The sequence below is a fragment of the Candidatus Vallotiella hemipterorum genome (genome assembly GCF_910593725.1).
Classification (GTDB): Bacteria; Pseudomonadota; Gammaproteobacteria; order Burkholderiales; family Burkholderiaceae; genus Mycetohabitans; species Mycetohabitans hemipterorum.
In genome coordinates this window covers 403,701-461,371 of sequence record NZ_OU343031.1, presented here as the reverse complement: position 1 = coordinate 461,371, position 57,671 = coordinate 403,701, and the positions used below count along the sequence as shown (strand labels likewise).

Sequence of the window (57,671 nt, the reverse complement as noted above, 5' to 3'; positions counted from 1 at the left end):
CATCAATCGCACTGCGCGCATTCCGAAATCATAGTGCAGTGCTTTCTATTACCACCGGTATCGTGGCATTCCTGATTATTGTATTTGCCGAAATCACACCGAAAATTGTCGGCGCAGCCTTTCCAGAGAAAATCGCGTTGCCGGCAAGTCTCGTCATTAAGCCCCTTATTACAATCGCTCGACCTCTAATCTGGTTTATAAACCTGCTAACCAACAGTATCCTATTCATTTTACACATCAATATGAAAAGGAGCCGCGATTTACGCATGTCTAACGAAGAATGGCGTAGTGTTGTATTAGAATCGAGTAACTTTATACCCAGTAAGCACAAAAGTATTCTGCTTAACCTGTTCAACCTGGAGAACATCTCTGTCGATGACGTCATGACCCCGAGACAGCGTATCGAGGCACTAGATTTTAATATGCCATTTGATCAGCTCGTTAAACAGCTGGAAACTTGTTATCACAATCAATTAGTTGTCTATCGAGGCGATATTGACCGTGTTCTGGGTATGCTTCATGTGCGTAAGATTCTTGCGGCTCTGCAGAACCAAAAATTCAGACGTGAAAAATTTAGAGAGTTACTTGTAGAACCATATTTTGTTCCAAGTGGCACGCCTGTTTTTCAACAGTTACAATACTTTCAAGAAAATCAGAACCAAATGGCGCTAGTCGTTAATGAATATGGTGAAATCCAAGGGCTTGTAACGCTAGAGGACATTATTAAGGAGTTAATTGGCGAGTTTACGACGACATTGCCACGTATACCAAGTGGTATAGCAAATAGCTGGAATGCACAAGGGGAATGTATTGTAACAGGGGGTACTTCGTTGAGAGAGCTAAATCGTCGGCTTGGCTTGAGGTTGCCACTCGACGGGCCTAAAACTTTAAATGGGCTAATCCTAGAATTACTAGAGTCTATCCCGGAAGCCGATGTGAGTTTGGTAATTAGCAACACACGCATCCAGGTTATGCAGATTGATAACCAAGCTATTCGTACAGTGAAACTATTCCGACCAAGTCAGCTAGACTCTATACACACCGCAGCAGTGTAGTATTAATATACTGACGACTGTGTAATAGTAAGATGCTTACGCTGCACTAGCAGTGCGCATAAGTGTAGTCCTTAACATCTACGCATATCCAATTGTATAGAGCTATTCGTGCCATCGAGATGTCAATAGTATTGTACGGATTATTGCTGTTTGTAAGATTCTACATACTTTTGACGGTATTTATAATAGATGTAGCTATAAATCGAAGATCAGATCAATCGTCTGGATAATTTATCTACGCACTCGTATAACGGGATATTTATACAAAGCAAGGTGTGCTGTGCGTTATTACTATCGGAGAGGGAGGTTAGCTGATTGTACATCGTATTTCCCTCAGTATAAGGTTTTCCAAATTCCGTATGTCGATTACTATTCACGGTATTTCATAAAGCAGCTGCGTTACATGGCTTTGATGAACTGCCCAATTATCTATATTCAATAGCACTAGGATTGAATACCGTACGGGCGTCTCTACATACCTAGCTGCAAATTACTAGGATAAACGAGTATCTATTAACTTATTACACAAGCCTAGGTTTAACTATAACCCTACGAGCGTTACTGAGGTAAGATCCTAAACATCATTAAGATTAGTAGGATCCGTGAGACGGAAACTACTCCAGTTATTCTATATAGACCGGTCATTTACTACTTGACTACGGCATACGCATAATTCAATAAAAATTCTCTCTCGGCCCACAGATTCCAGAACCGAACAAATTTAAAGAAGCAATACAGCCGTTAATTACAGAGATTCAGCCATTAGGACGTACATTGCGCGGTCGATGTGTAGTGCGTGGCACATAGATCTATTGAGCTATTTACTGATTTAGGCATCCGGTATGATATTTACGACCTTCTATTTTGCGGCGGGCTCTGCATATCTAGAGCCCGCCGCAAAATGCCTGCCGCGTTTCTCTACTCTTAATCAGCGCTATTAATCTGCGAACTTAAGCTTCCACTCAATTCTCTAACGTTACCTCTATTCTAGAGGGGTGCTAATTAATATATACATCGCGTACTAAACACATCTTTAATCATAGTAGAGGCTAAGTATGTTGTATTACTGCGAGCCGTCCAGCAGTTGGTTTGCTGCTATTAAGTGTATGGTTAGGTTGACACTTACTTGCTATTATAAGTCATGCTAGTTATTTCGCGCTGTTGGTCGATGACTAGATTTAGCACCATCTTCTTTAGCCAATGTTCTTAAAAAAGAATAACCCGGATCCGTCTCCGTCTAGATTAGCAGGACCTACGCTTTTCAGCGACATACAGCTTGATCAGCTGATTAGGAGATGACAATGTTTAAAGTTGGACTCACTGGCGGGATCGGCAGCGGCAAGACAACGGTTGCCAATACTTTCGCAGCCTATGGCGTGCCAATCGTGGACACCGATCTCATCGCACATCGCGTTACTGCGTCGGGTGGTACAGCGATGCATAGCATTCGGGAGCAATTTGGTAGCACCTTCATCACGACAGAAGGAGCAATGAACCGCACGAAGATGCGCGAGTTAGTATTTAATAATGCGCAGGCAAAGCAACTACTTGAATCTATCCTGCATCCACTAATCCGCATCGAGATGGACCGCGAAATGCAAGCTATAAGTGGCCCATATGTAATCTGTGTAGTGCCGTTACTGGCTGAGGAAGGAAATTGGCGCAAACGTGTCGATCGCTTTCTTGTGGTGGATTGTGCTGTGCAAACGCAGGTTGCGAACGTGATACGGCGCAATAGTTTTACGTGCAAACAAGTGCAAGCCATTATTGCATCTCAGGCTACGCGACAGACACGACTCGCCGTTGCTGATGATATTCTTATTAATGAGATTAACAGGTCACTCTTACCTCAAATAGCATTGCTACATCAGCTCTATTTGTATCTAGCGCGCTGTAGTATTCCATTACAAAGACGCATACTAAGTAATGTTTAAGACAGTCAAAATTTCTAGACAATTGCTACAGAGATGCGGCCGCATTAGAATAATGCTAACATTTCTTCCGCTGTTGTATATTCTAAAGTGAAAGGCGCTTACGCTTGATTCTATACGAGTATCCGCTCAACGAGCGCATCCGAACGCTATTACGCCTTGAAGATCTATTTGATCGTTTTACGTTTTTCTTGGCGCGAGAAGACCCGAGAGAACATCATGTTGCCCTCACTACACTCTTTGAGATTACCGAAGTAACGAGTCGCAGCGAGTTAAAGTCGGATTTAATGAAGGAACTCGAGCGCCAGCGCCAAACCTTGGAATCTTTTCGAGGCAGCCCCGGGATTAAACAGGATGCGCTAGAGATAATTCTCACGCAAATCGAGAAAAGTCTAGCCGGTCTTTCACAAATGCAAGGAAAAACAGGACAGAATATAGCTAATAATGAATGGCTCACTAGTATTCGAAGTCGAGCTATTATTCCCGGCGCAACTTGCCGTTTCGATTTACCAGCATATTACGCATGGCAGCGTCGTACTGCGGAAGAACGCCGAGCAGATATTGTGAGATGGGCAATACCGTTGATGCCACTACGCGATGCGATAGTAATTATATTACGTCTTGCGCGTGAATCAGGGCAGGCAACAAAGGTCATAGCGCTGCATGGTAGTTATCAACAAATGTTATCAAGACGGATCTATCAATTAATGCGAGTGTGTGTAGCACCAGACCTCTGTGTTATCCCGGAGGCTAGCGCCAACAAATATATGTTATGGGTACGCTTTACTGAGCAGGAGGGAGACTCACGTCCTCGAACAGTTGAAGTTGATGTGCCATTCCAACTGGTACTATGCACCCTATAATACAGATAATAAACTCTCTTCGATTATGAAACTTTCATTAACTTCCCGATTTGTAGCGAGACAGTAGAGTGGAAATAGAAAGTCTGTTCTGCCCTTTTTGTTCTGAGCGCTGCAAGCAAATTGATCTCGGTGCATGAGAAATCGGAAAATATGTTGTTAGCATCGAGAATCGCCTGTTAAGCAGTGAGCCAATCGATTACTATTAACATCCCAGGTAGAAGTGGTGCAACTGCGATTGGCGGCGTTTGCCAGATAAATGCTTGTCCTTCTCGACCGCTCAAATTACCGTTCCATTTAATCACTTTGTAGAAGAACAACCGCACACAAGCGTTCGAGTAATTGTGTTCGAGAACCCGCCAACGAATACTCTTGATCACTGAGACACCGAGTTCTTCATGTAGCTCCCGAGCTAATGCGTCTTCAATACTTTCACCCGTACCTAGCTTGCCACCTGGAAATTCCCAATAGCCCCCGTAGGGCTTGCTGGGAGGGCGCTGCGTGAGCAAGAAACGCTTATCCTTACGAAGCATTATACCAACGGCCACCTCCGTGATTTTTCGTCCATCAATAGTATGGGCGGCAGAACGCATCTGCAACACATCATGCTGCCAGCCCGCACAGAGGATTTGAGTAGCATTGGATGTGGGGGACATTGTTAGTCTTAACTGCATTAAGTTCTATCCAGGGATACCTTCATAATTTTATATCTGGACTTTCTTTCTTGCTTTTTAGCAAAGATACTCTATCACAATATACATTGTGTGCTATTTTGATCCTTATCAGAGACGCAAGCTTTGCTTTGATCATCGAAATTTTACAGGTACCAGACATAGTAATCGGTTTTTGGGTGTTTGAGAGGTTAATAGATACCTAAGCGCGTCTCATGAATTATTCACACTTATTGTGAATAGTTAATCTAGTATGTGCATACCCTGTATGTCTGCAATCAGAGAAGGTATCATTGAGCATTGCTATGTTCTAAACGTGCTGGAATAATAACTTTACTTTGCTTAATTATGCGCAGACCATCCATCTCCTGACCTAGCGTATACCAGTCTTTGGTACCAGTCAGGTATCCAAATACCAGTCTATTTTCTTTACATCTCAATTAGAAATACTGGCGCATCCAATTACTGCTAGAGTCCGACTTGATTGTATTGGCTGTATAGAACGCAGCTTTAACTAACGCCGATCGGTTAGTCGTATGAGTGGTATCTGCTGACATTTAGCAATATCTCGCCCTTATTTAACATGCACCGTTATAAATTTTATTGCTCCCTCGTTATTGCATGCAATAAATTATCTAAAAGTTCTCGTACGCCGCTGAGTTAAAGCATGATGTAACGCGTGGTATTCGGGACTTTACGTAGGCGTGATTACCGACAACGTTAAGCGAGTAATCGCCATAACAATGAAAGAGTTATTCTTTAATACATCGTTGCAATAGTATATAACTAAAGCTAGCCAGCTACGTCCTTAAATTCAGCTCAGCCTGGATGATTGCTGAGTTAGTTTCGAAGATTCTAGTATGATAGCCACGCTATGTTTGGTTAATCAATTCGAGCGCCCTTGCTGATCCCGGTTTCCTGGACCTCCGAATAGCTTCGGGCTGCCGTGAGCCAAACTGAGGCTGCGTATTTATTATCATAATTTCCTTGCCTCTCTCTATATACCAGTACACCTAGCACAGACGTGAGTCTCGTAATAGCTTAAGGTAATCCCGCCTTGAGACTCTTATCGGGTATATAGGTCTACAAGAAACTCTTCAGAAGAGAGCGGCAGAACCTGATGTGGTGGGTTTTAACGCAATTCCGCCGTATAACTCTCTTATGGGAATGTGCCCTGGACCTCGTATGCTAATATCCTAGACTTTGTATTGTAGATATTCTGAGCATCTCTTTAATATTCGGCTAGATACAGTTGAGCCCTATTAATAGCGATTACTAGTACATTCTTACGATTCGGTGTAAGTAGATTAACATCAGCTCAGCCAGATATGTACAATATAGGGCGATACATGATTAATCAAGTAGAATAAAGTGGAAAATTGACGGCCGTAATTAAAAGCGCTAGTCATAAAAAGCGCCTCATACAAGTCGCCCATGGCACTGTTTATACTTCTTACCACTGCCGCACGAGCAGCGATCATTACGGCTAACTTTTAGATAAGAGTTGTTGCATGCAGCGATCGACGATTTACCGGTGTCGGAGTCTAGATCAGTTATAAGATCTTCGGTTCGGCATTTAGTGTTCCCTGAATAGTCTATCCGCCGCTCTCTATATGCTTTAGAAGCATCCCTAGGTTGTTCTGCTGTCTGAATTTTTACATTCATTATAGTATGCGTTATTTCGTACTTGATTGTGTCCAGCATTGCCGAAAAAAGCTCGAATGCCTCAATCTTATATTCCTGTTTTGGATTTTTCTGTGCATAGCCACGTAAGTGAATGCCCTGACGCAGATGCTCGAGTGCAGCTAGGTGTTCGCGCCAATGTGCATCCAGAGTATGAAGCATGACTGAGCGCTCAAAACTACGGAACTCCTGACGGCCAACCTGAATAACCTTGGCTTCATACACTTTACTACTCTCCGAGAGTACTGCATCAAGTACCTCATCTGCTTCCCTTATATCCATCTTGTTTATTATCTTTTGCAGTAAAAGATCAGGCAACCACTCATTACGCAACGCTTCTTCAAGCGCTTTAATATCCCACTGTTCTTCTATACTACCGGACGGCACATAGGTGCGCACTAGCTTAGTAAGCACACTATGCCGCATGGCAATGATTGTTTCGCGAACCTCCTGGGCTTCCAACAATTCGTTACGTTGTTGATAAATTACCTTGCGCTGTTCATTAGAGACGTCATCATATTCAAGTAATTGCTTGCGGATATCGAAATTACGAGCCTCGACCTTGCGTTGCGCTGATTCGATCGAGCGCGTTATCATTCGAGCCTCAATTGCCTCGCCTTCCGGCATCTTAAGCCGATTCATAATTGCGCGTACGCGGTCGCCAGCAAAGATACGCAGCAAAGGATCCTCGAGCGATAAGTAGAAGCGCGACGAACCAGGGTCACTCTGCCGACCAGACCGTCCGCGCAACTGGTTATCTATTCGTCTCGACTCGTGCCGTTCGGTTCCAATAATATGCAGGCCACCAGTTGCCTTGACCTGTTCATTCAGCATCCGCCATTCTGCGTAGATCTGTCCGACTCGATGTTTCTTCTCGCTATCACTTATTGACGGATTAGCCTTGATAAGTGATGCTTGCTTATCTGGATTTCCACCGAGCACTATATCGGTTCCACGGCCAGCCATGTTGGTCGCAATCGTTATATGCCTTGGGCGGCCTGCTTCGGCGACAATTGCTGCCTCGCGCGCGTGCTGCTTCGCGTTAAGCACCTCGTGCGGCAGCCCAATTTTTTTAAGAAGATGCGACAATAGCTCGGAATTTTCGATTGATGTGGTGCCAACAAGCACTGGCTGCCCGCGTTTGTAACAGTCTTGAATATCTCGAATCACTGCATTATATCGCTCCTTCGCAACCTTATAAATCTGGTCCTGGTAATCCGTTCGCCTAGATGGCCGGTTCGTTGGAACTATAATAGTCTCAAGTCCATAAATCTCGTTAAACTCATATGCCTCAGTCTCAGCCGTGCCAGTCATACCAGATAGCTTAGTATACATACGGAAGTAATTCTGGAATGTGATCGATGCCAGCGTCTGGTTTTCCGGCTGAATCTTGACATGCTCTTTTGCCTCTATAGCCTGGTGGAGGCCGTCTGACCAGCGTCGTCCCGGCATTAAGCGTCCGGTAAATTCATCAACGATGACCACCTTGTCGTTCTGTATAACATAGTGCTGATCGCGGAAGAATAAAGTATGAGCACGTAGTGCTGCATATACATGATGCATCAGTGCAATATTCTGTGGTGTATAAAGACTTTCTTTATTACTTAGAAGATCCCATTCAGCTAGGAGTCTCTCGGCTTTTTCATGGCCCGATTCAGTGAGGAATACCGAGCGGGTCTTTTCGTCTAGAATATAGTCGCCCGATTTCTCAACTCCGCTACCATCAGCCCGTTCCTCACCGATCTGACACTCTAAAAAAAGTGGCAAGGTATTCATCTGAAGATATAACTCAGTGTGATCCTCGGCCTGACCAGAGATAATTAATGGCGTACGCGCTTCGTCGATCAGGATTGAGTCGACTTCGTCGACAATTGCAAAATTTAAAGTACGCTGCACTCGATCATTTAGCTCGTAAACCATGTTGTCGCGCAGATAGTCGAATCCGAACTCATTATTCGTGCCGTATGTGATATCTGACGCGTAAGCTTCTCGCTTCTGGCTGTATCCCATGTGCAAAAGATTAATCCCAACAGATAATCCGAGGAATTTATAAAGCTGGCCCATCCATTCTGCATCGCGCCTAGCAAGATAGTCATTGACTGTTACTACGTGCACACCACTTCCCGATAGTGCATTCAGATACGCTGCTAGCGTAGCTACTAGCGTCTTGCCTTCGCCAGTGCGCATTTCGGCAATCTTGCCATAGTGTAGAGCCATACCGCCAATGAGCTGTACGTCGAAGTGTCTCATCTTCAGCACACGGCGGCTCGCTTCTCGACACACCGCAAATGCCTCTGGCAGCAGTCTATTAAGTAACTCCCCGGCCGCTATACGCTGCCTAAATTCGTTAGTTTTTGCGCATAATTGCTTGTCCGTCATTTTTTCGATCCACATCTCCATCGCATTGATCGTTAAGACGGTCTTTTGATACTGTTTGAGCAGGCGCTGGTTGCGACTACCAAATATTTTTTGCAGAAAACCGGTGGTCATCAGATCGGGATCTCGAGTTGATACGCGGCGCAGAATCGGCGCGGCCCGTTAGCGCATAGCGGTTCAACTATATTTAGTAAAATTTAAGAGTGCGATTTTATCATGCTGATAATACACTTCCGCCTTAGCGCGTTTAGTATTAATCCGTGTTAGCTACAGGGAGCACAATATCTCCCGGAGTGCGTCACAGCGGCTTAATCGTGTAGAGTGCGGAGATATATTGATTTTTAAACAGTTGCGACCCAAAATTCTCTACACAAACTCTATAAATCATTATTCAAACCACTTTTTTCCGGGTAGGTAGTTTATGCTTAAACCACTCACTGAATGGATATCATCCAGCGCTGAGCTAGCTAGGCTACAAGCTGGCATACAACAGGTTTCAGAGCTAGACTCGGCTCTAAAAGCTATGCTGCCTAATTATCTAGCTAGTCATGTGTATGCTCCCCCAATTAAAGATCAGGCACTTACCATTTTTGCGGCCCATAATGCTTTGGCCGCTCGTTTACGTCATTTAGAGCCCACAGTGTTAGCTACACTACAGAAACGTGGTTTCGCACTGCTGGCAATTAGAATTCGAGTGTATCCGAAGGCGCGATCCCCTACGAGGATAGAGAGTCAGCGGACGCAGGTTTCATCGACTGGCGTGGATTGTTTAAGGCAGTTGGCTACTGTATTGAAATTATCGCCGTTACAGGGGGCTATCAATCGCATAGCGCAGCGATATACTAGACATCATCGCTCTACTAATAATATCCGCTTTGATTGGATCCGATTATAATAAAAGAATGTCGACTATTAGTTCGATAGTTCACTCTATTTTCTAGTCAGGCGAACACAGCTTGTGGATCACAGGAAAAACTAGGTGGAGCTGCTTTCTGGTCCGAAAATATAACAACCTCGTATGCGTCTGCGTGAGCAAGTAATTTGCATAATAGCGCATTGTTTAGGCTATGACCGGATTTATGAGCGGTATATGATGCTAATAACGGATGACCAACTACATATAAGTCACCAATTGCGTCTAGCATCTTATGCTTTACAAACTCGTCATCATAGCGCAGGCCATCGTTATTCAAAATACGGTATTCGTCGAGTACGATAGCGTTGTCCATACTTCCACCCTGCACCAAGCCTAACTCTCGCATTATTTCGACCTCGTGCATGAAGCCGAATGTACGAGCACGCGCTATCTCACGTATATAGGATATATTAGCGGAATCGACTTCTAATTCCTGTCTAGTTCTATCTACTGCCGGGTGACGAAAATCGATCGTAAACTTTAGCTTGAAACCGAAGTATGGTTCTAGCCTAGCAAATTTATCGCTATCACGTACCTCCACAGGCTGAGTGACTTTAATAAACCTCTTGGCACTAGCCTGTTCATCGATTCCAGCTGACTGAAGCAGGAATACAAATGATGATGCGCTGCCATCCATGATTGGAATTTCTTCGGCCGTCACCTCTACATATAGATTATCGATCCCGAGCCCTGCACAGGCTGACATCAGGTGCTCGACCGTTGATACTCTCGCACCGTCTTTTTCTAATACCGAAGCAAGGCGAGTATCACTAATTGACATCACACTAGCTGGGATATCTACTGGTACAGCTAAATCTGTTCGACAAAACACAATTCCAGTATTCGCAACAGCTGGTCTTAATGTCACCTCGACCTTGCGACCAGAGTGGAGGCCAATACCAACCGCCTTTACTATCGATTTAATAGTCCGCTGCTTTAACATTATGTAAACTCTTTAGAGATTATTTTAGTTGACATCCTTATGCTTATAGCTTTATATGATAGGTAATTTGCAGGGCTGCAGATTTTCTAAATTAAAAACCACTTACTGTCATTAAAATTACTATATTTACAGACAGTAAAGCTTGTCAAAAACTTAATTAGTGTCTTGAGTAAATTACTAGCGTGCTGCTTAAAGCTGCGAAATTAATATTTCGCAATTTCGGATTTATATCAGCAAGTACCTGAAGCTAGAAGAAAGAAACATGTGTAACACATCTTTCTTCACGCGTCTGGCTGGAGGGCTCTACTTTGCGTGACTCACGTGACGCCCATATATCCGAGTGATATGATTAGCAGGCTTGCTTGCGCAAGAATGCCGGGATATCGTACGTATCTACACCCTTGTCTTGTAATGCCTGCACATGTGATGCAGCTGTTTCCCTTGAGCTGCGCCGTACAGCCGATGTATCTAGCGAGCCATAGTCGGTAGGCGGTGTAGAGGAAATCAGATGATTATCTGTGCCAGTGCGGAGCAGCGTCATTGGTACAGATGTCTGCCGTTTTGCAGCGCCTCGGCCAAGACCTGTCGCCACTACAGTTACTCGTAACGCATCACCCATTGCATCGTCGTATACTGCTCCGAAAATCACCGTTGCATCGTCGGCTACGTAATTCTTAATAGTATTCATTACCTCACGGGTTTCCGACAGACGTAGCGAGCGGCTCGATGTAATGTTAACTAGCATACCTCGCGCTCCAGACAAGTCTACGCCCTCGAGTAATGGACTGGCTACAGCTTGTTCAGCTGCTAGCCGAGCACGCTCTCCGCCAGAAACCATTGCAGTTCCCATCATTGCTTTACCCTGTTCTCCCATTACGGTTTTGACATCTTCAAAGTCTACATTGACGAGGCCATCAACATTAATAATCTCAGCAATACCAGCTACTGCATTGTGTAACACGTCGTCAGCGCACTGAAAACACTTATCCATCTCGGCATCATCACCCATCACGTCAAATAGTTTATCGTTAAGTACGACAATAAGCGAGTCGACATGCGATTCAAGATTCTGTGCGCCCGCCTCGGCAGTTCGCATACGTTTACTACCTTCAAACTCAAATGGCTTACTCACAACGCCGACTGTTAGGATTCCAATCTCCTTAGAAATTTGAGCGACTACAGGTGCCGCACCGGTACCCGTACCACCGCCCATACCCGCTGTAATAAATACCATATGTGCGCCGCGTAGAGCATCGGAAATCCGCTCGCGCGCTTCTTCTGCGGCAGCATACCCCATATCAGGTTTTGCTCCGGCTCCAAGTCCAGTCTTACCGAGTTGGATTATAGACTGAGCCTTAGATCTATTTAGTGCTTGAGCATCTGTATTCATCACGATGAAATCGACACCCTGCACACCACGGTTGATCATGTGCTGAACAGCATTGCCGCCAGCGCCACCAACCCCGACAACTTTAATAACCGTGCTATTGATTTCAGTTTCTAGTATTTCGAATTTCATTAATGCCTCTGTCAAGTATTAAGCAACTTCGCTCTACGTTATGCGGTGGCTGAATAATTAAGGAATTTCGTTACTATGCACCCACCACCCGTGCGTTGCCAAACAACTTCAAAAATTACCCAGGAACCACTCCCTCATCCGGGCCCATATCTGTTTTACATAACCAGGCTGTGTAGCTACATTGCGCCCGCGCATACGCTGTAAATGCCCTTTTGCTACCAGCCCTATCGCAGTCGAATAGCGTGGGTTGCACACAACCTCTGCCAGTCCACCAGAATATTCTGGTACGCCGATACGCACCGGTTTAAGAAAAATATTCTCGCCTAGTTCAACCATGCCAGCCATCATTGCTGCTCCACCAGTTAATACTACGCCAGAGCTAATCAGTGCCTCATAGCCAGACTCGCGGATAACTTGCTGAACTAATAAAAATAGCTCTTCTACACGCGCCTCAATTACTGCTGCTAGCGCCTGGCGAGATAGAGCTCGCGGGGCACGATCGCCTAGACCTGGCATCTCGATTGTTTCATCTGGATCAGCTAGTGCCTGCTTAGCGATCCCGTAGGATATCTTGATATCTTCTGCATCCGGCGTTGGCGCGCATAGCGCCATGGCCATATCGCTAGTAATCTGATCACCTGCAATTGGAATCACTGCCGTATAGCGGATTGCACCTTTTTTAAAGATCGCGATATCGGTAGTCCCGCTACCGATATCAACAAGAACAACACCTAGCTCTTTCTCGTCTTCTGTTAGCACAGCTAGACTTGATGCTAGCGACTGTAAGATTAGGTTATTAACCTGTAGTTCACAAAATTGCACGCATTTAATAATGTTTTGAACCGCAGAGATAGCGCCTGTCACAATGTGCACTTTCACTTCTAAGCGGATGCCGCTCATGCTAATTGGCTCGCGAATATCTTCCTGTCCGTCGATTATGAACTCTTGCGTTAGGATATGCAGCACTTGCTGGTCAGTCGGAATATTAATTACCTGCGCTGTTTCAATCACACGCGCGACGTCGACCTGTGTGACCTCCTTTTCTTTAATCGCTACTATACCGCTTGAATTAAAGCTTCGGATATGGCTGCCGGTAATACCGGTAAACACGTTTGTAATTTTACAATCTGCCATAAGTTCAGCCTCATCGAGCGCACGCTGGATTGACTGAACTGTTGCTTCAATATTAACGACCACCCCCTTTTTCAGACCTTTCGAGTCGCTGTGGCCAAGTCCAATTACTTCATAGTGGCTTTCGTCTTTTAGCTCGGCAACAACAGCCACTACCCTCGACGTCCCAATGTCGAGGGCAACTAGCAGATCCTTGTAGTCTTTGCTCATAGCATACTCAATTGCGAGGGTTGTCTGTTTATTACTTTATAGAATCGGCTTATTCGATTTTGGGTTACTAGGAATAAAGCCGATCCCTGTGGCGCGAATCGCGAATCCGTTTGGATACCGTAGATCTACATATTGGATATCGCTGCCCCAGCGCTGCGTGACTATTGGCCAGGCCACCACGAACCTTTGAGCTCGGCTAGCTAGCGTATCCTTGGTGTGTTCTTGTCCCAGCTCTATTTGCATGCCATTAGTCAGCTTAATAGTCCAGGCGTAGCACGGTGATAACGTCACTTCTTTTAGCTTTGCACCTAGCGGATAGAACCATTTTCTAAAATCGTAATATCGGGTTACAATAGTGTGTACTGATTCCAGGGGACCTGTAAACACTGGTAGCTCAGAACCTGCTTGGTTGGCATTAAAGACTTCACCATTGACACTAACAAGCTGGTTTTTGTTCCATACACCAAGTGGTTTATATTCTTTAAGGGTAACCCTTAGTTTATTCGGCCACACGCGCCGAACGCTCACATGATGAATCCATGGAATTTGCTCAAATGCGATACGTACTTGATCTAGATCGAGAGTTATAAAATTACCGCGCAGATTTCCTAATACACTCTCTCGAACTATTGTCTGGTTGATATGATTGATATCGCCGCTGATTAATAGCGCGCGTAATGCAAAAGACGGCCTTTTCACTAGCCACAGGCCGCCCCAGGAAAGCACGATAGCTAGTAATGCTGCATGCAATGCACTCGTAATTATGTTGAGCTGGCGCACATTGTTCCACATATCGGCAGCGAGGCATCACTTCACAGTGTAAGCGAAAGTGCATTCATGAGTAGTTCACCATATGAGATGCCAGCTGCATGCGCCGCTTTCGGTAGCAATGAATGAGCAGTCATGCCGGGAGCAGTATTCACCTCTAAAAAATACGGGTTTCCATGGCTATCAAGCATAAGATCTGCGCGCCCCCATCGGGGGCAAGCCAGGATTTCAAACGCGCGATGCGCCAGCTCCGTCAGCCACTGTTCGTTTGAATTACTCAATCCGCATGGAATACAGTACTGAGTATCTTCGGAAATATATTTTGCATGGTAATCATAGAACTCACCGGCTGGTACGACTCGAATTAGTGGCAATTGCAGTGAACCAGCGACACATACGGTATATTCACCCCCATCTTCGATGCTCTTCTCTACTAGTACAACTGGATCATGCTGTGTAGCTTTCGCTAATACATATGGCAAGTTATCGGCAACTTTGACCTTAATAATCGAGATACTTGATCCCTCGGAAGCTGGCTTAACAAATAGGGGCAACCCAAGGTTCGAGACAATCTGCCGTGCCCTCGCATCGTAATCATCACCGAGTAATACTCTGTCGAACGGTGGCGTTGGAATCCCGACCTGCTGCCAGATTAATTTCGTTCGGAACTTATCCATACTCAGAGCTGAGCCCAGAACGCCTGGACCTGTATAGTGAATCCCGTAAAAATCAAGCACCGCTTGAATCTGGCCATTTTCACCATATCCGCCATGCAGCGCAATAAATGCGCGCACGAACTGTTCGTCTATTAGTGTCGATAAGGGTAGCTCTTTCGGATCGAATAAGTGCGCTTCGACACCAACGTCGCGCAGTCCCTCGTAGACTAGCAGTCCTGACATCAGTGATATGCTGTACTCAGACGATTCACCACCATAAAGCACCGCCACCTTACCAAACTCTTTTGGATCGATCATGCGCATCATTACACCCTTTGCTTCCCTATAAGCTGGCATGGTATGACGCTGATTGAGCCTGCGCCCATCGTCAATACTATATCGCCGTCGGCGACTACTTTCGCTAGCACATCTGGAATTTTATTAATACTATCGACAAACACTGGTTCAATCCAACCAGCTAGGTGAATAGCGCGAGCTAGCGCGGAGCCGTCTGCAGCTACAATAGGCATCTCACCGGCTGCGTAGACCTCAGTTAGTACTAACGCGTCAACAGTTGAAAGCACCCTAACAAAGTCTTCAAAACAATCACGCGTGCGCGTATAGCGGTGTAGCTGAAATACAAGGATTAAGCGCCGAGCCGGGAATGCACCACGTGCTGCAGCGATTGTGGCTGCCATTTCAACTGGATGATGGCCATAATCGTCAATCAGTAAATAAGTACCGCCATGCGTGAGTTCTATTTCGCCATAACACTGGAAACGTCGGCTCACGCCCTTAAATTTAGCAAGCGCTGACTGGATATCAATATCGTCTACCTCTAACTCAGTAGCAATCGCAATAGCCGCAAGAGCATTTTGTACATTGTGTGTGCCAGGAAGGTTTAACAGAATATCTAATGAAGGAGCATCGACACGATGGACGGTGAAATGCATCTGACCCTCTTTAGCAAGCACTTTAGTTGCGCGTACGTCTGCTTCTTGCGAGAATCCATAACGAATAATCGGCCTGGACACGAATGGTAAAATCTCACGCACATTCGGGTCGTCTACGCACAGCACTGCGATTCCGTAAAATGGCAACCGATAGGTAAATGTAATAAACGCTTGCTTGAGCCTAGCAAAGTCATGGCCATAGGCATCCATATGGTCAGTATCGATATTCGTAATCACTTCTATTACTGGAAGTAGGTTAAGAAACGATGCATCTGACTCGTCTGCTTCGGCAACTATAAGATCACCCGTGCCGAGTCGTGCATTTGTCCCTGCGCTGATTAGATGTCCTCCGATCACGAAAGTTGGATCCAGTCCGCCAGCCACTAAGATACTGGCTATAAGACTAGTGGTCGTAGTCTTGCCATGCGTGCCGGCAACCGCTATACCCTGTTTAAGTCGCATCAGCTCAGCAAGCATAACGGCTCTCGGAACAATTGGAATACGCCTGCGGCGCGCTTCAAGCACTTCGGGGTTATTGGAGCATACCGCTGTAGAGATAACAACTGCATCGGCGCCGTTAATATACTTCGCATTGTGACCAAGCTTGATATCAGCGCCTAGTCCGATTAACCGCTCAGTAATAGCCGATCTACTAATATCCGAGCCACTAACCCGGTAGCCCAAGTTAAGCAGCACTTCTGCGATGCCTCCCATTCCAGCACCGCCGATTCCAACAAAATGGATATGCTTGATAGTATGTTTCATTACTTTCCTAACGAACTAGACCGTGCATTATCCGATTTAGATGCTACGTCTCGTGTGACGAGCGATGCACACACTTGTGCAACGGATTCGGCAGCATCGCATTTAGCTAATTCCTGCGCACAGACTGCGACTTTCATAAGTGAAGCACGCGTCTGCTGCCCGATCCAGTCTGCGAGTTTCTCTGCTGACAATTCATTTTGTTGCATTACATTCGCTGCGTGATGCATAACTAGAAATGCTGCATTTGCAGTTTGATGGTCATCAACGGCGAATGGAAATGGTATGAACAGCGCCGCTACGCCTACAGCGGCAATTTCTGATACGGTTATCGCGCCAGCACGACAAATTACGAGATCAGTCTCAGCATAGGCGTGCGCCATGTCTTCGATGAACGAAACCAGTTCGATACCGTTATCTTGCGCTAGTCCCGCTTCCGCGTAATGTATGCGCAGTGTTTCGATATGCTTGGTGCCGGCTTGATGTACAACGTACGGCCGCCGAGATGGATCAAATAACGCTAAAGCACGTGGTACTATTTTATTCAGTGCTGCGGCACCAAGGCTGCCACCGATTACTAGAATTCGTAACGGGCCAGTGCGCGCTGCGTACCGCACTTCGGGCGGGGTTAGTAGAGCTAGCTCCGGACGGATTGGGTTTCCGACCCAGTGCGCACCGGGCAGCACATCTGGAAAAGCAACTAGCACACGGCTGGCAGGCTTAGCTAACAAACTGTTAGCTAAGCCTGCCACCGAATTTTGCTCATGCAGTACCAGTGGAATGCGTACAAGCACTGATATTAAACCGGCTGGAAACGTGATATGCCCCCCCATACCGAGCACAACGTCAGGCTGCACCCGGCGAAGCACTGCCATACTTTCTAAGCACGCGCGTAGTAGGTTTAGTGGTAAGCATATTTTTGTAGTAACACTCTTGCCACGTATACCACCAAAATGGATAAATTCGACTGGAATGTCGTGCTTAGGCACTAGTGTTGCTTCCAATCCATTTGGATTGCCGAGCCATACGACTCGCCAGCCCTTCTCGCGCATCCGCTGCGCAACCACTAGTCCGGGAAAAATGTGTCCTCCGGTACCGCCCGCCATTACAAGTAGCGTGCGTACGCCCATACCTTACCTCCGCGCATCAATGCTTTATTCTCATAATCTATGCGCATTAGAAGTGCGATTGATATGCAGTTGATCAAAATTCCAGAACCACCATAACTGACTAGAGGCAGCGTTAATCCCTTGGTCGGTAACAGACCTAGGTTCACGCTCATATTTATAAACGTTTGCGTTCCAATCCATAGGCCAATGCTTTTTGCGACTAATCCGGCAAAAGTATAATCGAGTGAGCATGCCTGATGGCCGATTTCGAACGCGCGTCGTACGATCCAATAAAATAGAAGTACTACGATTATCACGCCGAAAAAACCAAGCTCCTCGCCAATCACTGCAAGAATAAAGTCAGTATGTGCTTCAGGCAAATAGTTGAGCTTCTCCAGGCCCCTTCCTAGGCCTACCCCGAACCACCCGCCCCGCCCAAATGCGATAAGCGAGTGAATAAGCTGATATGATTTTCCTTGAGAATAGCAGTCATCCCACGGATTTAAATATGCAAAAATGCGCTCTCGCCGCCATGGCGAGAGCCAAACTAGAATGCAGAAAGTACCAATAACAATTAGTGCTAGACTACTGAATAAGCGAGCACCTATACCCCCTAAGAATAACACACCCATCGCGATCGCTACAATCACCACAAAAGCTCCTACATCCGGCTCGAGTAGCAGCATCGCACCGACCACGCCAATTGAGAGCGCCATCGGTAAAAAACCCTTTATAAATTGCTGCATGTATTCCTGTTTTCGAACAGTATAGTTAGCGGCATAAATGGTTACCGCCAGCTTCATAATTTCTGACGGCTGTATGCCCGTGATACCCAGAGAGATCCAGCGCCGAGCACCGTTTACACCTTTGCCTAAGTAAGGAATCAGTACAAGCACCAGCAATAGTAATGCGATTAGAAAGAGCCTAAGCGCTTGCTTATTCCAAATCTTGATCGGAATTCGAAATGCCAGCAGGGCTCCGAGAGCACCACTTATAAGAGATGCAATATGTCGAATAAGAAAGTGATATGGCATATAAGCCAAATACTTGGCTGAGTTAGGCAGTGCGATTGATGCCGAATACACCATTACAAGACCAAGTGATAATAGTGCGATCGTTGCCCAGAGCAGCATGTAATCATAATCGCACATACACGCGTTAAACGTGCGGCGGTCCCCAGCCTCACTAGCTACTAGTCTTAGTGGGCGTGATAGGATTGTGGTAGCAGTGCTATGAAGCGTTATATAGCATCTAGCAAGGTTTTCTAGAATACAACGAACTTGACGCATATTATCCTTCTTTTTCAGCGGCGATGTCCTTGATCTCTCTTCGGAATACCTGTGCGCGCTGTACATATCCGGAAAACATGTCTAAGCTCGCGCACGCAGGAGATAGCAGCACCGCATCCCCCGGCTGAGCAACAGACGCTGCAGCACGTGTTGCGGACTGCAGGCTTAAATGTAGAGTCAGTTGGACACTGGTATTAGCCAATGCCTCATACAATGTAGGAGCGTCCCGGCCAATTAACATCACGGCTCGGCAGTGGCGGGAGACTGCTGGCACCAGCGCCGTAAAATTTTGCCCTTTGCCATCACCACCTGCGATCAATACAATTCGTTGTGCAAGGCCTTCTAACGCCGCTACAGTCGCGCCGACGTTAGTACCTTTGCTGTCATCGAGATAGTCGACTCCAGCGATGGATCTAATCCATTCAACGCGATGCGGTTCCCCGCGATACTCGCGCAAGCCACATAGTAACGCTGAAACTGGCAGACCAATCGACTTGGCTAAAGCAACAGCGGCCATCGCATTCGAGGCGTTATGTAAGCCGCGGATGCGTAGAGAATCTATAGGTATAAGTCGATTAATCACGATATCGTACGCCCGGGCGGCGCTTTTGCGCCGCCCGGGCGTACGATACTCAGTAGATATATTATTGCTATCGCATGCTTCGACGAGCCAAGCGATATCTCCGTCGTATTGGATACCGTAGTCGCCAATATTCTGCGGCATATTAAGCCCAAAGGTCTGATATGCAACGGTAGCATCGCTAGTTGGTACGAATGCCATTACCCGAGCATCATCGCGATTCAAAACGCGCATCGTGCAAGGCCCAAAAATCCGACTTTTTGCCTTAATGTAAGCATCTAGCCCTTTGTGCCAGTCTAGATGATCTTGCGTAATATTGAGTATAATCGCTGCGTCAGGCTTAAATGTGTACGAGCTCTCTAGTTGAAAACTAGAGAGCTCTAGTACCCAAACATCGGGCATTTTTTTTGAGTCAATAGCCTCAGCCATCTTGTTGAGTATTGCTGGACTAATATTTCCGGCTACTGCAACGCTTTTACCAGCACGTTCGCATAGTAGCCCAGTGAGCGATGTAGTTATTGTCTTACCGTTCGTTCCGGTAATTGCGAGCACCTTAGGTTGGTAGCCATTTCTTGCTAGCATCCGCAACGACCGCGCAAAAAACTCGAGCTCACCCCATACCTCAATACTGTACTTACGAGCTGTACGAATTAATTCGGCTAAGTCTGTACTATACGGCGATAAACCTGGACTAATGCCAATTAATTCTACACCGTCATCAAGTAATGCTGGGCTAAATGCACCACCAACGAATTTAGCATTGATACCTAACTCTGCTAATCTAAAAAGATTTGGTGGCACTGCTCGGGTATCGGCTATGTGTAAGCGACAACCATAGCGTACACACCATCGAGCCATTGCTAGACCCGATTCGCCGAGTCCCAGAACAAGCGTCGTTGGGCGCTGTCTCTCTCTAAATTTCTTGCCAAACATTGTTTCTTTTTCTCGGTTGTTGGCTATCGCAATTTCAGTGTAGATAAACTAAATAGACATAGCATTAATGTAATAATCCAAAAACGGACGACAACTTGAGTCTCTGTCCATCCGGACAACTCAAAATGATGATGCAAAGGCGCCATCTTGAAGATTCGACGGCCTTCACTATAACGGTACTTCGTGTAACGAAACCACGTGACCTGTAACATTACTGAAATGGTCTCAGCAACGAACACGCCACACATAATAAGTAACACAATTTCCTGGCGTACTATCACTGCGATCGTACCAAGCGCACTACCAAGTGCTAAAGCACCAACATCTCCCATAAATACTTGAGCAGGGTATGCGTTATACCAAAGGAAAGCGAGTCCTGCGCCGCCTATCGCAGCGCAGAATATAAGTAATTCGCCTGCGCCAGGGATGTGAGAAAATAGTAAGTATCTTGAATAGATAGAACTTCCAATAACATAAGCAAATACACCGAGTACTGCAGAAACTAAGACGACCGGCATGATTACCAGTCCATCTAACCCATCTGTCAAATTCACTGCATTACTCGAGCCAACGATCACTAAATAGGTCAATATAATAAAGCCCCAGACGCCTAGCGGATAACTAATCCCCTTCAAAAAGGGTAGCGCTAAATCTGCTTGGACTGGCAAGCTGATTGAAAATCGACTATGCACCCACACCATAAACAAATCGAACATGCCTTCGTTATTCATCCCAGATACAGAAAATGCAAGATATACGGCAGCGAATAAACCGATTATTGATTGCCAAAAGTACTTTTCGAGCAATGACATACCGCGAGCGTCTTTATAGATAACCTTGCGATAATCGTCAATGAAGCCGATCATGCCAAAGCAAAACATAACCAGCATTACAATCCAGATGAAGCGATTTGTTAAATCACCCCACAGCAAAGTCGACATAGCAATACTTATCAAGATCAGCACACCTCCCATCGTTGGAGTACCTGATTTCATTAAATGTGTCGGCGGTCCGTTTTTACGCACGGCTTGGCCTATATTCATAGCAGAAAGCCTTTGTATTACTACGGGACCAAAGATAAGCCCAAGTAATAGCGCAGTAATAGTCGCCATCACTGCACGAAACGTCAGATAGTTGATGACACGCAGATAGCTTGCGTCGCCTTGCAGCCATTGCGCCAATACCAATAGCATTCGAAGTCCTTTTAATATGCCCTGGTTTTAACCAGCGAATCAGTTTACATAGGAGTGCTTAAAGCCCGAACCACACGCTCCATGCACATAAAACGAGAACCCTTAACCAAGATTGTCGCGCTAGCTGCCCCATGTAATGGGACGGCATCTTTATGCAGCAGCGCTGAAACGAGTGCATCAACTGAATCAAAATGATAGGCGTTCTGGCCGAATGCTATGCACGCATTTCGACTCGCGTCACCAAGCGCGTACATTACAGTGAGCCCGCGATTACGGGCATAAGAACCAACCTCGTGATGAAACGCGGGGCCATTTTTTCCAACTTCACCCATGTCACCCATCACGAACACGCGTGGTTCTGGACGCATAGCCAGAACATCGATTGCCGCACGCATTGAATCTGGGTTCGCATTATAAGTATCATCAATTACCATTGCACCGGCCCATGGCATTATCTGAGCCAGCTTAGTCTGCAGCCGCCCGTCAACCGGCTCGAAAGCTTCTAGCCCACGTCGTATAGCAGCCAGTCCAACACCAGCAGCAAGCGTCGCTGCGGTGGCGGCAAGTGCATTATGTGCGCTGGGCACACGTAACGATACCTCAAACATACCAGTTCGAGTCTTAATGCGTAGTGCACCAGTGTCCATAATCGTGCCTTGCACTGCTGCAGTGCTACTAGTACCAGGCCGACACATCGCAAAGTCTACGATAGGATTACCAGTAGCCGCCACTCGCCATATTTCTGTATACAGATCATCTGCGGGGAACACAGCCGTGCCACCCGGTGGCAGCGCATAGAGCACGTTAGCATGCTCTATAGCTACGCTCTCGACCGTAAGCATAAATTCTTGATGCTCGCGCTGCGCGTTGTTTACTAGCCCAATTGTAGGTCCAGCAATCCGAGCTAGCTGCCGTGTTTCTCCAGGATGATTTATACCGAGCTCTACGACGGCGAGCCGATGTTGCGGCCTAAGACGCAATAACGTGAGCGGCAAGCCAATATCATTATTTAGATTGCCTTGCGTTGAAAGCCACTGCGTGTGATGTGCGAGAGCGGCGGAAAAGATCGATGCGATCATTTCCTTAACCGTGGTTTTCCCGTTACTGCCAGCCACAATAATTAGTGGCAACGTGAATCTTCGACGCCAGCCAGCTGCAAGCTCGCCGAGCGCAGCCCGAGTATTGGCTACGCGTATTGTCGGAACATACCAATCTCTTGGGGTGCGTGACACTAACGCAGCAGCTATGTTGCGTTGCGATAGCTCTGACAAAAAATCATGTGCATCGAAACGTGCCCCCTGAAGCGCGACGAATAGGCTTGTTGGCCTGCAATCTCTAGTGTCAGTTGAGATATGTTCAAAAGTGATCGTATCGTCGTCGCCTAATATTATTGCACCATCGATTAGTGCTGCTGCCTCACGTAGCGTTAACATAATCATTCAGATTTTGTTTGAGCTTGAATAGCACATAATTCAAGCGCAAGACGTGCGTGATTTTGATCAGAAAACGGAAACTTTCTACCCATTACTTCCTGTGTTGTTTCATGTCCTTTTCCAGCGATTAGAACAACATCATCGGCAGCAGCGGCACGAACAGCATCGAGTATCGCGCTAGCGCGATACTCGATGATTCGTGCTCGTTTGGGTTCACGCATCGCGTCGACGATTTGCTTAATAATTGAAAGTGGCTGTTCACTACGCGGGTTATCGCTTGTTACGATAACGCTATCGGCAAGTCGTTCGGCAATTGCCCCCATTATCGGTCGTTTTACTGCATCACGGTCACCCCCACAACCAAAGACGCAGATAAGTTTTCCGCCTCGCTGAGTAGAAATTTGTCGTAGGGCCTCGAGCGTTTTTTCTAATGCATCCGGCGTATGCGCGTAATCAACAATTACTAACGGCTCACCCATATTTATGCGCCCTCCGAATTTCTGCATCCGGCCGTTAACTGGCTCCAACTGAGCGAGCTGCGATACTGCCGTGTCGAATGGTACGTCAGCAGCCAGTAGTACACCGAGGACAGAAAGCAGATTGGCTACATTAAATGCTCCTAAGGCGCTCACTTCGACCTCAGCGCGCCCCCAATCAGATAGCACGGTAAAAGCCGTTCCGGTGTTAATAGCACGGATTTCTATCGCATATAGCGAGGCATCGCTGTCCCTAGAGGGCAAAGATATGCCATACGAGATTACACGTACTCGCGTGGCCACATGCTTTATTAGCCGTCGCCCAACCTCATCGTCTCGATTAATGACTGCTGCGCGCAAACTCGGCCAATCGAATAGCCGTACCTTAGCGGATTCGTACGACGCAAGATCTTTGTGATAATCTAAATGGTCTTGTGTTAGGTTAGTAAAAACCGCGATGTCAAAATTGACTCCATTCACTCGCTCTTGATGTAGTGCATGAGATGAAACTTCCATAGAAACTGCGTGTGCGCCTAGTGAGCGCAGCACTGAAAGACTATGGTGTACCTGTGGTGCATCCGGGGTTGTAAACCCGGTATAGGAAAGATGCCCTAATAATCCAGTTCCTAATGTTCCAATAATCGCACAAGGAATGCCACTGCTGCTCAACGCCCCTGCAATCCAGTGATTAGTTGTGGTCTTACCATTAGTACCAGTTATGCCAACTACTAGCATGCCGCAACTTGGCTTGCCATACCATGCACTCGCAATATAGCCAGCAAGCTGCTTAAGTTCAGGGATTTCAAGCACTGGCAGGTTAATAGGGGTCTGCTGACCAGCTTGAACGAGCACCGCTGCCGCGCCACGCTGTAGTGCATCCACGATATAAAGATGACTGTTTGTGTCGTCCAGTGTATACGAGATGAATACATCACCGTTGCATACCGCACGACTATCTACATGCAGTTGTGCATGAGGCGCAAGAAGGCGGGTGCGCAACCATGCGAGTACCTCGGCAGTTGCATTCTCGATTTGCTCTGGCGTCAGCGGAAAGCGACTCATCGAATAGTCCTTTGCGACGCGCCTACCTTGGTAATTGACTGAGAGTCTTTGCCAACTATAATCTGGTTATATGACATATTAGGAGGCACATTTAGCAAACGCAGGGTATCGCTAACAATCTCTGAAAATACGGGACCAGAAACCCGTCCACCGAAGTGACTTCCAGCTGTTGGCTCATCAATAGATACTGCTACAACGATACGCGGATGCGGCAGCGGTGCTATACCAATAAATGATGCTCGATACTTACTATGGTCATAGCCCCGTCCTACGTGCTTATATGTAGTGCCGCTTTTGCCGCCGACACGGTAGCCCGGCACCGCCGCGTCAGGCGATGTACCGCCTAACTGTGTCACAGTTTCCAGCATCGACTGGACCTGATGCGCCGTGGTAGCTGAAAAAACTTGTATGCCTTGGGGGGCGTCGTCGTTGTTACCCCGGATCAGAGTAAGGGGAATAACACGGCCATCATGCGCGAGCGCAGTATAAGCACCCCCCAGCTGAAATAGCGACGCAGATAAGCCATATCCATACGATATTGTTGCCTGCTCGATTCGACGCCAGTCCTGCCAAGGATGTAATCGTCCAGCTGCTGCGCCAGGGAAGTTGATCTTCGGCGCCTGCCCGAGTCCGATGCTCATGTACATATTCCACATTTCCTCAGGCCTTAACCGCATCGCGATTTTTGTCGCGCCGATATTACTAGACTTCTGAATGACGCTACTGATAGTTAAAATGCCAAAGCTAGCCTCGTCTGTAATTGTCGAACCATCCAATATAAAGTACCCACTTCCGGTATCAACTAATGTCGTAGGCGACACGCAGTGTAGATCTAGTGCTAGTGATATAATAAACGGCTTCATAACTGAACCGGGCTCAAATACGTCAATTAACGCACGATTACGTAACTGTTGGCTAGTAATGTGCGATCTGTCATTCGGGTTATATGTTGGATAGTTAGCTAGCGCAAGTACTTCGCCCGTCTTCGTGTCAATAACAATCGCACTGCCAGCTTTCGCCTTAAACTGAGTAACTGCTGCTTTAAGGTTGGCAAACGCGATATACTGGATTTTTCTATCTAGCGATAATGCAATATCCGAACCATTGCGTGGTTTAACTGACTCACCAACATCATCGATAATACGTCCCATTCGATCTTGAATCACGCGGCGGATACCCGGGACACCTGCTAGCTCTTTCTGGTTCGCCAGTTCTATTCCTTCCTGTCCTTCGTCTTTAATATTAGTAAAGCCGATCATATGCGCGGTAATCTCACTTTCCGGATAAAAGCGTTTATATTCGTGGCGTGCGTATATACCGGGGATATCTAGTGAGACCACTCGTTGAGCTATTTTTAATGATACCTGCCGTTTTACATAGACAAATGTCTTGTCTCTCGACAACTTTGCCCGCAGTTTTTTTTCACTTATTAAGAGCAGCCTGGAAAGCTCTGCCCATTTATTTTGGCCCAAATCATGCGGCACTAATTTAGGAATAGCCCAAATCGCCTGAACTGGCACACTTATAGCCAATACTAGTCCATTACGATCTAGGATCCTGCCGCGAGTGGCAGGCAACTCTATGGTTCTACGGTAGCGGCTTTCACCTTGTTTTTGATAAAATGCGCTACCTGGTCCCTGAATCCAAAATGCACGCACTACTAGTATAATAAACGCAATAAATAGAAGAAATACGACAAGCCTAGAGCGCCACATTAATAAGTGAACTGAGCATACGGAGGCTGATGAGGGAAACACACGACTGCGATCATAATCTGGCAGTTTCATTGGACTGTTTCTGCCATAAAAATTGACGTCTGGAGACCAGATGCTGTCGCTCTTGTATCGCTTGCTTGTGGAGAGTCCTGCACTAACTGAGTACAATCTAAAACTACTGGCCGCATATTTAAATCGGCTGTAGCAATACGTACAATTCGTAAGGTTTTAGATAGTACACTTTGTTGGTATTGTAATTCCGCATTGTTTAAGTGTAGCTCATACTCTTCAAACTGGGCATGCTGAAGATCAATAAACACCTCGCGTTGCCTGTTCGTTGCGTTCACGACCGACAACGCACAACCCACCTCTAGGGTAAGCATAACAATAAGCAGGGAAAAATTAAGCCGGCTTATTCTAATACCCGCTCGGCAATACGCATTACGGCAGATCTAGCACGTGGGTTAGCTACAACCTCTGCTTCGCTAGCAAAAACACGCCCTAGAATACGTAGCGGTGGAGTAGGTAAATCCGCTACCCGAATAGGTATGTAACGGTTTATAGCTGGAGCGCGCGAGTTCGATTGTAGGAACCGCTTGACAATACGGTCTTCTAGAGAATGGAAGCTGATAACCACTAAACGCCCCCCTTGCTCTAACGATTCTAATGCGGTCTCGAGAATTATAGGTAGCTCTGAAAGCTCTTGATTAATATGAATCCGTATTGCTTGAAAGGTACGGGTAGCTGGGTCCTGACCTTTCTCGCGAGTCTTAACAGAGCGCCCAACAATCTTAGCAAGTTCACTTGTACGCTCAAGAGGACCAAGATACCTAGATGCTGCGCGACGAGCAGAAATCGCCTTTGCAATCTGAATCGCAAACCGCTCCTCCCCGTAATCCCGTATCACCCTGATTAACTCCCGCTCGTCCACATGCGCAAGCCATTGCGCAGCGGACTCACCGCACGTCGGATCCATTCGCATATCTAGTGGACCGTCATGACGAAAGCTAAAACCTCGAGCCGGATCATCAATTTGTGGCGATGACACGCCCAAATCAAGTAATATACCAGATAGACGGATATTTCCGTATGACGTTAGTACTTCTCGTAATTTCGTGAAGCTACCGTGAACGACATCTAGGCGTGAATCAGCAACCTGGTATGCTGCCTGGATAGCCTGAGGATCTTTGTCGAATACAATCAATCGAGCGCCGGAATCAATCCGGGTAAGCACTAAGCGACTATGATGTCCTCGGCCGAATGTTCCATCAATATAGATTCCATTAGTGCGCGTGATTAGAGCGTTAACCGCCTCATCTAACAAGACTGGACAATGCCATCCCAGATTTTTTATTGCTAAAGCCATCCGATACTCTGGAATAAAAAGTAAAGTTTTTAAGATGTTAGATATATTGCGGCATCAAAATATACTTTTTTGTATACGTGTACACCCCCATAATACGAAATAACTACTTATATTAAGCAATATCACCTCATGTCTGCACTATAGGTTTATAGCACAGGCAACGCTAGTGCAGGCAAGATAAATATCCGGCCTATCGCATTAATATCTAGCGCGTTATAGAGGAAAATCTTGCATTACTTTTTACACTGATCCGAAACTGTAGAAATCTTATTGCTGGCGTATTCCTATTTAGCTTACAACATAACAATAGATAGTTTTTAGGGCGTTGAATACAAATTACTTAGGTTGTATATATTCAGACGGAATCTTTAAAAAACTCGTCTAAAGCAACATGCGCATGTTCTCATTAAAGTATGTAGCTAACAAAACTTTCCATACCTTTATTAATAAGTATATACACATACTGTACGAACGTGCTTTATTACAGAAGTTACCTCTATAAAACATTAGCATACTTTGTACATTATTTTATTTTTTATATAAATTATTTAGGTAATACAAAATGTTAGGAACTATAGTTAGTGAACTAAGTAAATTAAATCCGCTAATGATCGGTACTGTATTTATTAATTAAACTCGTTAATTAATAAATACAGTACGCCCGTTTCTATATCTGAAACGGGCGTACTGGCACAAAATAAAAGCCTGACAATTACCTACTTTCACACGGGCAATCCGCACTATCATCGGCGTGAAGTCGTTTCACGGTCCTGTTCGGGATGGGTAGGAGTGGGTCCAACTTACTATGGTCATCAGGCAAAAAGAAAAGAGTTAGTTATTGTTTGATTCTATACAGCATATAGTACAACAAATCTGGAGAAAAGCAGTCGGTAGAGGTTAGCATAAATTAACGACAAAACATTAAAACGGACTAGTTATAGGATCAAGCCTTACGGGCAATTAGTATCGGTTAGCTTAACGCATTACTGCGCGTACACACCCGACCTATCAACGTCCTAGTCTTGAACGACCCTTTAAGGGGATCAAGTCCCCGGGGAAGTCTTATCTTGAGGCAAGTTTCCCGCTTAGATGCTTTCAGCGGTTATCTCTTCCGAACATAGCTACCCGGCAATGCCACTGGCGTGACAACCGGTACACCAGAGGTTCGTCCACTCCGGTCCTCTCGTACTAGGAGCAGCCCCTCTCAAACTTCCAACGCCCACGGCAGATAGGGACCAAACTGTCTCACGACGTTTTAAACCCAGCTCACGTACCTCTTTAAATGGCGAACAGCCATACCCTTGGGACCGGCTACAGCCCCAGGATGAGATGAGCCGACATCGAGGTGCCAAACACCGCCGTCGATATGAACTCTTGGGCGGTATTAGCCTGTTATCCCCAGAGTACCTTTTATCCGTTGAGCGATGGCCCTTCCATACAGAACCACCGGATCACTATGACCTGCTTTCGCACCTGCTTGACTTGTCGGTCTCGCAGTTAAGCACGCTTATGCCATTGCACTATCAGCACGATTTCCGACCGTACTTAGCGTACCTTCGTACTCCTCCGTTACGCTTTGGGAGGAGACCGCCCCAGTCAAACTGCCTACCATGCACGGTTCCCAAACCCGATTCAGGGTTCTAGGTTAGAACTTCAAACAAACCAGGGTGGTATTTCAAGGACAGCTCCATGCGAACTAGCGTTCACACTTCCAAGCCTCCCACCTATCCTACACAGATCGGTTCAAAGTCCAATGCAAAGCTACAGTAAAGGTTCATGGGGTCTTTCCGTCTAGCCGCGGGTAGATTGCATCATCACAAACACTTCAACTTCGCTGAGTCTCGGGAGGAGACAGTGTGGCCATCGTTACGCCATTCGTGCAGGTCGGAACTTACCCGACAAGGAATTTCGCTACCTTAGGACCGTTATAGTTACGGCCGCCGTTTACCGGGACTTCAATCAAGAGCTTTCACCCCATCATTTAATCTTCCGGCACCGGGCAGGCGTCACACCCTATACGTCCACTTTCGTGTTTGCAGAGTGCTGTGTTTTTATTAAACAGTCGCAGCCACCAGTTTATTGCAACCCTTTTACCCTTCTGGCGCAGGCCAGTTAGGCTAATAGGGCGTACCTTATCCCGAAGTTACGGTACCAATTTGCCGAGTTCCTTCTCCCGAGTTCTCTCAAGCGCCTTAGAATACTCATCCCGCCCACCTGTGTCGGTTTGCGGTACGGTCTTGTTAGACTGAAGCTTAGAGGCTTTTCTTGGGACCACTTCCAATTGCTTTGCAGCTTAAAAAGCCGCTTGCTCTACATCCTTGAATTATGACGCCCGGATTTGCCGAAGCACCTTCTTTAATGTAGAGACCGGGACTTCCGACACCCGGACAACTTTCTGCGATCCGTCCCCCCATCGCATCTAACAATGGTGCAGGAATATTAACCTGCTTCCCATCAGCTACGCATTTCTGCCTCGCCTTAGGGGCCGACTCACCCTACGCCGATGAACGTTGCGTAGGAAACCTTGGGCTTACGGCGAGGAGGCTTTTCACCTCCTTTATCGCTACTCATGTCAGCATTCGCACTTCCGATACCTCCAGCGCATTTCTCAATGCGCCTTCACAGGCTTACGGAACGCTCTCCTACCATACGTACTTGCGTACATATTCGCAGCTTCGGTAATTAGCTTAGCCCCGTTACATCTTCCGCGCAGGACGACTCGATCAGTGAGCTATTACGCTTTCTTTAAAGGATGGCTGCTTCTAAGCCAACTTCCTGACTGTTTTTGCCTTCCCACTTCGTTTCCCACTTAGCTAATTTTAGGGACCTTAGCTGGCGATCTGGGTTGTTTCCCTTTTGACGTCGGACGTTAGCACCCGGCGTCTGTCTCCCGTGATTACACTCTTCGGTATTCGGAGTTTGCTATGACGAGGTAATCCGCAATGGACCCCTCAACCATGACAGTGCTCTACCCCCGAAGGTGATACACGAGGCACTACCTAAATAGTTTTCGGAGAGAACCAGCTATTTCCAAGTTTGTTTGGCCTTTCACCCCTATCCACAGCTCATCCCCTAACTTTTCAACGTTAGTGGGTTCGGTCCTTCAGTGCGTGTTACCGCACCTTCAACCTGGCCATGGATAGATCACTTGGTTTCGGGTCTACGCCCAGCAACTAATTTGCCCTATTCGGACTCGCTTTCGCTACGCCTTCCCTATTTGGTTAAGCTTGCTACTGAACGTAAGTCGCTGACCCATTATACAAAAGGTACGCCGTCACCTTTTACAAGGCTCCGACTGTTTGTATGCATGTGGTTTCAGGATCTATTTCACTCCCCTCTCGGGGTTCTTTTCACCTTTCCCTCACGGTACTAGTTCACTATCGGTCGATCACGAGTATTTAGCCTTGGAGGATGGTCCCCCCATCTTCAGACAAGATTTCACGTGTCCCGCCCTACTTATCGTATCCTTAGTTCTACACCTTAGTTTTTACTTACAAGGCTATCACTTACTATGGCCGCTTTTTCCAAAGCGTTTAGTTAACTAGAGTGCTAAATGATACAGGCTGATCCCATTTCGCTCGCCACTACTTTGGGAATCTCGGTTGATTTCTTTTCCTACGGCTACTTAGATGTTTCAGTTCGCCGCGTTCGCCTCACATAACTTATAGATTCAGTTATGGATGGTCTATACAGACCGGGTTGCCCCATTCAGACATCTGCGGATCAAGGCTTGTTTACCAGCTCCCCGCAGCTTTTCGCAGGCTACTACGTCTTTCTTCGCTTGTGATCGCCAAGGCATCCACCACATGCACTTACTTGCTTGATCCTATAACAAGTCCGTTTTTAATAGACTTGTTAAAGTCTAAGTTTTGTGTTGTGCAATACTTTTTAAGTATTTTAATTAACTTAAAAAGTAAATGATTCTACCCATCTATTTTTACATCTATTTTAAGATGTATTTAATAGATAGACTGCTTTTCCAGATTGTTAAAGAACGCTACAGTCGTATAAATATTTTTATACACTGCTTAATTACTAACATTTAGGTTTAAATATTAGTAATTAAGCAGTGTGGAGGCAGACGGAATCGAACCGACGACCCCCTGCGTGCAAAGCAGGTGCTCTCCCATCTGAGCTATGCCCCCTTATAACTTATTAGGTTTTGCACAGGATTTGTTACTCGCTAGACACGCCACGTATGGTGGGTCTGGTTGGATTTGAACCAACGACCCCCGCCTTATCAAGACGGTGCTCTAACCGACTGAGCTACAGACCCTTTGTCTGTCCCCGTAACTTTACAGCCGATAAGTGTGAGTACTTGTAGTACAGACATTTCGCTCTAGAAAGGAGGTGATCCAGCCGCACCTTCCGATACGGCTACCTTGTTACGACTTCACCCCAGTCATGAATCCTACCGTGGTAACCGTCTTCCTTTCGGTTAGACTAGCCACTTCTGGTAAAACCCACTCCCATGGTGTGACGGGCGGTGTGTACAAGACCCGGGAACGTATTCACCGCGACATGCTGATCCGCGATTACTAGCGATTCCAGCTTCATGTAGTCGAGTTGCAGACTACAATCCGGACTACGATCGGTTTTTTGGGATTAGCTCCCCCTCACGGGTTGGCAACCCTCTGTTCCGACCATTGTATGACGTGTGAAGCCCTACCCATAAGGGCCATGAGGACTTGACGTCATCCCCACCTTCCTCCGGTTTGTCACCGGCAGTTTCCCTAAAGTGCTCTTGCGTAGCAACTAGGGACAAGGGTTGCGCTCGTTGCGGGACTTAACCCAACATCTCACGACACGAGCTGACGACAGCCATGCAGCACCTGTGCGTCGATTCTCTTTCGAGCACCTCTACTTCTCAGTAGAGTTTCGACCATGTCAAGGGTAGGTAAGGTTTTTCGCGTTGCATCGAATTAATCCACATCATCCACCGCTTGTGCGGGTCCCCGTCAATTCCTTTGAGTTTTAATCTTGCGACCGTACTCCCCAGGCGGTCAACTTCACGCGTTAGCTACGTTACTAAGGAAATAAATCCCCAACAACTAGTTGACATCGTTTAGGGCGTGGACTACCAGGGTATCTAATCCTGTTTGCTCCCCACGCTTTCGTGCATGAGCGTCAGTATTGACCCAGGAGGCTGCCTTCGCCATTGGTATTCCTCCACATCTCTACGCATTTCACTGCTACACGTGGAATTCTACCTCCCTCTGCCATACTCTAGACTGCCAGTCACCAATGCAGTTCCCGGGTTGAGCCCGGGGATTTCACATCGGTCTTAGCAAACCACCTGCGCACGCTTTACGCCCAGTAATTCCGATTAACGCTTGCACCCTACGTATTACCGCGGCTGCTGGCACGTAGTTAGCCGGTGCTTATTCTTCCGGTACCGTCATCCAGTCTAGGTATTAACTAGACTGCTTTCTTTCCGAACAAAAGTGCTTTACAACCCGAAGGCCTTCTTCACACACGCGGCATTGCTGGATCAGGGTTTCCCCCATTGTCCAAAATTCCCCACTGCTGCCTCCCGTAGGAGTCTGGGCCGTGTCTCAGTCCCAGTGTGGCTGACCGTCCTCTCAGACCAGCTACAGATCGTTGCCTTGGTAAGCTTTTACCTTACCAACTAGCTAATCTGGCATCGGCCGCTCTTTGAGCGCGAGGCCCATAGGGTCCCCCGCTTTCCTCTTTGGAGTGTATGCGGTATTAATTCGGCTTTCGCCGGGCTATCCCCCACTCTAAGATACGTTCCGATGTGTTACTCACCCGTTCGCCACTCGCCGCCAGGCCGAAGCCTGCGTTGCCGTTCGACTTGCATGTGTAAGGCATGCCGCCAGCGTTTAATCTGAGCCAGGATCAAACTCTTCAGTTTAAACCTGTTACTTATTTTAGCTTTTTAGGCTTTGTCGCTCAACTCAAAATATTGATAATTTTTAAATTTCTAAAAATTACTTTAATTTTGCATGAGACTTGATTATTTTCTTTGCTTTTTACACTTTATATTTTATGTAAAGTGTAGTTTTGCCTGACCATCAAGTACCCACACTTATCGGCTGTTACTTTTTTAAAGAGCATCGCGCTAAATTAGCTTTAACTTATTTGAGCTAAAGATTTTTTTGCGTTTTATTGTGTTAACAACAAAGAACTAGCATTCTCGGTGTAATTCTACGAAACGTCAAGAGCTTTTTAGAAAATTTCTTAGTCTTAGTAACTACTTACTGTTTTACTTGTCGCACAGTATCAAGCAAGCATGAAACTAATAGTTTAGCAACTATATAATACTTTTAATTCAGCTTTTAGCTGATTTTGTTCTAGGTTTTCAAGCGATAAATTTAAGAAGACTGAGCAAAAGCGGGAAGTTTTACATCTATTAAGGGTATTATATTATTTGTGTCTTATATTATATGTCTTCTTAATTCTGTTATTGAACTATTCTTTAAGAAAATAAGTTTTATATCTTATAGATAAGATATCTATATTAGTAATAATGTTGCTCCTGCGGAATTAATTAAAAAATTGAATTCTATATATTCAGGGGAAATATAACGATATAAGCAAGATATATGTAGATATGTTTTAATTACCAATCTAATGCCCCGTTTTTCCATTTAATTAATCAAAATATTATTGATAATAACCATATTTTATAATATATATGTAATATTTTTAATAACTTCTGAATATGGGGGTTAGCTAGTAATATAGAGGTATATGGTGATAAAATAGAATATTGCCTATTATAAATTAATATATACCTTGAGAAGGTAATACTTACAAGAAAGACTTTTTAGGTATATGTGTTAGTACGAATTAGATACTTTTCTCAAATATAAGCTGAGCGAGATTTGTATAAACCTAGCTAGATATTGGTGGGCCTCCCGTGAGTCGAACACGGCACCAACGGATTATGAGTCCGCTGCTCTAACCAAGCATGAGCTAGAGGCCCGAATTAGTTATTTCGAAAATAGGACTTAGTTTCCCTCCAAGAAAGACTTTAGTTTATCTGAACGGCTTGGATGACGCAATTTACGTAATGCCTTTGCCTCGATCTGGCGGATTCGCTCTCGTGTTACATCGAACTGTTTACCGACTTCTTCAAGCGTATGATCTGTACTCATCTCAATTCCAAAGCGCATTCGCAATACTTTTGCTTCACGCGGTGTTAATAAATCTAACACCTCTTTGACGACATCTCGCATGCTCTCGTGTAATGCGGCATCAGCTGGTGCTAGTGTATTGTTATCTTCGATAAAATCACCTAAATGTGAATCGTCGTCGTCGCCGATCGGGGTTTCCATAGAAATTGGCTCCTTTGCGATCTTCATAATCTTTCGGATTTTTTCTTCTGGCATCTCCATTTTTTCAGCAAGTGTGCCAGGATCAGGCTCGAGACCTGTTTCTTGCAAGATTTGCCGTGATATCCGATTCATTTTATTAATTGTCTCGATCATATGCACCGGAATTCGTATCGTACGAGCCTGATCTGCAATCGATCGAGTAATCGCCTGACGAATCCACCATGTCGCATACGTAGAGAACTTATAGCCCCGCCGATATTCAAACTTATCAACCGCTTTCATTAAGCCTATATTACCTTCCTGGATCAAATCTAAAAATTGCAAACCACGATTCGTGTATTTTTTCGCAATAGAAATAACTAGCCGCAAGTTGGCCTCAGTCATCTCGCGCTTAGCTTGCCTTGCTTTGAGCTCGCCTGCCGCCATTTGGCGATTTGTTTCTTTCAGGTCTTTTAGCGGCAATACAACGCGCGCCTGCAAGTTAATCAATCGCTGCTGCTGTTCGCGAATTGCGGGGATATTTCGCGCAAGTACTGCTCCATAGGGCGGCCCCTCTATAATAATCTGTTCTGCCCAGTCTAAATTAGTCTCATTACCAGGGAAGCGCCAGGCAAATTCTTCGCGTGACATCCCACACTTATTGACGACAATATGTAAGATCTGTCGTTCTACTTGACGTACCTCATCAACCTGCATGCGCAACGTATCGCATAGTCTTTCAACCGTTCTAGCAGTAAATCGGATCAATGTTAACTCTGTTTGAATAGCATCTCGCGCCCTTAGGTATAGCTGAGACTTATACCCCTCCTTTTCATATGCAAGCCGCATTTTTTCAAACCACTCGCTTATTAGAGCAAAGCGCTCTAGAGAGGCGTGCTTCAGCGCATCAAGCTGCGCAGTGCTGGCTGCATCCGCTCCAGCACCCCCCCCATCTCCTTCTTCGTGGCTCGTGTCTGTTCTATCAGATTCTGATGCCATCTCATCTGCATCAGATGCACTAATTATATCCTCTGTATTTGGATCTATGAGGCCATCGACTAGTTCGTCTACACGGATTTCATCACTAGTAACCCGCTTAGCCATCGCAAGGATGTCTATAATCGTCGTTGGGCAAGCTGAAATTGCCCGGACCATATGCTTAAGACCGTCTTCGATACGCTTAGCAATTTCAATTTCACCTTCTCGCGTCAATAGCTCAACAGTACCCATCTCTCGCATGTACATACGCACCGGATCTGTTGTGCGACCGAATTCAGAGTCTACTGATGATAATGCGACCTCGGCCTCCTCTTCAACTTCGTCGTCGGACGATAACGAAGGCGCATTATCGTTAAGTAGCAGAGTTTCTGCATCAGGTGCCTGTTCATAAACTGCCACGCCCATATCATTAAACGTGCTAATAATGCTTTCAATCGCCTCAGTTTCTGCAAAATTGTCTGGTAGGTGATCATTAATTTCAGAATAGGTTAAGAAGCCTCTTTCTTTGCCTAGCTTAATCAGAGCCCGAAGCTTTGAGCGGCGCTCCTCAAGCTCCTCAGCCGTACCTGGTTGACGAGATGCAAATGCATCTTTTAGCAGTGCTTTTTCCTTCGCCCTGCGATCACGCGCTTTAATCTTCTCACCCTTCACTGTCGTGAATGAGCCGGCCGACTCATCGAGTTGCTTCATTTCCTTATTAAGTAGTACTTTATTCAGCTTTTTTGTCATGGATGTCGCCATTACGGCTTTAGTCTCGACTTGCGGGGCTTGTCAGATGGTTGCTGCTTTACTCGTATTAATACAGTCTTATTTGTCTAGTATGTCTAGTATCTAGCGGCTAAAACTACATATCTCTCGCTTTATACGCCTTGCGATTAGACCACATTGCAAAGTCGCTTTATAAAAACTTCTATTTTGGAGAGCAGCATTATAGTTTTTAGCCGACTAGATCGGATAATTGCCTCCGGCAAGACATATCTAAAAAATAAATGTTTCTTTTCGAATAGAATCATTATCTTTATAACTATCAATTTGCACTTTTAATGCAACCTAATCCCTGGCTACCCAGGAGTTTTTATAGTAATGCTGCATCTATTTTATTCTGTCTAGAAATAACCCCCATTTAGAATCCTCTCAATATAGCACGATGATCATCTTTTTTTGCAAGAGGCAACGCGCCGATCTAGCGTTTCAGATCGGCGCGTTGCCTTGATAATTCAGCAAACTCCCTGGCTTGTTCCCCCTCTAGTTTTATCTGCCGAGATAAAATCTTAAGGCGCTCAGAGCAAGCGTCATAACGCATCTTTGAGATGACTGTCTTGACTTCATCAGCTGCGATTTGTTTCTGCTTATCACGTTGGCGTATGCTATTGTCATCCGGCGATGTATCTAGTAAATCACGCACGTTTTCATCATATAAGAAAATTTCTCGAAATATTTCCTTATATATTGACGAATTTGGAGAATTAAGTAGCAAATCCCTAAGCAACTGATAATCAGCCGTGTTTCCTAGTGTCTGCGTATATGCAATCGTCTCAGAAAACAGATTTTTTTGTCTGGAAAGTGTAGCTAGCGTGTTGCATTCCTGCACACTAAGCATTGCGACGATACATGGATACATAATTATATTACGTAGCGCTCGATGCTCGTGGTCGGTAACAGAACAACGATCGATCTTTACTGGAACGCGAACTGTACCTGTAGTTCGCTTGCCAATTTCGCAGAACTTCACTACGTCTTCGATGGTCATCGATATCTGAGCTGCTAGCGTATGTATAATCTGAGCCCTTAGTGCGTTAGGTGGCAACATCTGCAACAGTGGCTTGGCATTATACAAGGCCTTGGCTCGTCCTTCTGGCTGCCCAATCTCTTTGTCCGCTAAAACTTCGTTCAGCAGAAACCGTGAGAGCGGCATTGCCCGCTTAATCTGGTCCTCGAATATTTTGGCGCCGTGCTCTCGGACATAACTGTCTGGATCGTGTTCTGCAGGCAGAAATAGAAAACGGATCGTGCGATTGTCTGATGCATGCGGAAGACACGCATTCAAAGCTCGGCGAGCTGCACGGCGTCCCGCTGTATCACCATCGAAGCTAAAAATTATCGTGTCCGTCTGCTGCATTAATTTTTGTACATGTACGGGTGTGCACGTAGTACCCAAAGTTGCCACCGCGTTCGGAAAACCTAATTGCGTCAGCATAACAACGTCCATGTAACCTTCTACGACTAGAACAAAGCCCCTCTCTCGGATCGCAAGACGTGCCTCAAAAAGGCCATATAACTCAGTCCCCTTATTAAATAGTCGCGTTTCTGGTGAATTTAAATATTTTGGTTTTCCGCGGGCATATAGCACGCGTGCGCCGAAACCGATTACTTGTCCACGCATATTTCGGATAGGGAACATAATGCGCTGGCGAAAACGGTCATAACGACGTTCCCCGACGCTACTTGAGACCTTATTGCTAATAATTACTAGACCTACATCAAGTAATGCGTCGTCGAGATAGTCTGTAAAAATTGACCCTAGGTTTTGCCAGTTATTTGGCGCATACCCCAAGCCAAAGTAGAGTGCTATCTTACCTGTCACACCCCGTTTTTTTAAGTACTGAATCGCATCTGGTGCACTCCGCAGCTGCTTACAGTAGTAGTCAGTCGCAATGCGCATAATATCAATAAATATGCGTGCTGTTCTAGGAGAAGTAGATGGCAGATCGGCACCACCCCCTAGTCGCAGCGGACTCTTAACACTATATGTGCCTAGCGCGGTTTCGTGTGGAACGGCGAATCCAGTAGACTGTGCTAACTCATTAACAGCCTTTGGAAACGTCAAGCCGTGATACTGCATGAGAAAACTGATTGCTGTACCATGTATACCACAGCCGAAGCAGTGGTAGAACTGCTTCGCTGGACTAACAATAAAAGAGGGATTTTTTTCTTTATGAAACGGGCATAACCCACTAAAATTTGCCCCACTCTTTTTTAGACGTACACACTCCCCTACTACGTTGACAATATCAACGCGGTTTAATAAGTTCTGCAGAAATGAGCGTGGAATCACAGCCGCATCAGCCAGGCTACTTTAGAGATGATAATAATCTTACTTATAGAAAAATTCTGTTATATCAGCAGAACCTGTAAGTTTGCTTATCTCCCATGGGTTGGCGAATCCTGCTTGTTTTATTACGTTTTGCATTAAAAGACAACGTTACTAGCGGAGAGCCTCGAGCATGACGGGATATGTTTCCGAAGAAGCATAAGTCGTCTTGGTATTTTTAATACTACACCTCGTGTCTGCGAAATAGAATCTTTATTCCGCTGGACTAACGATCAATGAGCGACTTAATTGTAGTGTCGCTGAGAGTCATGCTTTTATATATTTTATGTTGCTTAATTACAGCCCACAACGGACGCATAGTTTTAAGATACCTGTTATTTTAGTCAGGTATAACACTTTTTGTACTACGATTAATACAACCCCCTGCAGCTCATGTGTATTACTATTAACCACCCCCAGATTTAACTATGTAACTATGATATATAATATGAGATCTGCTGAGGTACGATCCGCAGTGGTCTTGCATGGCAATACAGTTTTTAGTAGTACTTAGCGGTATTTATACAATTTCACCTACTACACGTTTATATAATGATGCACCTGCTTTACTTTCTCAATAAATAATTGAAATTATTAGATCTTTTTTGTAGCTGACGCTTTTACTTATATTCAGCAATTGGCCCTTCTAACACTTGAGATTATAGATTTCTAATATCTATTTAGCACAATTGTTAAGATGTAGCCAATCGTAATTGCAGAAAACTCATCCTCTTAAAGAGAGCTGTTTTATATCTAGTCTATACATTACAATAGCAACATTCCTTCATATAGATCAAAAATCTAGATCAGTAAATGTCTTCGTTCAGCATGCTGCTTGCTTCATGCATTTAGTTAGCGTTAAATAGGAGCAAGTCCTGATTAAAGCACTATAGCAATAGCTCTTATTTACAAGAAAAATAGCGTCTATTGACGCATACTCTTGCTTTATCCGAGATAGATCTCGGTTATAGAATTATTCTAGTGCCTGCACTCTATAGCATAGTTCTTGAGCTTAACGTTCGCACTCTTACACTAATCAATGCCATAATATGGTGTCATATATTTCGGCCCGCCAAATCTACCATTTAGCTAAGCAAGAGAAGCTGTATGCAGTCTAGTCACTTATTTTTTCAGTTCTCGTGCTCGTTCTAGGTATCGAAAGCTCGTGTGATGAAACCGGCGTTGCGTTATACGACAGCGAGCTCGGGCTTCTTGCGCACGCACTGCATTCGCAAGATGCTATGCATCGAGACTATGGAGGCGTCGTGCCGGAACTTGCGTCACGCGACCACATTAAGCATGTCTTACCACTGCTACAGCAGGTGTTGCAACAGGCTGGGGTTTCACGCACAGCAATTGATGCGATCGCGTTCACGCGGGGTCCGGGCCTAGCTGGTGCACTTCTCGTCGGGGCTAGTATTGCAAATGGATTAGGCTTGGCACTTAGAAAGCCAGCCATCGGAATCCACCACCTTGAGGGGCATTTGCTATCGCCGTTACTTGTACAAAACCCCCCGTCTTTTCCATTTGTTGCACTGTTAGTCTCCGGCGGTCACACGCAACTAATGTACGTGGCCGATGTTGGTATATACAAGATACTTGGCGAAACTCTAGATGATGCTGTCGGCGAAGCGTTCGACAAGACAGCAAAACTGCTTGGATTAAACTACCCAGGAGGGCCTGAGGTTTCGCGATTAGCTGAGTTAGGTACTCCAGGCGCTGTTTCATTACCACGCCCAATGCTGTATTCGGGCAACTTAAATTTTAGTTTTAGCGGACTAAAAACAGCGGTTCTTATGCATCTCCGCCGCAGCGGATCAAACATCTGTGAGCAGACAAAAGCTAATTTAGCGCGTAGCTTCGTTGATGCTGCAGTCGAGGTACTGACTGCAAAAGCAGTTTCTGCATTGCAGCGAACAGGAATAAGTCGACTCATTGTGGCCGGTGGAGTCAGCGCAAATTGTCAGTTGCGCGAATCTCTACATGCTGCGGCCAAGGGTAAATTCGACGTATATTATCCCGACCTTGCACTATGTACAGATAATGGCGCAATGATCGCGCTCGCAGGTGCACTACGGCTACAACGCAATCCAAAAGTAGTTAATATGTCGTACTCGTTTACTGTTAAACCCCGATGGGATTTAAGTGCTGCCGATCCCTGGGGGAGCTAGCATAGCATATCATCTATCGATGGCATTTTTCATATAAGTGCCGATACCTTAGTCAATATATAGGCAGCTAGTCGGAAAACCGCTTGTCGTATTCGACTAGCGCGTATGCGCTGTGATTATGGATGGACTCAAAATTTTCAGCCTCAAGTACATAGGCAACTATTCGAGGATCGGCATTGAGTCGCCTTGTAACATCGCGCACTAAATCCTCAACAAACTTTGGATTATCGTAGGCCCACTCGGTAACAAACTTCTCATCAGGACGCTTTAGCAGCCCCCATAACTCACATGAGGCCTCTTCTTCGGCTATCCGAATTAGGTCTTCAACTGGAAGATCATCAGCTAGTTCAGCAGAGATTGTTATATGCGAACGCTGATTATGCGCACCGTACAGAGAGATTTTTTTTGAACATGGACAGAGACTAGTAACTGGCACTACCACTTTAGTAAATAAACGTGTGTTACTATCTCGGGTATCAACACTACACGTCACCTCGTAGTCAAGTAAACTATGGACGCCAGATACAGGCGCTGTTTTCCGGATGAAATAGGGAAACTTGACCTCGATTTGACCTGCTGTAGTTTCAAGCTTCTCGAGCATGCTCGCTAGCATAGCCTGGAGACGAGTGATATCTAATGGATTCCAAGATTGTGCTAGTAGCTCGATAAAGCGAGACATATGCGTCCCCTTCTGCTCGGCAGAAAGATGCACATTAAGATTCCAGGATCCCACTGTTGCTTGTATATCACCTGCCGCAGTTTTTACTGTCAGTGGATGACGTATTGCTTTGATGCCGACTCTCTGGATCGGGATCTGCCGGCTATCCGGCGTGCTCTGTACATCAAGCATTACAAAAGCGTGATTAATCTGGTTCATCAGAATTCCTTGATAACCGGCGCGCGCCTTAATTTATGGCAGTGTCGGAATAATGCTCATGCAAAGACTAAATAAAAAAAATCTATTTTGAGGCGAGGTCTATACAACGAACCTGGTTTTTTTACCTTGCCATCTCACCTGTTATTGCGAGCTTAGTAAGCGCCCCCGGATCGCGCTAGCAATTCCAGCTGCATCTAGACCGCACTCAGCAAGCAAGCGAGAGGACTCACCGTGATCAATAAAACGGTCAGGAAGGCCTAATTGTAATACTGCTCGATTTACTCCTGCTGACTGTAGGAACTCGAGACACGCAGATCCAGCCCCCCCCATAATGCAACCTTCCTCAATAATCACAAGTAACTCGTGAGTATCTGCGAGCTGCCTAACCAGCAACTCGTCTAGCGGCTTAACAAAGCGCATATTTGCCACTGTTGCGTCAAATTCCTGTGCCGCTGTCAGGCTAGGCTCTAGCATCGAGCCGAATGCTAAAATCGCCACTCTATGGCTAGTTTGAGCCTTCGACTGCCGTTGGATTTCTCCCTTGCCAATCGGAATAACGCTTAGTTGCTTTTTTGAAGTTTGCTCCGACGCTATTCCACGTGGATAGCGTACCGCGCTCGGCCCGTCAAGTTCCAGGCCTATATATAACATTTGTTGACACTCATTCTCGTTAGCCGGAGTCATCACCACCATATTCGGGATACACCGCAGGTACGCTATATCATAAACACCCGCATGTGTCGCTCCGTCTGCGCCCACTAGTCCCGCTCGGTCCAGCGCGAACATAACCGGCAGATTCTGTAGCGCTACGTCATGAATTAACTGGTCATAGCCGCGCTGTAGAAACGTTGAGTAGATCGCTACTATTGGTCTCAACCCTTCGGCCGCCAACCCGGCAGCAAAAGTTATCGCATGCTGCTCAGCAATGCCTACGTCAAAATAGCGTTGTGGGAAACGTCTCTCGAACTCAACGAGCCCTGAACCTTCACGCATCGCCGGCGTAATGCCGACTATTCGCATATCTAATTCTGCTGCATTGCATAACCATTCTCCAAAAACCTGCGCATAGGTTTTCCTTGAAGACTCAGCCAGCTTAATGCCTTCAGCCGGATTAAATTTTCCGGGACCGTGATATAAAACTGGATCAGCTTCAGCAAGCTTATAACCCTGGCCTTTTTTTGTGACCACATGAAGGAATTGTGGGCCGTATAAGCCTTGGATATTCTGTAGAGTTGGGATGAGTGAGTCAAGATCATGTCCATCAATAGGACCAATATAGTTAAAGCCAAATTCCTCAAACAGCGTCGCGGGTACTACCATTCCTTTTGCATGCTCCTCCAGCTTGCGAGCAAGCTTGAGCATTGGCGGAGCGTGGCGTAGCACTCGCTCAACGCTCTTTTTTGCAGTTGCATAAAACTGACCCGACATTAATCGAGCAAGGTAACGGTTGAGCGCACCCACTGGAGGTGAGATCGACATACCGTTGTCATTTAAGATCACCAGAAGCGGGATATCCTCACACACGCCGGCGTTATTTAGTCCCTCGAATGCCTCGCCGGCAGTCATCGCGCCATCGCCAATCACAGCGATCACATATCGGTCTTCACTTTTAAGTTTGCTTGCAACAGCCATACCCAATGCCGCCGAGATCGACGTGCTTGAATGCGCAGTTCCAAATGTATCGTACTCCGACTCGGAACGACGCGGAAAACCAGAGATGCCATTCCACTGCCGAAGTGTACTCATCTTATCCCGTCGTCCAGTGAGAATCTTATGCGGATAAGTCTGGTGGCCAACGTCCCAAATAATCCGATCCCTTGGTGTATCAAAAACATAGTGCAACGCGATCGTCAATTCAACAGTGCCTAGGTTCGATGATAGATGCCCGCCTGTTTGAGATACGCTGTCAAGCATAAAAGCACGAAGCTCATCAGCAAGTGTCTTTAACTGCCGGCGCTCTAGACACCTAAGCGCGTCGGGGTTATTAATGGTTTTTAGCAAGTTGTACATCGTCGCTCTATTCCAAGCAATCCTGCGGCGTATGCGTTAACGCTCCCATTTTGTTGCTAGTACGCGCTAGCTTAATTCACACGTTCGACCACCATATCAGCTATTTGTGCCAATCGTATGCCGCGCTTACCTAGCGGTGCGAGGGCAGCATACGCGTCGAGTCGTAGCCGCGCCACGAGTTCCAGAGACGCTTGCAACCCGATGGTTGACACGTATGTGGGTTTGTTGTTAGCTGCATCTTTTCCGGCAGTTTTGCCAAGCAAGGTTGAGCGAGCTGTGACATCTAGGATATCGTCAACTACCTGGAATGCTAGGCCCACTGCTTGCGCATACGCATCGAGCCCGGCCTCAATGTCAGCCGACATACCGTCACCACATATTGCCCCCATCTTAACGGCCGCGCGAAGTAATGCACCGGTTTTCATCTGATGCATTACTTCTAACTGTGTCTTCGACAACCGCATGCCTACGCTTGCTAAGTCGATTGCCTGCCCCCCCGCCATACCCAGCGAGCCGGTCGCGCAAGCTAGTATACGCATCAACGCAACCTGCCGGTATACGTCGAATACATCTAAAGCTAGAACAATAAACGCCTGCGATTGTAGTGCATCGCCAACGAGAAGCCCTGTTACCTCATCATACTGTATGTGCACTGCCGGCTTATCGTGCCGCATATTATCGTTATCCATGGATGGCAAATCATCATGAACCAGCGAATACACATGAATTAGTTCGAGAGCACATGATGCTGTGTCACGCAGCTGGCTAGGAGCACCTAGTGCCTGGCCAGCTGCGTGACACAGCATAGGCCGAATACGCTTACCGCCACCCAGTACCGCATAGCGCATTGCCTGATGCAACTGTATCGGCTCAACATTCGCTGGAGGCAGTACAAGTGAAAGCGCCGCCTCAGTTCTCGCCAGGACCTCACGCACCCATTCATCAAATGCTATAGTGCTCACGCACATTCTCCGTCATCAGCCTCTGGATGGATGGGCTTAAGCATCTCACCATCAAGTATGCAAACTTGCTGCTCAACTCTCTCGAGTTGCTGTTGACAGTACGCAACTAGCGCCACACCTCGGCGATATGCTGCTAACGATAGTTCAAGGCTTAACCCCCCCCCTTCCATTTTCTCGACTAGTGACTCAAGTTCATCGAGTGCTGTTTCATAATTATCCGGCAATGGGATATCTGCTCTGTTATAGGATTTAGCAGTAGTATTAGGCATGATGCGCATATATTTTAGCAAGTCACCCCATTTTACGGCAAACAACTGCTAGCGGTACTAACCGCTTAAGCCTACTTAGTTTAGTAACTGCTAAATCAGCAATATATTTTTCTAACAAAATTTTTATTATATATATAAAAATACAAGTACAATACATATTGTACATAAATATTTCCATATAGTTAAGTTTTTTAAAAATGTTTAAAAATTTATTTTAAAAATTATTAAAATAATAAAAAGTTTTTATAAACCATAAATGGTAAACTTACAAAAACCAGGATTATATATTATATTAATATATAATCCTGTAATTATAGGAGACTTCTTTAAAATTATTCTGGTATTGAATATCCACGCTAAATGTCTAAAACATTAAAGCTGTCTAGCTCGATCGGCATGTATCTTTATTTACACTTAGGTACTAGGCCTATATAGACGCAGCAATAACTGGATGGCATATACAACATCCTCCTATTGTTTAGGATCTAATCCTGTACCCTATAGCATACGCCTAATAGTGCTAGTCACGAAGTTTTCTTATTCGGAAAAATAGCACCATCAGAATCTAAGTAGAGTTTGAATAAATAAAAGACGGATTAAGTTCTGGCTTTGATTTTTGTATACTATGGTCGATTTATCTAGGGTTAATATTTAACTATCTCTATAAGAGGGTGGCTATAATACAGTGTATTCATACACTTTATCGAGTTTTAGATAAACTAATACTTATACAGCTTCTAAATTAACTGTATAGGTTACTTATAATATCGAGGATATCTAAAAATAATAGTATATGGATATCAACTTCGGCCTGTATAAGTTAAAAATTTATACTAATAAATAATAGCTACTACTTACTGCATGTAAGATGCTTATATATTATTTATTACGGTTATTATGTATCGAAAAGTTATATCTATAGCGTACAGATGATTTCCTGTGCTATACCTAGCAGTATACTTTTAGCTTGGCCTTCCTGACTATATTCAGTACCAAGAATGTCGTGATTAAACTTAATGTTAATGACGTACAGCAACATATAAAAATAGAAGCTGGATATGCTTGATATCCCACCTGACATATTCTAATAAATTCGATATTCTAGCACTTTATTTTCTATAAAAAGTTATTCGATAATAAGCATAAAATTGTATTGGGTGACACTATACGCTCAGTCTATACACGAAATAAATTAATAGTCTTAGTCTACGCTATCTTGTACTAGACTAACCATTGCTTAACTTAGTATACAGATACTACATATTATCGACTAACAGCTAGGTGAATAAGTGCTTAGATAGTATTACATGTCATTTTATTTTACACGTACACATATATTTCGGCGCTAGTTAACTTAAGTTTTACCATAAAAGTTTTAAATCGGATAAATGGTCTACGCATGTCTCTAGATTCTGCTGCATACTACAATGCTTTAATGCATATTATATTTTTTAGTATTCAGTTTTATTTAAGTGATACTTGTAATGTAAGTACACGGTTTTAATGTGCTCTTTCCCAGTTGATACCTGCACCTAACTTAGCGACGAGAGGTACATTGAGCTTTCTAATAGAGCACATCAGCTTAGGAACCTTATTACAAATAACCTCTAATTCATTATTTGGAACCTCTAGTACTAGTTCATCATGAACCTGCATAATTAACCGCGATTTGACTCCCGATTGCTCAATCCAATTTTGTACAGCAATCATAGATAGCTTAATCAGATCGGCTGCAGTACCTTGCATTGGCGCATTAATTGCGGCTCGTTCGGCGGCTTGGCGCCGCGGGCTACTACCGCCGCTAATCTCTGGAAGCCATAGCCGCCGACCGAATGCGGTTTGGACGAAACCTCGCGCTTTCGCCTCCATCCGTATTTCGTACATATAGCGCTCAACACCCGAATAGCGAGCGAAATAGCGTTCAATATAAAGCTTAGCTACAGCGCGAGCAATGCCCAAATTCGCAGCTAGACCGAACGCACTCATGCCATAGATTAAGCCAAAATTAATAACTTTCGCAATACGACGCTGCTCATTCGTGATTTCGTGCCGTATCACCCCAAAGATCTCTGATGCAGTCGCTTTGTGTACGTCTTGACCCTGTTCAAAAGCCGCTATTAGAGATTCGTCGCCAGAGATGTGTGCCATAATTCTCAACTCAATCTGCGAGTAATCGACCGAAACGATGCTGCTCCCAGGCGGGGCAATAAACGCCTCTCGGATACGCCTCCCTTCTGGCGTTCGAACTGGGATGTTTTGTAGATTCGGATCATTAGATGCGAGTCTTCCGGTCACGACTACGGCTTGTGCATAGTTAGTATGCACGCGGCCAGTATCCGGTTTTATCATTTTAGGTAGCCTATCTGTATAAGCTGATTTAAGCTTAGTTAGGGCGCGGTAGTTGAGCAACACCTTCGGTAGAAGATAGTCTTCAGCAAGCTTTTGCAATACCTCTTCATCTGTAGATGGCGCACCTGATGAGGTCTTCTTTATTACTGGAAACCGCAACTTCCGGAAGAGGATCTCGCTAATTTGCTTGGGCGAATTTAAATTAAACTCACTGCAGGCTAGTGCATACGCCTCATTTTGCAATTGGAGTATCCGAATAGAAAGCTCTTTACTATGCCCAATAAGCTTGTCTTTATCGATCAGCACACCGTTGCGCTCAATGATTTGGAGCACTCGCGATGTTGGTAGCTCGATCGAGCGGTAGATATAGCTTAGTCCTTTCTCAACTTGAATCCTCGAATACAGCACCTGGTGCAAGCGCAGCGTAATATCCGCATCCTCAGAACAATATTCCGTAGCTACGTCTACCGTAACCTTATCAAAGCTGATTTGTGCGCTACCCTTGCCAGCAATATCCTTATATTTTATCGTTTTTATGCCGAGGTGCCGCATCGCAAGCGTATCTATATCATGTGGGTAATGCGATTCAAGTACATATGATTCCAGCAGTATATCATGCTCCATGCCAGCCAGCATGATGCCATAATTAGCTAAGACCTGCGCGTTATACTTTAGATGTTGACTAACCTTCTTATGTATAGAGCTCTCTAGCCATGGCTTGAGCTTTACGAGAACTTCATGATACGGCAGTTGTACCGGATGATCCTGTCCGGAGTGTAAAAGTGGAATATATGCGGCACATCCAGGAGCGGTCGCAAATGATATGCCGATTATGCGGGCATGTAGCGGGTCTAGAGATGTAGTTTCAGCATTAAACGACGTTAGCGTCGACCTCTTGATCACTACTAACCATTTTTCAAATTGCTCCCATTTATTAATCATTTCGTACTGCCGATCAATATTAATTTCCACCCTAGTCTTGACAGCACTTGGACCTAGCTTGGCCCCACTATCAATGGTGGTCAGTATCCCCCCATTAGATTGGTTATCGAGCTCGAGAAACCATTTTTTAAAGCCATGACACAAATAAATATTACGTAATTTATCCTTGGCTTCTTCTCGTAGCTGTAGAGATTCAGTAATGGACCGAACGTGCGGGGATAGATCGCAGTTGGTATGAACGGTAATAAGCCGGCGGGCAGTAGGCAGAAAATCAAGAGCACGACGTAGATTATTGCCTAGTGCCCCTTTAATATCGTTCGCATGCGCGATGATGCCGTCTAGAGATTGATATTGCTGAAGCCATTTAAGTGCCGTCTTTGGGCCGCACTTATCTACGCCAGGCACGTTATCGATAGTATCGCCGATTAATGTTAGATAGTCGATGATACGCTCAGGAGGAACACCGAACTTCTTGATCACACTCTCGCAATCAAGCCACTCATTAGTCATGGTATTAATTAATGTAATGCGCCCATTTACTAGTTGTGCAAGATCTTTATCGCCCGTAGAGATTACCACGTTCATGCCGGATTGCGCAGCACGCACCGCTAGTGTGCCAAGCACGTCGTCAGCCTCCACGCGATTAATCACTAGCTTAGGCCAACCGAGCGCACATACCGCAACGTGAATGAGCGAAATTTGTCTAGATAAATCTCCTGGCATCAGAGAACGGTTTGCCTTATAGGCTGGGTACCAGTCTTCACGAAATGTCTTACCTTTGGCATCAAACACACATACGCCATACTCCGTAGGAATCTCGCGACGCACTCGCCTCATCATATTAATAAAGCCATACAGTGCACCAGTTGGACCACCATCTGGCCCACGCAAATCTGGAAGCGCATGGTAGGCCCGGTATAGATAGCTCGAACCATCGACTAATAGCAAAGTTTTATCATGAAAATTCCGCTTCTTAAGCATTTTAAATAAAGAGAGATAATTCTAAGTTTGGGTTAACTAGTAGACCAAAAGGCGCAACATCAAAATATCGTATTGTTATAAATATCTGTGATTATGGCGGAGTTGCTTAAGTTAGCTGAGTAGCGTTATCAAGGATTAGTCTAACTGTAAAATTAACATTTATAGTGTCGGTCCCGCCCAAACATTTGCTATCACATGCGTTATACAAAACTTTTTACGACTCTGTCTGATAGACTAGCTTTTAAAGAGGGGTTTAGCCTTTTACGGCCAGCATAATAGATGCCACATATCAAGGACGCAAATGTAAATAAAGCACCTTGGATCAATTTGAGTGCCGCGTGACTATATAAATAAAATGGCCACTACAACTAGAATAGTGTTCTATTTTCTAGATATTACTTTTCGAAACGTCTTTTTTAAAAACTCTAACACGATTAGAGAGATGCTCTCGATAGGTTTAGAGCTATCAACGTACCCATGAAAGCTCTCATTCTAATCGAGAAGAGTGGGTTCGGCATATGTCTATTATTCTAGAGGAGTTTTGTGGACTAATATGTACTTGACAGAATTAATCAGGGCTAACTAACCACGTATAATATCAAGTGAATCTAGGTAATTAATAGGATATCCCTATAGGGCGCAAGCCCTACTTAAATATACATATAGCTGACCATAAAGAGCGACAGGAATAAAATATTTTACGTATCAACAGATGCTACAGTAGAGTACTGTACTATTTATAGTACAGGCACCCAAACTACTATCAACCCGTCTGCTTTACAAAAAAATTGTAATATACAAAGCACGCTAGTTAAGAGGTAACTTAGCTTGGCCGATTTTAGAATTATGGCATGTCATGCCAGCATAGTACTTAATTAGCCTAAAGAACTAACAGCCCCCCCTAAAACCCTGAATCTTATTAATTACCACATAGCGATTATTTACCATACACCTTGAATCTACGAAATATGTTCCATAAGGTGATTTAGATATATTATTTAATAGATTTAATACTTTAAAAACTTTACTTACTATACGAATGCATAATCTATGTACTACTAGTGCGCGTTAGTAGGCTAGATATATTCTATGCGCACCCCTCCCCCAATATAGGCTAGTCGCTGAAGACTGAATTAGCTTAAGCGTATATTCAGTTAAAGAGGTAGTTATTTCTTTCGGCAATTTAATTTTTATATTATTAAGTCATCTAGATGGCCCGGGTTACTCGAGTGCTTTGAAAGAGGTATAAAATATAAAGGCGACAAATAGAACTTCATAAGCTTAGTTAAGCTAGACATAAAAATGAAAATAATTACCTAATTTTATTTAAATAATAATTTATTTATACATAGATCGCTTATCCACCAAGAGTTAGTAAATAATGTATCTGACTATCTTCGGTCACAATTAATCATCAAGTCAATTTTTTATCTTACATTTATTCTTTAAAAGAATAAGGATATATTATAAAGAGGATTTTGATCGGATTTTATGGACAGCGAATAAGTCGAAAGATATCAAAAAATCGCTAAAAGTATATAAATTAAGAGACATGTCGACTAAATAACACTCAATCTTGATCAGAAATAGGTAGTATTATAAAGAAGGTCAAACACTGCGTTGTAAAATAAAACGGGATATTAAGCTTCAGCCAGCTAAAAACGCCGCCTGGCAGCCGAGGGCTTAATAACGTCGTAGCTTAAAAGCTTTAAATAGTTTCCAGGCTATATTAAGCTAGCTTAATATAGCCTGATGTAGGCCTAAATATAAAAAATTATATCCGGATAGATACTGGAGTTAGTAAAACTATAACTGTATAAGTGTATATACGTACTATGTATTATATACATAAATCTAGAGATTTAACATATTTTGTATATTGTACATCAAGAGAGAATTTATTATATCTAGATAAGCTTGAACGAATTCCAATAAAATTGGAGTGCTCGTTTCCCGTAACAAAGCCTTGTAATAAGTGGAGAAGTTTTATTTTTAGATACAGATTAACTTAACCTGAACACGTTAGAATTAATCCGCCATGCCTAACAACTTTATTTTCAACATTCGGTACGCTTATCCAGTATGTAAAGCAATGCGCGATAAAGCCGGCAGAGAAAGCAGGTTTTCTGTACAGCTATTGCTCTATCTATTTCCAGTGCGCTCTTGATTGGCTCCGCGAGAGCGGGAATACTATTTTTAACGATTTTGGTGCTCTGATAATTATAACCATCTATAATAATGACCATGCTATAGTGGCATAAACCCGCTTAAGCGGGAGGCGCTATTATGTCTTATTAACCTGTCAAGGGCCTGCTCTATGCAATCTGTACATATAACTAGAGCATCCGTACTGATAGTAATAAATTATCGTTAGGTATCTAATACTTAATCTAAGAAAAGCTCAAAAGTATTTCATCTCTAGGTTGTGCCGCGTATCCTTAAAGAGCGCGCTAGTACACAAGAATGTTCTGTATGCGCAGACGTAATACTACAATGCGTTTCAATCTTGTCATAGAATTCGATATGCCCCACCACTATTATGGTGCAGTTACTATCAGCACGCTTTAAGTTGCGTATGATGTGCGCATATCTTCGCTATGAGCTCTACTAGAAGCTTAGATTTTAGGCTTCTGTTAAGCTTGTATTATAGCGGTCAACCCAGCTAGGATTAGAAAGTGCAGCACGCAACCCATTCAATACGATTTTTATGACTATCAAAGAGCTAATCTTAATAAACCAGTTAACGTAGACCTACGCATTTAAGCATAGCACCTAGTGTGGGAAGTTCGACGGTGGAAATTGCTGCAACGTATACGACTCACCAGTTAGTGGGGTACTAAAAAGTCTACTGGCACTATGATAAATAGTATCCAGTAGATAGGTTTCTCTAAGTGAGATCTGATATGTGTTATTAACAATATGATCTAAACGAAAAGTAGCTCACAATAGGCTATTGCGATAGATCAGATTCCAATTGGCGTTTTTTAGTTCTTTGTAATTTGCTTCAGCTGTTTGTAATAACAATTAGAAGATAATCAGTACAACCTAGAACAGGACCTCTACGAGGAAACTATAAAAAGTAGCGCTAGTTAACATGAGTACTATCTATTCGCATCCTTAAGTAGATAGTAAAGATAACAGCATAGATACAAAAGCACATTTACCTCATGCAAAACATGGCTGATCGGTATCGTTATAGAACTCGGCTGTAATGTAGAGTATTAAAAACTCGGTGGTGGCGTCACGCCGACACCTATGGTGCATACTGGTTTGGTAAAATCATCTACCGTCTCGGAGAACCATCATGAAGCCGTTCCATACTGCGCCTGGCGCAATCCCTCGCGTCGCGAACCGGGTCGAGACATTACTATTAGCAGCTGCTCTGGTGTTCACTACCAGGATAGCCGCTGCAGTTAACGTGCTACAACTGTATGCTGTACCAACCGAAACTGCCGCTACATCGCAGGATGTATATGAAACGATTATCTTCTCGAATATGAAGATAATCAGCAGAGCTATTAGTGCTCAGTATTTCGCATTCTTAAATAACATTCAACGCGTGCAGCTCGACATACTTTTACAAGAAAAGTTCGAGCAGCACATCGATTACCAAATATCGCGATCGTGGCAAACCATCCAAGCTCTTAGTCTCTCTAAACTTTGGTATACGCCGCTAGATAAGCGCGTTACTAGATGTCTCGCTGCAGGTTCATGAGAATTATAGGCCATTACATGACCTTCATCCCTGCAACTCAAGTACTGACCGCCTAGATAGCGGCAGCCCTCGAACCTATCTAATAACGTTTGCATGGCCGTTTTTACTGCCCTTTCCGAAGCCCGGCTCGCCGCTTGGGTTCAGCACTACGCGATAGGTAAGATTATCGATTTCCACGGTATTGCGTCCGGAATCGAGAACAGTAACTTTTTCTTGACAACAACTACCGGCGAATATGTGCTAACGATCTTTGAGAAACTTACTGCGCACGAGTTGCCTTTCTACCTGGAATTAATGCGCCATCTAGCAGCGCATCATGTTCCTGTGCCAGACCCTATGCGGCGCGCTGATGGCGCATTGTTCGGCATGTTAATGAATAAGCCTGCCGCAATCGTCACTCGGCTAGCTGGCTCGCCGCGGCTAGCGCCACAGGTTGCACACTGCGCCGAAGTCGGACGAATGCTAGCGAGAATGCATATTGCTGGAAAAGATATCCCGATGTATCAGCCGAATTTACGCGGCTTGCCCTGGTGGCAAGATAATGTCCCAGCAGTACTACCATATGTGACTGATTCGCAGCATCGGTTGCTAACCAGCGAATTAGCGTATCATCAGTCGTTTTTTGCGTCGCTCGACTATGCGGGACTGCCCGGCGGGCCATGCCATTGTGACTTATTCCGAGACAATGTGCTATTCACGTCATGCGACGGGCGTGATGCCCTAGGTGGTTTTTTCGATTTCTATTTTGCCGGCTGTGATAAGTGGCTGTTCGATGTCGCCGTAACTGTCAATGACTGGTGTGTTGATCTAAATACCGGGCGGTTGAATCAGGCTCAAACTCAGGCACTACTGTGTGCTTACCATGCTGTACGACCTTTTACCTCTTCCGAGACAGAGCATTGGCGTAATATGCTGCGTGCTGGGGCATTTCGCTTCTGGTTATCTCGACTCTATGACTTTTACTTGCCACGCGATGCTCACTTGCTTAAGCCGCACAACCCAGCTCATTTCGAGCAGGTGTTGCGTGAACGCATTAGCGCTGATATGTTGCCGTGGCTTTAACTATTCTGCTATGCAACTAATTGAGACGTCCGCGAAATCCGGCTATATCTGGATTGGAAAAGGCATCTGGCTTTTCCAAAAAAATCCACTAAACCTCCTAGCTCTTTTATTAACATATTTATTTTCGATGATGCTAGTCGTAAATATACCAGTCATTGGATATGCGCTATGGTTGATACTCGTACCAGGTTTCTCTATTGGGTTTATGAGCGCATGCCGCGATGTGCTTGCTAATAAACACGTTTTTCCACTCACGCTTTTTACTGGTTTTCGCTCGCATGGTCGCGGTGTCGCTTGGCGTCTGTTACAGCTCGGACTGATATACTGCGTACTAGTCACTACTAGCCTGTTCCTAAGCTCGATAATTAGCGGCGACTGGACGCCGCTGCTAAAGATTATGAGCGGCGAAGTAAAACTGGATGATGACGTCGACTATAGGCGCGTCCTCTTTTCCAGTATCGTATCCGGCTTGGTTGTCTATATGCCAACAATAATGTTGTTTTGGTTTGCGCCGGTACTCACTGCTTGGCATAGCGTGCCGCCAGTAAAAGCGATGTTTTGTAGCTTTGTTATCTGCTGGCGCAATCGTATCGCATTTCTCGTATATCTCGCTACGTGGTTCGCAGTTATAATAGTCACATCGTTAGTACTGGGTTTGGCTGTAGTAGTGTTAAACACATCAAATGGGGTTTTGACTGCATTATTACCAGTGAGTGTAATTCTATGGACAGTAATTTACTGCTCGTTTTACATGAGCTATTGTGGTTGTTTGAGTTTCGAGCCACATACTAGCCCAGGGACAGATTATATAATATAACTTCGTATATTCAATATACGACCATAAGCATTGTCATGCTGGCTGTAGTTTCGCGATCGCAAGAGCAAGCCACTTTGTGCCGTGTCGCTTAAATTCAACCCTAGCTTTTGCGTCGGACCCATCCCCCTCTAGCTCGGTGATTTTTCCTTCTCCAAATTTCGAATGGAATACAGATTTGCCAATCTGAAACACGCTCTGTGTACACTGGTTCTGGTTAACTAGCTTTAACGCTATCGTATTGTCATTAAAGTAGGCATCAGCATAGTTATTATCCAGACTGGTTCGCTGGCGCTTACTTAAATTAGATTTTGTCCTAGGTGTGGTCCACTGCAATACTCTAGTTGGTAATTCATCAAAGAAACGAGAACGTACATTATAACGTGTCTTTCCATGCAGCATCCGGCTTTGGGCGAAGGACAGATAGAGAGATTCCTTGGCACGTGTAATTGCAACATACATCAAGCGTCGCTCTTCCTCTAGCGCATCTTTTTTTATTGCACTATTCTCATGCGGGAATAAACCCTCTTCAAGTCCAGTAATAAATACAGCTACAAATTCGAGTCCTTTAGCGGCATGTACTGTCATCAATTGCACTACATTTTTCCTGGTATTGGCTAGATTATCACCAGGCTCGAGCGATGCATGCGATAGGAAGTCAGAAATCGGCGTTATCTGGTTAGGATTCTTCTGTAATTCTTCTATACTCGGCAAAGCCGCCCCGGTTTTTTCTTTATTATTATTATTTTCCCCCAGTATAACTGCATAGTTCTCAGTTGAGCATACGGGTAAAATCGAGCGCGCTGGCATAAGATTATAGCCCTCTTCAACTACGAATGCACTGGCTGCATTAACGAGTTCCCGCAAGTTTTCGATGCGCTCCTGACTCTCTGGCTTATTAGCGTAGAACTTTTCTAGACCGCTGAGGCTAATTACTGCCTCAACCATCTCCGGTAAGCTCATGGCACGGGTATTATTACTTATCCGCTCAATTAACGCGAGAAACTCGTTAAATAGCTGGCCGGCTCTGCCGAGCATATATGGAATTGCCTGCATCATCGAGCAATTATATGTACGCGCAGTATTAGCTAATTGCTCGAGTGAGCGCGTACCAATGCCACGGGCTGGAAAATTAACTACTCGATCAAACGCTATATCATCATTAAAATTATTGATGAGCCGAAGATAGGCTAGCGCATGTTTAACTTCTTGGCGCTCGAAAAATCTCAGGCCACCGTACACGCGATATTCAATTCCCGCATTGACTAGCATATGTTCGACTATACGTGACTGTGCATTGCTACGATAAAGCACCGCAATCTCATCGGGTGACAGCCCCGTATCGATAAGAGTTTGGACTTTTCCCGCAATCCAACTAGCCTCCTGTGAATCAGTCGCCGCCCCATAGGCTTGTACTAGTTTTCCGTGACAAGCATTCGTACGCAGGTTTTTACCAAGCCGCTTCGAATTATGAGAAATTAGCACATTAGCCGCGTCGAGAATATTGCCGTGTGAACGGTAATTCTGCTCAAGCTTAATTAGGTGCTGAACATTAAACTCTCGCTCGAAGTCAAGCATATTTCCCGCGTGAGCGCCGCGGAATGCGTAAATTGACTGATCATCATCTCCAACCGCAAATATCCCACCATTGCGCTCACCAGCCAAAAGCTTTATCCACGCATACTGCAGCTTGCTAGTATCCTGGAACTCATCAACCAGAATATGCTTGAAACGAGTTTGATAATATGCTCTTAGCGCGGGATTATATTGTAGTAAATTATATGAGCGCAACAGCAATTCCGAAAAGTCGACGACTCCTTCGCGTTGGCATTGTTGATTATAGGCAGAATACAGCTCTACCCACTTACGGTTGTGGTTATCACTAGCATCGATTTCTGCAGGCCTCAAACTTTGCTCTTTTGCGTTATTGATAAAGTATTGTAGACTCTTTGCGGGATATTTCTCATCGTCAATGTTTAGGCTCTTCATCAATCGTCTAATTGCCATTAATTGATCTGCTGAGTCTAGAATCTGAAAGTCTTGAGGTAATCCAGCATCTCGATAATGGGCACGCAACATCCGATTGCACAATCCATGGAAAGTGCCAATCCACATGCTATTCGTGTTAAGCGTTAGTATTTTACTTAGTCGCAATAACATTTCACGCGCTGCTTTATTCGTGAATGTAACAGCTAAAATATCAGTAGCATTTACCTCACCACACGAAATCAACCATGCAATCCTAGTAATAAGAACACGCGTTTTTCCGCTGCCCGCGCCGGCGAGAATTAGAGCTGATTCATTCGGCAGAGTCACTGCTGAATATTGTTCTAGATTTAGATTATCAAGTAAATCAGACATGAGCGATCTTAGTCACAACAAGCCTGTCATTATATCGGTATAGTCTAGCTTGATACGCTATGGTTGGCATATTACAGTCCCTATTATAATTAATTCCACTGCATTTCCACCGCCTTTCAGGCAGATTTTAACAATGAGCAACAGCGATACAACGCTTGCAAAAAATTTTGAGCCGTCAACGATTGAGGCATATTGGGG

35 protein-coding genes, 3 tRNA genes, 3 rRNA genes and 1 pseudogene (2 of these 42 cut by a window edge) are annotated in these 57,671 nt (G+C 45.0%); 10 read left to right on the top strand and 32 right to left on the bottom strand.

Features of this window, described 5'->3' with window-relative positions:
• The 4 genes and pseudogenes from KW136_RS01565 to yacG form a co-directional block, all read left to right on the top strand.
• Positions 1 to 1,055: the 3' portion of an HlyC/CorC family transporter gene (locus tag KW136_RS01565; RefSeq protein WP_216796672.1), read on the top strand. 244 nt of this gene lie to the left of the window's left edge; 1,055 of the gene's 1,299 nt are visible here — the last part of the coding sequence; its start codon lies off the left edge, out of view; the stop codon is at positions 1,053 to 1,055.
• Positions 1,056 to 2,356: 1,301 nt separating this feature from the next.
• Positions 2,357 to 2,989, top strand: coding sequence for a dephospho-CoA kinase (gene coaE / locus KW136_RS01560; RefSeq protein ID WP_216797405.1), 633 nt, complete (start codon positions 2,357 to 2,359; stop codon positions 2,987 to 2,989).
• Positions 2,990 to 3,093: 104 nt separating this feature from the next.
• On the top strand, positions 3,094 to 3,849 hold the full coding sequence (zapD, locus tag KW136_RS01555; protein WP_216796671.1) for a cell division protein ZapD: 756 nt from the start codon (positions 3,094 to 3,096) through the stop codon (positions 3,847 to 3,849).
• Between the two features lie 36 nt (positions 3,850 to 3,885).
• Positions 3,886 to 3,983 (top strand): annotated as a pseudogene (gene yacG / locus KW136_RS04225) (DNA gyrase inhibitor YacG); the annotation flags it as partial.
• A gap of 42 nt (positions 3,984 to 4,025) precedes the next feature.
• Here yacG and KW136_RS01545 read toward each other — a convergent pair.
• Both KW136_RS01545 and secA read right to left on the bottom strand, forming a co-directional pair.
• Entirely contained in the window at positions 4,026 to 4,439 is a 414-nt protein-coding gene (locus tag KW136_RS01545) for an NUDIX domain-containing protein (protein WP_216797402.1), read from the bottom strand.
• A 1,497-nt stretch (positions 4,440 to 5,936) separates the two neighbouring features.
• A complete protein-coding gene (secA, locus tag KW136_RS01540; RefSeq protein WP_216796670.1) occupies positions 5,937 to 8,690 on the bottom strand; it encodes a preprotein translocase subunit SecA in 2,754 nt (917 codons plus the stop codon).
• A gap of 307 nt (positions 8,691 to 8,997) precedes the next feature.
• On the opposite strand from secA, the gene KW136_RS01535 reads away from it, so the two are divergent.
• Positions 8,998 to 9,471 carry a DciA family protein gene (locus KW136_RS01535; RefSeq protein WP_216796669.1) on the top strand — a complete coding sequence of 158 codons (474 nt, stop codon included), beginning with the start codon at positions 8,998 to 9,000 and terminating at the stop codon, positions 9,469 to 9,471.
• Between the two features lie 46 nt (positions 9,472 to 9,517).
• On the opposite strand, the gene lpxC is transcribed toward KW136_RS01535, so the two are convergent.
• From lpxC to dnaG, 23 genes are all read right to left on the bottom strand, one after another.
• Positions 9,518 to 10,435 (bottom strand): UDP-3-O-acyl-N-acetylglucosamine deacetylase, encoded by a 918-nt coding sequence (gene lpxC, locus KW136_RS01530; RefSeq protein WP_216796668.1) that lies wholly within the window; start codon positions 10,433 to 10,435, stop codon positions 9,518 to 9,520.
• Positions 10,436 to 10,784: 349 nt separating this feature from the next.
• Positions 10,785 to 11,954, bottom strand: coding sequence for a cell division protein FtsZ (gene ftsZ / locus KW136_RS01525; protein WP_216796666.1), 1,170 nt, complete (start codon positions 11,952 to 11,954; stop codon positions 10,785 to 10,787).
• Positions 11,955 to 12,062: 108 nt separating this feature from the next.
• Complete coding sequence (gene ftsA / locus KW136_RS01520; RefSeq protein WP_216796664.1) at positions 12,063 to 13,295, bottom strand: cell division protein FtsA; 1,233 nt, start codon at positions 13,293 to 13,295, stop codon at positions 12,063 to 12,065.
• Between the two features lie 36 nt (positions 13,296 to 13,331).
• Positions 13,332 to 14,087 carry a cell division protein FtsQ/DivIB gene (locus tag KW136_RS01515; protein WP_216796663.1) on the bottom strand — a complete coding sequence of 252 codons (756 nt, stop codon included), beginning with the start codon at positions 14,085 to 14,087 and terminating at the stop codon, positions 13,332 to 13,334.
• Positions 14,088 to 14,107: 20 nt separating this feature from the next.
• Complete coding sequence (locus KW136_RS01510; protein WP_216797400.1) at positions 14,108 to 15,043, bottom strand: D-alanine--D-alanine ligase; 936 nt, start codon at positions 15,041 to 15,043, stop codon at positions 14,108 to 14,110.
• A gap of 2 nt (positions 15,044 to 15,045) precedes the next feature.
• A complete protein-coding gene (gene murC / locus KW136_RS01505; protein ID WP_216796662.1) occupies positions 15,046 to 16,437 on the bottom strand; it encodes a UDP-N-acetylmuramate--L-alanine ligase in 1,392 nt (463 codons plus the stop codon).
• Positions 16,437 to 17,564: an undecaprenyldiphospho-muramoylpentapeptide beta-N-acetylglucosaminyltransferase gene (gene murG, locus KW136_RS01500; RefSeq protein ID WP_216796661.1), complete on the bottom strand. Its 1,128-nt coding sequence runs from the start codon at positions 17,562 to 17,564 to the stop codon at positions 16,437 to 16,439. The genes murC and murG overlap by 1 nt, the downstream gene beginning before the upstream one ends.
• On the bottom strand, positions 17,540 to 18,832 hold the full coding sequence (ftsW, locus tag KW136_RS01495) for a putative lipid II flippase FtsW (RefSeq protein WP_216796660.1): 1,293 nt from the start codon (positions 18,830 to 18,832) through the stop codon (positions 17,540 to 17,542). Before ftsW ends, murG begins: the two co-directional genes overlap by 25 nt.
• A gap of 1 nt (position 18,833) precedes the next feature.
• Entirely contained in the window at positions 18,834 to 20,345 is a 1,512-nt protein-coding gene (murD, locus tag KW136_RS01490) for a UDP-N-acetylmuramoyl-L-alanine--D-glutamate ligase (protein ID WP_216796659.1), read from the bottom strand.
• A gap of 23 nt (positions 20,346 to 20,368) precedes the next feature.
• Positions 20,369 to 21,538, bottom strand: coding sequence for a phospho-N-acetylmuramoyl-pentapeptide-transferase (mraY, locus tag KW136_RS01485; RefSeq protein ID WP_216796658.1), 1,170 nt, complete (start codon positions 21,536 to 21,538; stop codon positions 20,369 to 20,371).
• Positions 21,539 to 21,582: 44 nt separating this feature from the next.
• Complete coding sequence (locus tag KW136_RS01480) at positions 21,583 to 22,977, bottom strand: UDP-N-acetylmuramoyl-tripeptide--D-alanyl-D-alanine ligase (protein ID WP_216796656.1); 1,395 nt, start codon at positions 22,975 to 22,977, stop codon at positions 21,583 to 21,585.
• Positions 22,974 to 24,509: a UDP-N-acetylmuramoyl-L-alanyl-D-glutamate--2,6-diaminopimelate ligase gene (locus KW136_RS01475; protein ID WP_216796654.1), complete on the bottom strand. Its 1,536-nt coding sequence runs from the start codon at positions 24,507 to 24,509 to the stop codon at positions 22,974 to 22,976. The genes KW136_RS01480 and KW136_RS01475 overlap by 4 nt, the downstream gene beginning before the upstream one ends.
• On the bottom strand, positions 24,506 to 26,296 hold the full coding sequence (locus tag KW136_RS01470; RefSeq protein WP_216796653.1) for a peptidoglycan D,D-transpeptidase FtsI family protein: 1,791 nt from the start codon (positions 26,294 to 26,296) through the stop codon (positions 24,506 to 24,508). The genes KW136_RS01475 and KW136_RS01470 overlap by 4 nt, the downstream gene beginning before the upstream one ends.
• Positions 26,293 to 26,640 (bottom strand): cell division protein FtsL, encoded by a 348-nt coding sequence (gene ftsL / locus KW136_RS01465; RefSeq protein ID WP_216797398.1) that lies wholly within the window; start codon positions 26,638 to 26,640, stop codon positions 26,293 to 26,295. The genes KW136_RS01470 and ftsL overlap by 4 nt, the downstream gene beginning before the upstream one ends.
• On the bottom strand, positions 26,637 to 27,590 hold the full coding sequence (gene rsmH, locus KW136_RS01460) for a 16S rRNA (cytosine(1402)-N(4))-methyltransferase RsmH (RefSeq protein ID WP_216796652.1): 954 nt from the start codon (positions 27,588 to 27,590) through the stop codon (positions 26,637 to 26,639). The genes ftsL and rsmH overlap by 4 nt, the downstream gene beginning before the upstream one ends.
• A 703-nt stretch (positions 27,591 to 28,293) precedes the next feature.
• A 5S ribosomal RNA gene (gene rrf / locus KW136_RS01455) occupies positions 28,294 to 28,407 on the bottom strand.
• A gap of 122 nt (positions 28,408 to 28,529) precedes the next feature.
• Positions 28,530 to 31,416: ribosomal RNA gene (locus tag KW136_RS01450) — 23S ribosomal RNA — on the bottom strand.
• Between the two features lie 246 nt (positions 31,417 to 31,662).
• Positions 31,663 to 31,735: transfer RNA gene (locus KW136_RS01445), tRNA-Ala, on the bottom strand.
• Between the two features lie 54 nt (positions 31,736 to 31,789).
• Positions 31,790 to 31,866: transfer RNA gene (locus tag KW136_RS01440), tRNA-Ile, on the bottom strand.
• 67 nt (positions 31,867 to 31,933) lie between these two features.
• Positions 31,934 to 33,465 (bottom strand): 16S ribosomal RNA (locus tag KW136_RS01435).
• Together the 16S, 23S and 5S rRNA genes with 2 tRNA genes alongside form the textbook arrangement of a ribosomal RNA operon.
• A 995-nt stretch (positions 33,466 to 34,460) precedes the next feature.
• A tRNA-Ile gene (locus tag KW136_RS01430) sits at positions 34,461 to 34,539 on the bottom strand.
• A gap of 25 nt (positions 34,540 to 34,564) precedes the next feature.
• Positions 34,565 to 36,598, bottom strand: coding sequence for an RNA polymerase sigma factor RpoD (rpoD, locus tag KW136_RS01425; RefSeq protein WP_216796651.1), 2,034 nt, complete (start codon positions 36,596 to 36,598; stop codon positions 34,565 to 34,567).
• A gap of 454 nt (positions 36,599 to 37,052) precedes the next feature.
• Complete coding sequence (dnaG, locus tag KW136_RS01420) at positions 37,053 to 38,924, bottom strand: DNA primase (RefSeq protein WP_216796650.1); 1,872 nt, start codon at positions 38,922 to 38,924, stop codon at positions 37,053 to 37,055.
• 1,175 nt (positions 38,925 to 40,099) lie between these two features.
• On the opposite strand from dnaG, the gene tsaD reads away from it, so the two are divergent.
• Entirely contained in the window at positions 40,100 to 41,131 is a 1,032-nt protein-coding gene (gene tsaD, locus KW136_RS01415; protein ID WP_216796649.1) for a tRNA (adenosine(37)-N6)-threonylcarbamoyltransferase complex transferase subunit TsaD, read from the top strand.
• A gap of 67 nt (positions 41,132 to 41,198) precedes the next feature.
• Here tsaD and folE2 read toward each other — a convergent pair whose 3' ends face one another.
• From folE2 to polA, 6 genes are all read right to left on the bottom strand, one after another.
• Positions 41,199 to 42,008 (bottom strand): GTP cyclohydrolase FolE2, encoded by an 810-nt coding sequence (folE2, locus tag KW136_RS01410; RefSeq protein WP_216796647.1) that lies wholly within the window; start codon positions 42,006 to 42,008, stop codon positions 41,199 to 41,201.
• A 141-nt stretch (positions 42,009 to 42,149) separates the two neighbouring features.
• A complete protein-coding gene (gene dxs, locus KW136_RS01405; protein WP_216796645.1) occupies positions 42,150 to 44,018 on the bottom strand; it encodes a 1-deoxy-D-xylulose-5-phosphate synthase in 1,869 nt (622 codons plus the stop codon).
• Between the two features lie 71 nt (positions 44,019 to 44,089).
• On the bottom strand, positions 44,090 to 44,971 hold the full coding sequence (locus KW136_RS01400) for a polyprenyl synthetase family protein (protein ID WP_216797396.1): 882 nt from the start codon (positions 44,969 to 44,971) through the stop codon (positions 44,090 to 44,092).
• Positions 44,972 to 44,976: 5 nt separating this feature from the next.
• Complete coding sequence (locus KW136_RS01395) at positions 44,977 to 45,258, bottom strand: exodeoxyribonuclease VII small subunit (RefSeq protein WP_216797394.1); 282 nt, start codon at positions 45,256 to 45,258, stop codon at positions 44,977 to 44,979.
• A 907-nt stretch (positions 45,259 to 46,165) separates the two neighbouring features.
• On the bottom strand, positions 46,166 to 46,288 hold the full coding sequence (locus KW136_RS04185) for a hypothetical protein (RefSeq protein ID WP_281421777.1): 123 nt from the start codon (positions 46,286 to 46,288) through the stop codon (positions 46,166 to 46,168).
• 461 nt (positions 46,289 to 46,749) lie between these two features.
• Entirely contained in the window at positions 46,750 to 49,521 is a 2,772-nt protein-coding gene (gene polA / locus KW136_RS01390; RefSeq protein ID WP_216796643.1) for a DNA polymerase I, read from the bottom strand.
• 3,304 nt (positions 49,522 to 52,825) lie between these two features.
• Here polA and KW136_RS01385 point away from each other — a divergent pair.
• From KW136_RS01385 to KW136_RS01375, 3 genes are all read left to right on the top strand, one after another.
• The gene (locus tag KW136_RS01385) at positions 52,826 to 53,236 is read left to right on the top strand and encodes a hypothetical protein (RefSeq protein WP_216796642.1); all 411 of its coding nucleotides are present in this window, start codon (positions 52,826 to 52,828) and stop codon (positions 53,234 to 53,236) included.
• A 93-nt stretch (positions 53,237 to 53,329) separates the two neighbouring features.
• Positions 53,330 to 54,298 carry a homoserine kinase gene (locus tag KW136_RS01380; RefSeq protein ID WP_216796640.1) on the top strand — a complete coding sequence of 323 codons (969 nt, stop codon included), beginning with the start codon at positions 53,330 to 53,332 and terminating at the stop codon, positions 54,296 to 54,298.
• Positions 54,299 to 54,308: 10 nt separating this feature from the next.
• On the top strand, positions 54,309 to 55,115 hold the full coding sequence (locus KW136_RS01375; protein WP_216796639.1) for a BPSS1780 family membrane protein: 807 nt from the start codon (positions 54,309 to 54,311) through the stop codon (positions 55,113 to 55,115).
• 33 nt (positions 55,116 to 55,148) lie between these two features.
• On the opposite strand, the gene KW136_RS01370 is transcribed toward KW136_RS01375, so the two are convergent.
• Positions 55,149 to 57,473, bottom strand: a complete 2,325-nt coding sequence (locus tag KW136_RS01370; protein ID WP_216796637.1) for a UvrD-helicase domain-containing protein — start codon at positions 57,471 to 57,473, stop codon at positions 55,149 to 55,151.
• Between the two features lie 133 nt (positions 57,474 to 57,606).
• Between KW136_RS01370 and KW136_RS01365 the strand changes: the two genes are divergently transcribed.
• Positions 57,607 to 57,671 carry the start of a valine--tRNA ligase gene (locus KW136_RS01365; RefSeq protein ID WP_216796635.1) on the top strand. The gene runs 2,797 nt beyond the window's last position, so only the first 65 of its 2,862 coding nucleotides appear in the window; the start codon lies at positions 57,607 to 57,609; the stop codon falls past the right edge of the window.

Bases quoted from the DNA above. Each gene is read 5' to 3' on its own strand.
- coaE (WP_216797405.1), top strand. From the start codon at position 2,357: ATGTTTAAAGTTGGACTCACTGGCGGGATCGGCAGCGGCAAGACAACG.
- KW136_RS01545 (WP_216797402.1), bottom strand. From the start codon at position 4,439: ATGCGTTCTGCCGCCCATACTATTGATGGACGAAAAATCACGGAGGTG.
- secA (WP_216796670.1), bottom strand. From the start codon at position 8,690: ATGACCACCGGTTTTCTGCAAAAAATATTTGGTAGTCGCAACCAGCGC.
- KW136_RS01535 (WP_216796669.1), top strand. From the start codon at position 8,998: ATGCTTAAACCACTCACTGAATGGATATCATCCAGCGCTGAGCTAGCT.
- lpxC (WP_216796668.1), bottom strand. From the start codon at position 10,435: ATGTTAAAGCAGCGGACTATTAAATCGATAGTAAAGGCGGTTGGTATT.
- ftsZ (WP_216796666.1), bottom strand. From the start codon at position 11,954: ATGAAATTCGAAATACTAGAAACTGAAATCAATAGCACGGTTATTAAA.
- ftsA (WP_216796664.1), bottom strand. From the start codon at position 13,295: ATGAGCAAAGACTACAAGGATCTGCTAGTTGCCCTCGACATTGGGACG.
- KW136_RS01515 (WP_216796663.1), bottom strand. From the start codon at position 14,087: ATGTGGAACAATGTGCGCCAGCTCAACATAATTACGAGTGCATTGCAT.
- KW136_RS01510 (WP_216797400.1), bottom strand. From the start codon at position 15,043: ATGCGCATGATCGATCCAAAAGAGTTTGGTAAGGTGGCGGTGCTTTAT.
- murC (WP_216796662.1), bottom strand. From the start codon at position 16,437: ATGAAACATACTATCAAGCATATCCATTTTGTTGGAATCGGCGGTGCT.
- murG (WP_216796661.1), bottom strand. From the start codon at position 17,564: ATGGGCGTACGCACGCTACTTGTAATGGCGGGCGGTACCGGAGGACAC.
- ftsW (WP_216796660.1), bottom strand. From the start codon at position 18,832: ATGCGTCAAGTTCGTTGTATTCTAGAAAACCTTGCTAGATGCTATATA.
- murD (WP_216796659.1), bottom strand. From the start codon at position 20,345: ATGTTTGGCAAGAAATTTAGAGAGAGACAGCGCCCAACGACGCTTGTT.
- mraY (WP_216796658.1), bottom strand. From the start codon at position 21,538: ATGCTATTGGTATTGGCGCAATGGCTGCAAGGCGACGCAAGCTATCTG.
- KW136_RS01480 (WP_216796656.1), bottom strand. From the start codon at position 22,977: ATGATTATGTTAACGCTACGTGAGGCAGCAGCACTAATCGATGGTGCA.
- KW136_RS01475 (WP_216796654.1), bottom strand. From the start codon at position 24,509: ATGAGTCGCTTTCCGCTGACGCCAGAGCAAATCGAGAATGCAACTGCC.
- KW136_RS01470 (WP_216796653.1), bottom strand. From the start codon at position 26,296: ATGAAACTGCCAGATTATGATCGCAGTCGTGTGTTTCCCTCATCAGCC.
- rsmH (WP_216796652.1), bottom strand. From the start codon at position 27,590: ATGGCTTTAGCAATAAAAAATCTGGGATGGCATTGTCCAGTCTTGTTA.
- rpoD (WP_216796651.1), bottom strand. From the start codon at position 36,598: ATGACAAAAAAGCTGAATAAAGTACTACTTAATAAGGAAATGAAGCAA.
- folE2 (WP_216796647.1), bottom strand. From the start codon at position 42,008: ATGAACCAGATTAATCACGCTTTTGTAATGCTTGATGTACAGAGCACG.
- dxs (WP_216796645.1), bottom strand. From the start codon at position 44,018: ATGTACAACTTGCTAAAAACCATTAATAACCCCGACGCGCTTAGGTGT.
- KW136_RS01395 (WP_216797394.1), bottom strand. From the start codon at position 45,258: ATGCGCATCATGCCTAATACTACTGCTAAATCCTATAACAGAGCAGAT.
- KW136_RS04185 (WP_281421777.1), bottom strand. From the start codon at position 46,288: ATGTTGCTGTACGTCATTAACATTAAGTTTAATCACGACATTCTTGGT.
- polA (WP_216796643.1), bottom strand. From the start codon at position 49,521: ATGCTTAAGAAGCGGAATTTTCATGATAAAACTTTGCTATTAGTCGAT.
- KW136_RS01385 (WP_216796642.1), top strand. From the start codon at position 52,826: ATGAAGCCGTTCCATACTGCGCCTGGCGCAATCCCTCGCGTCGCGAAC.
- KW136_RS01380 (WP_216796640.1), top strand. From the start codon at position 53,330: ATGGCCGTTTTTACTGCCCTTTCCGAAGCCCGGCTCGCCGCTTGGGTT.
- KW136_RS01375 (WP_216796639.1), top strand. From the start codon at position 54,309: ATGCAACTAATTGAGACGTCCGCGAAATCCGGCTATATCTGGATTGGA.
- KW136_RS01370 (WP_216796637.1), bottom strand. From the start codon at position 57,473: ATGTCTGATTTACTTGATAATCTAAATCTAGAACAATATTCAGCAGTG.